The organism is Candidatus Darwinibacter acetoxidans, assembly GCF_041936445.1.
Classification (GTDB): Bacteria; Bacillota; Limnochordia; order Darwinibacteriales; family Darwinibacteriaceae; genus DTU010.
In genome coordinates this window covers 1-57028 of sequence record NZ_JBHGXH010000154.1, presented here as the reverse complement: position 1 = coordinate 57028, position 57028 = coordinate 1, and the positions used below count along the sequence as shown (strand labels likewise).

The 57028-nt window shown below is 60.1% G+C and carries 51 protein-coding genes and 1 pseudogene (1 of these 52 cut by a window edge); 14 read left to right on the top strand and 38 right to left on the bottom strand.

Features of this window, described 5'->3' with window-relative positions; translation table 11 throughout:
• From ACE4YL_RS05855 to ACE4YL_RS05805, 11 genes are all read right to left on the bottom strand, one after another.
• Positions 1 to 1615, bottom strand: partial view of an NAD(P)(+) transhydrogenase (Re/Si-specific) subunit beta gene (locus ACE4YL_RS05855; protein WP_461357811.1) — the 5' portion only. The gene continues 329 nt to the left of window position 1, outside the view; 1615 of the gene's 1944 nt are visible here — the first part of the coding sequence; the start codon lies at positions 1613 to 1615; its stop codon lies off the left edge, out of view.
• Positions 1616 to 1906 carry an NAD(P) transhydrogenase subunit alpha part 2 gene (locus tag ACE4YL_RS05850; protein ID WP_461357812.1) on the bottom strand — a complete coding sequence of 97 codons (291 nt, stop codon included), beginning with the start codon at positions 1904 to 1906 and terminating at the stop codon, positions 1616 to 1618.
• Positions 1907 to 3091: a Re/Si-specific NAD(P)(+) transhydrogenase subunit alpha gene (locus tag ACE4YL_RS05845; protein WP_461357813.1), complete on the bottom strand. Its 1185-nt coding sequence runs from the start codon at positions 3089 to 3091 to the stop codon at positions 1907 to 1909.
• A 169-nt stretch (positions 3092 to 3260) separates the two neighbouring features.
• A complete protein-coding gene (locus ACE4YL_RS05840; protein ID WP_461357814.1) occupies positions 3261 to 4157 on the bottom strand; it encodes a diaminopimelate dehydrogenase in 897 nt (298 codons plus the stop codon).
• Between the two features lie 87 nt (positions 4158 to 4244).
• Positions 4245 to 6119, bottom strand: coding sequence for an SDR family NAD(P)-dependent oxidoreductase (locus ACE4YL_RS05835; protein ID WP_461359984.1), 1875 nt, complete (start codon positions 6117 to 6119; stop codon positions 4245 to 4247).
• Positions 6120 to 6129: 10 nt separating this feature from the next.
• A complete protein-coding gene (locus ACE4YL_RS05830; protein ID WP_461359983.1) occupies positions 6130 to 7473 on the bottom strand; it encodes a histone deacetylase family protein in 1344 nt (447 codons plus the stop codon).
• Positions 7474 to 7477: 4 nt separating this feature from the next.
• On the bottom strand, positions 7478 to 9154 hold the full coding sequence (locus ACE4YL_RS05825; protein WP_461365272.1) for a hydantoinase/oxoprolinase family protein: 1677 nt from the start codon (positions 9152 to 9154) through the stop codon (positions 7478 to 7480).
• A 14-nt stretch (positions 9155 to 9168) separates the two neighbouring features.
• Positions 9169 to 9837 (bottom strand): hypothetical protein, encoded by a 669-nt coding sequence (locus ACE4YL_RS05820; RefSeq protein WP_461358641.1) that lies wholly within the window; start codon positions 9835 to 9837, stop codon positions 9169 to 9171.
• 10 nt (positions 9838 to 9847) lie between these two features.
• Entirely contained in the window at positions 9848 to 11320 is a 1473-nt protein-coding gene (locus tag ACE4YL_RS05815) for an MATE family efflux transporter (RefSeq protein ID WP_461369355.1), read from the bottom strand.
• 160 nt (positions 11321 to 11480) lie between these two features.
• Positions 11481 to 11858: a peptidase associated/transthyretin-like domain-containing protein gene (locus ACE4YL_RS05810; RefSeq protein ID WP_461358639.1), complete on the bottom strand. Its 378-nt coding sequence runs from the start codon at positions 11856 to 11858 to the stop codon at positions 11481 to 11483.
• 86 nt (positions 11859 to 11944) lie between these two features.
• Positions 11945 to 13000, bottom strand: coding sequence for a LacI family DNA-binding transcriptional regulator (locus ACE4YL_RS05805; RefSeq protein WP_461358638.1), 1056 nt, complete (start codon positions 12998 to 13000; stop codon positions 11945 to 11947).
• Between the two features lie 127 nt (positions 13001 to 13127).
• On the opposite strand from ACE4YL_RS05805, the gene ACE4YL_RS05800 reads away from it, so the two are divergent.
• Positions 13128 to 13706, top strand: coding sequence for a thioredoxin family protein (locus ACE4YL_RS05800; protein WP_461358637.1), 579 nt, complete (start codon positions 13128 to 13130; stop codon positions 13704 to 13706).
• A gap of 12 nt (positions 13707 to 13718) precedes the next feature.
• On the opposite strand, the gene ACE4YL_RS05795 is transcribed toward ACE4YL_RS05800, so the two are convergent.
• From ACE4YL_RS05795 to ACE4YL_RS05785, 3 genes are read right to left on the bottom strand one after another with little or no spacing between them, the layout of a single operon-like run.
• On the bottom strand, positions 13719 to 14138 hold the full coding sequence (locus ACE4YL_RS05795) for a nuclear transport factor 2-like protein (RefSeq protein WP_461358636.1): 420 nt from the start codon (positions 14136 to 14138) through the stop codon (positions 13719 to 13721).
• 13 nt (positions 14139 to 14151) lie between these two features.
• Complete coding sequence (locus tag ACE4YL_RS05790; protein ID WP_461358635.1) at positions 14152 to 15147, bottom strand: M23 family metallopeptidase; 996 nt, start codon at positions 15145 to 15147, stop codon at positions 14152 to 14154.
• A gap of 22 nt (positions 15148 to 15169) precedes the next feature.
• Positions 15170 to 16258 carry a DUF362 domain-containing protein gene (locus ACE4YL_RS05785; protein WP_461358634.1) on the bottom strand — a complete coding sequence of 363 codons (1089 nt, stop codon included), beginning with the start codon at positions 16256 to 16258 and terminating at the stop codon, positions 15170 to 15172.
• A gap of 128 nt (positions 16259 to 16386) precedes the next feature.
• On the opposite strand from ACE4YL_RS05785, the gene ACE4YL_RS05780 reads away from it, so the two are divergent.
• The 3 genes from ACE4YL_RS05780 (at position 16387) to ACE4YL_RS05770 (ending at position 21417) form a co-directional block, all read left to right on the top strand.
• Entirely contained in the window at positions 16387 to 17313 is a 927-nt protein-coding gene (locus ACE4YL_RS05780; protein ID WP_461358633.1) for a lysophospholipase, read from the top strand.
• A 171-nt stretch (positions 17314 to 17484) separates the two neighbouring features.
• Positions 17485 to 19452 carry a S8 family serine peptidase gene (locus tag ACE4YL_RS05775; RefSeq protein ID WP_461367203.1) on the top strand — a complete coding sequence of 656 codons (1968 nt, stop codon included), beginning with the start codon at positions 17485 to 17487 and terminating at the stop codon, positions 19450 to 19452.
• 27 nt (positions 19453 to 19479) lie between these two features.
• Positions 19480 to 21417, top strand: a complete 1938-nt coding sequence (locus tag ACE4YL_RS05770) for a S8 family serine peptidase (protein WP_461369354.1) — start codon at positions 19480 to 19482, stop codon at positions 21415 to 21417.
• Positions 21418 to 21559: 142 nt separating this feature from the next.
• Here the strand turns inward: ACE4YL_RS05770 and ACE4YL_RS05765 are convergent, their stop codons facing one another.
• Positions 21560 to 21928 carry an arsenate reductase family protein gene (locus ACE4YL_RS05765; RefSeq protein WP_461358630.1) on the bottom strand — a complete coding sequence of 123 codons (369 nt, stop codon included), beginning with the start codon at positions 21926 to 21928 and terminating at the stop codon, positions 21560 to 21562.
• Between the two features lie 83 nt (positions 21929 to 22011).
• Here ACE4YL_RS05765 and ACE4YL_RS05760 point away from each other — a divergent pair, with 83 nt between their 5' ends.
• On the top strand, positions 22012 to 22383 hold the full coding sequence (locus tag ACE4YL_RS05760) for a YbaN family protein (protein ID WP_461358629.1): 372 nt from the start codon (positions 22012 to 22014) through the stop codon (positions 22381 to 22383).
• Here the strand turns inward: ACE4YL_RS05760 and ACE4YL_RS05755 are convergent.
• From ACE4YL_RS05755 to ACE4YL_RS05730, 6 genes are all read right to left on the bottom strand, one after another.
• Positions 22380 to 23396, bottom strand: a complete 1017-nt coding sequence (locus ACE4YL_RS05755; RefSeq protein WP_461358628.1) for a 6-phosphofructokinase — start codon at positions 23394 to 23396, stop codon at positions 22380 to 22382. The genes ACE4YL_RS05760 and ACE4YL_RS05755 overlap by 4 nt on opposite strands.
• Positions 23397 to 23498: 102 nt before the next feature.
• Positions 23499 to 25523, bottom strand: a complete 2025-nt coding sequence (locus tag ACE4YL_RS05750) for a prolyl oligopeptidase family serine peptidase (protein ID WP_461359977.1) — start codon at positions 25521 to 25523, stop codon at positions 23499 to 23501.
• A 111-nt stretch (positions 25524 to 25634) separates the two neighbouring features.
• Positions 25635 to 26525 (bottom strand): HNH endonuclease, encoded by an 891-nt coding sequence (locus ACE4YL_RS05745; RefSeq protein WP_461358626.1) that lies wholly within the window; start codon positions 26523 to 26525, stop codon positions 25635 to 25637.
• Positions 26526 to 26636: 111 nt separating this feature from the next.
• On the bottom strand, positions 26637 to 27080 hold the full coding sequence (locus tag ACE4YL_RS05740; RefSeq protein WP_461358625.1) for an Hsp20/alpha crystallin family protein: 444 nt from the start codon (positions 27078 to 27080) through the stop codon (positions 26637 to 26639).
• Between the two features lie 171 nt (positions 27081 to 27251).
• The gene (locus ACE4YL_RS05735; protein WP_461358624.1) at positions 27252 to 27479 is read right to left on the bottom strand and encodes a DUF1858 domain-containing protein; all 228 of its coding nucleotides are present in this window, start codon (positions 27477 to 27479) and stop codon (positions 27252 to 27254) included.
• Positions 27480 to 27553: 74 nt separating this feature from the next.
• The gene (locus ACE4YL_RS05730; RefSeq protein WP_461358623.1) at positions 27554 to 28294 is read right to left on the bottom strand and encodes a class I SAM-dependent methyltransferase; all 741 of its coding nucleotides are present in this window, start codon (positions 28292 to 28294) and stop codon (positions 27554 to 27556) included.
• 148 nt (positions 28295 to 28442) lie between these two features.
• Here ACE4YL_RS05730 and ACE4YL_RS05725 point away from each other — a divergent pair, with 148 nt between their 5' ends.
• From ACE4YL_RS05725 to ACE4YL_RS05710, 4 genes are read left to right on the top strand one after another with little or no spacing between them, the layout of a single operon-like run.
• Positions 28443 to 28898 (top strand): RNA polymerase sigma factor, encoded by a 456-nt coding sequence (locus ACE4YL_RS05725; RefSeq protein ID WP_461358622.1) that lies wholly within the window; start codon positions 28443 to 28445, stop codon positions 28896 to 28898.
• Entirely contained in the window at positions 28895 to 29236 is a 342-nt protein-coding gene (locus tag ACE4YL_RS05720; protein ID WP_461358621.1) for a hypothetical protein, read from the top strand. The genes ACE4YL_RS05725 and ACE4YL_RS05720 overlap by 4 nt, the downstream gene beginning before the upstream one ends.
• Positions 29223 to 29477 carry a hypothetical protein gene (locus ACE4YL_RS05715; protein ID WP_461358620.1) on the top strand — a complete coding sequence of 85 codons (255 nt, stop codon included), beginning with the start codon at positions 29223 to 29225 and terminating at the stop codon, positions 29475 to 29477. Before ACE4YL_RS05720 ends, ACE4YL_RS05715 begins: the two co-directional genes overlap by 14 nt.
• 9 nt (positions 29478 to 29486) lie before the next feature.
• Positions 29487 to 29708: a hypothetical protein gene (locus tag ACE4YL_RS05710; RefSeq protein WP_461358619.1), complete on the top strand. Its 222-nt coding sequence runs from the start codon at positions 29487 to 29489 to the stop codon at positions 29706 to 29708.
• 63 nt (positions 29709 to 29771) lie between these two features.
• On the opposite strand, the gene ACE4YL_RS05705 is transcribed toward ACE4YL_RS05710, so the two are convergent.
• The 4 genes from ACE4YL_RS05705 to galE all read right to left on the bottom strand — a co-directional run bounded on the left by ACE4YL_RS05705 (position 29772) and on the right by galE (position 34335).
• Positions 29772 to 30932 (bottom strand): GGDEF domain-containing protein, encoded by a 1161-nt coding sequence (locus ACE4YL_RS05705; RefSeq protein WP_461359976.1) that lies wholly within the window; start codon positions 30930 to 30932, stop codon positions 29772 to 29774.
• 264 nt (positions 30933 to 31196) lie between these two features.
• Complete coding sequence (locus tag ACE4YL_RS05700; RefSeq protein WP_461357953.1) at positions 31197 to 31466, bottom strand: CD3324 family protein; 270 nt, start codon at positions 31464 to 31466, stop codon at positions 31197 to 31199.
• Positions 31467 to 31686: 220 nt separating this feature from the next.
• The gene (locus ACE4YL_RS05695) at positions 31687 to 33321 is read right to left on the bottom strand and encodes a methyl-accepting chemotaxis protein (protein WP_461359975.1); all 1635 of its coding nucleotides are present in this window, start codon (positions 33319 to 33321) and stop codon (positions 31687 to 31689) included.
• A gap of 21 nt (positions 33322 to 33342) precedes the next feature.
• Positions 33343 to 34335: a UDP-glucose 4-epimerase GalE gene (gene galE / locus ACE4YL_RS05690; RefSeq protein WP_461357955.1), complete on the bottom strand. Its 993-nt coding sequence runs from the start codon at positions 34333 to 34335 to the stop codon at positions 33343 to 33345.
• Positions 34336 to 34476: 141 nt separating this feature from the next.
• Between galE and ACE4YL_RS05685 the strand changes: the two genes are divergently transcribed.
• Together ACE4YL_RS05685 and ACE4YL_RS05680 are read left to right on the top strand one after the other, a co-directional pair.
• Positions 34477 to 35232 carry an exodeoxyribonuclease III gene (locus ACE4YL_RS05685; protein ID WP_461357956.1) on the top strand — a complete coding sequence of 252 codons (756 nt, stop codon included), beginning with the start codon at positions 34477 to 34479 and terminating at the stop codon, positions 35230 to 35232.
• 19 nt (positions 35233 to 35251) lie between these two features.
• Entirely contained in the window at positions 35252 to 36376 is a 1125-nt protein-coding gene (locus ACE4YL_RS05680; RefSeq protein WP_461357957.1) for an SEC-C domain-containing protein, read from the top strand.
• A gap of 24 nt (positions 36377 to 36400) precedes the next feature.
• Here the strand turns inward: ACE4YL_RS05680 and ACE4YL_RS05675 are convergent, their stop codons facing one another.
• The 3 genes from ACE4YL_RS05675 to ACE4YL_RS05665 all read right to left on the bottom strand — a co-directional run bounded on the left by ACE4YL_RS05675 (position 36401) and on the right by ACE4YL_RS05665 (position 40133).
• A complete protein-coding gene (locus tag ACE4YL_RS05675; RefSeq protein WP_461357958.1) occupies positions 36401 to 37009 on the bottom strand; it encodes a hypothetical protein in 609 nt (202 codons plus the stop codon).
• A 93-nt stretch (positions 37010 to 37102) separates the two neighbouring features.
• On the bottom strand, positions 37103 to 38476 hold the full coding sequence (locus tag ACE4YL_RS05670) for a glycoside-pentoside-hexuronide (GPH):cation symporter (protein WP_461357959.1): 1374 nt from the start codon (positions 38474 to 38476) through the stop codon (positions 37103 to 37105).
• 10 nt (positions 38477 to 38486) lie between these two features.
• Complete coding sequence (locus ACE4YL_RS05665; protein ID WP_461369353.1) at positions 38487 to 40133, bottom strand: alpha-glucosidase; 1647 nt, start codon at positions 40131 to 40133, stop codon at positions 38487 to 38489.
• Between the two features lie 126 nt (positions 40134 to 40259).
• On the opposite strand from ACE4YL_RS05665, the gene ACE4YL_RS05660 reads away from it, so the two are divergent.
• On the top strand, positions 40260 to 41165 hold the full coding sequence (locus tag ACE4YL_RS05660; protein ID WP_461357961.1) for a DMT family transporter: 906 nt from the start codon (positions 40260 to 40262) through the stop codon (positions 41163 to 41165).
• On the opposite strand, the gene rocD is transcribed toward ACE4YL_RS05660, so the two are convergent.
• From rocD to serC, 3 genes are all read right to left on the bottom strand, one after another.
• Positions 41162 to 42364: an ornithine--oxo-acid transaminase gene (gene rocD, locus ACE4YL_RS05655; RefSeq protein WP_461359974.1), complete on the bottom strand. Its 1203-nt coding sequence runs from the start codon at positions 42362 to 42364 to the stop codon at positions 41162 to 41164. The genes ACE4YL_RS05660 and rocD overlap by 4 nt on opposite strands.
• 22 nt (positions 42365 to 42386) lie before the next feature.
• Positions 42387 to 43727, bottom strand: coding sequence for a cyclic 2,3-diphosphoglycerate synthase (locus ACE4YL_RS05650; RefSeq protein WP_461359973.1), 1341 nt, complete (start codon positions 43725 to 43727; stop codon positions 42387 to 42389).
• Positions 43728 to 43915: 188 nt separating this feature from the next.
• On the bottom strand, positions 43916 to 44998 hold the full coding sequence (gene serC / locus ACE4YL_RS05645) for a 3-phosphoserine/phosphohydroxythreonine transaminase (RefSeq protein ID WP_461357801.1): 1083 nt from the start codon (positions 44996 to 44998) through the stop codon (positions 43916 to 43918).
• A gap of 141 nt (positions 44999 to 45139) precedes the next feature.
• Here serC and ACE4YL_RS05640 point away from each other — a divergent pair.
• A pseudogene (locus ACE4YL_RS05640) lies at positions 45140 to 46066 on the top strand (hydroxyacid dehydrogenase); the annotation flags it as partial.
• A 21-nt stretch (positions 46067 to 46087) separates the two neighbouring features.
• On the top strand, positions 46088 to 47323 hold the full coding sequence (locus tag ACE4YL_RS05635; protein ID WP_461359972.1) for a DUF1015 domain-containing protein: 1236 nt from the start codon (positions 46088 to 46090) through the stop codon (positions 47321 to 47323).
• A gap of 30 nt (positions 47324 to 47353) precedes the next feature.
• On the opposite strand, the gene ACE4YL_RS05630 is transcribed toward ACE4YL_RS05635, so the two are convergent.
• From ACE4YL_RS05630 to ACE4YL_RS05600, 7 genes are all read right to left on the bottom strand, one after another.
• Entirely contained in the window at positions 47354 to 48253 is a 900-nt protein-coding gene (locus ACE4YL_RS05630; RefSeq protein WP_461358440.1) for a radical SAM protein, read from the bottom strand.
• A 61-nt stretch (positions 48254 to 48314) separates the two neighbouring features.
• Positions 48315 to 49571: a glutamate 2,3-aminomutase gene (gene eam, locus ACE4YL_RS05625; RefSeq protein WP_461358441.1), complete on the bottom strand. Its 1257-nt coding sequence runs from the start codon at positions 49569 to 49571 to the stop codon at positions 48315 to 48317.
• Positions 49572 to 49790: 219 nt separating this feature from the next.
• A complete protein-coding gene (locus tag ACE4YL_RS05620; protein WP_461358442.1) occupies positions 49791 to 52070 on the bottom strand; it encodes a glycoside hydrolase family 65 protein in 2280 nt (759 codons plus the stop codon).
• Positions 52071 to 52081: 11 nt separating this feature from the next.
• Entirely contained in the window at positions 52082 to 53431 is a 1350-nt protein-coding gene (locus ACE4YL_RS05615; protein WP_461358443.1) for a carbohydrate ABC transporter permease, read from the bottom strand.
• Complete coding sequence (locus ACE4YL_RS05610) at positions 53424 to 54548, bottom strand: carbohydrate ABC transporter permease (protein WP_461358444.1); 1125 nt, start codon at positions 54546 to 54548, stop codon at positions 53424 to 53426. The genes ACE4YL_RS05615 and ACE4YL_RS05610 overlap by 8 nt, the downstream gene beginning before the upstream one ends.
• 55 nt (positions 54549 to 54603) lie before the next feature.
• Positions 54604 to 55845, bottom strand: coding sequence for an ABC transporter substrate-binding protein (locus ACE4YL_RS05605; RefSeq protein ID WP_461358445.1), 1242 nt, complete (start codon positions 55843 to 55845; stop codon positions 54604 to 54606).
• A gap of 65 nt (positions 55846 to 55910) precedes the next feature.
• On the bottom strand, positions 55911 to 56939 hold the full coding sequence (locus tag ACE4YL_RS05600) for a LacI family DNA-binding transcriptional regulator (protein ID WP_461358446.1): 1029 nt from the start codon (positions 56937 to 56939) through the stop codon (positions 55911 to 55913).
• Positions 56940 to 57028 lie beyond the last annotated feature (89 nt).

The window sequence follows — 57028 nt, the reverse complement described above, 5'->3', positions numbered from 1 at the left end:
GCACGTTCATGTGACCGGGCATGCGCCCCGCCACGGGATGCACGGCGATCTCCACCCGCTTGCCGTAGCTCTGCAGCAGGTCCACCAGCCCTTTTACGTGTCCCTGGGCCTGGGCCACGGCCAGGCCGTAACCGGGCACAATCACCACCCGCTGGGCCGCCCGGAGCAGGGCCCCAGGATCCTGCGTCGGTGCCTCTTGTTCCGGCAGGGGGATCACTTCCGCCAGTTCACCTTTGGCGGCCTCCAAAAGCTTGGCTAAGCTGTCCTTGGCATCGCCCAAAAGCAGGTGGACCTTTTCCATTTGGTAAAGGGAATTGTCCACACCGGCGTAGCCCGGTTTGGTATCGTAGTTGCACACCAGGACGTGCTGGGCCAGATCCGCCCGGATGATGGGCATGCCGTAGATGGGCGTGCCGGGAAGCTCCATGGCCGCGGGGTTGACCACATCGTTGGCCCCCACGATCACCGCGAGATCCGCTTCTGCCAAAAAGGCGTTGATCTCCTCCAGCTCACAGAGCTTGTCATAGGGGACATCCACTTCCGCCAGGAGCACGTTCATATGCCCGGGCATGCGCCCCGCCACGGGGTGGATGCCGTAGCGCACCTCTTTCCCCTGGCTCTCCAAAAGCTCGCCCAGCTGCTTCACCTGGAGCTGAGCCTGGGCCAGGGCCATACCGTAACCGGGGATGATGGCCACTTTTTTGGCATCCCGCAGTGCCGCCTGCCAGCTAGGTCCCTGGGGCGGCATGGGCTCCGGCTCGGCCGGGGCCACTTCTTTGGCTTGCTGTTCAGAGACCTTTGCCGGAGTTACGGTGGTTTTGCCCAAGAGGATATCCAACAGGCTCCGGTTCATGGCCCGGCACATGATCTGGGTGAGGATCAGGCCCGATGCCCCCACGATGGAACCCACCACAACCAGGAGGGCGCCGTTGGGCAGGGCAAAGCCCGCCACAGAGCCGGCCACGCCGGAAAAGGAGTTAAGAAGGGAAATGGTGATGGGCATGTCCGCGCCGCCCACCCTGATGGTGAACACATAGCCGAACAGATGGGAAAGGATGACCAAAAGCAGCACAGGCCAGGCCGGGGCCCCCACCTGGAAGGTGAGGCCCAAGGTGGCCAAGACCATCACCACGCCGCTCCACCAGAGGTAAGCGTTGTGGCCCTTAAGGTGCACCGGGCGCTGGTTGATCACGCCGTGGAGCTTGGCGGCGGCCACGAGACTGCCGCTGAAGGTTACACCCCCCACCACCATGGCCAGTCCAGAGGTGAAGAGGGTGAAGCTCCCGAGCCCTCCCCCTAGGGCGGTGAGGGCCGCCACGATGCAGGAAGCCGCACCGCCGAAGCCGTTGAAGAGGGCCACCATCTGGGGCATCTGGATCATCTTCACGGCCAGGGCCAGCCACAGACCCAGGGCAGAACCCACCAAAAGGCCAGCCCAGATCAGGCCCACGGAAAGCACCTGGGCTTCCAGCAGGGTCATGATGATGGCACCGGCCATGCCCACGGAACCGATGAGGTTCCCCTTCACCGCCGTCTTGGGCGAGTTCATCAGGCGGATGCCGTAAATGAAAAGGGCAATACAGACCACTTGCATGAGCAGGTATGGGCTGAGCATTTAGGCATTCCTCCCCCGCTCGCTTTTGAACATGCGCAGCATGCGGTCGGTGACCACAAAGCCGCCCACCACGTTGATCATGGCCAGGACAATGGCGATAAAGCCCGCGAGTTTACTGCCGGTGGCCACGGCCAGACCGGTGGCTGTAATTGCCCCCACCACGGTGATCCCGGAAAGGGCATTCATGCCCGACATGAGGGGCGTGTGGAGCAGGCTGGGTACCTCGCTGATCAGCTTGTAACCGAGGACGGCCGCCCCCACAAACGCCAGAACCAGAACAACTTCACGCATCTAGATTTCTCCCCTTGCTCGCATCGATTCTAAGGTACCTTCATGGACAATCTTCCCGTCTTGAGTGACCAAGGTGGCCCGGATGATCTCATCGTCCAGGTTCAAATTGACTCGGCCTTCAGCCACCAGGTTGTCCACGAAATTGAACACGTTTTTGGAGAACATCGCGGTGGAGCTGGTGGGCATGGTGCCGGGGATGTTCTTGGTACCGTCGATGGTCACACCTTGATGCTCCTTGATCACGCCGCCTTCCGAGAGCTCGCAGTTGCCCCCCTGGTCAATGGAGATGTCCACGATGACCGAACCGGGCTGCATGGACTCCACCATTTCCTTGGTGATCAAAATGGGGGCCTCTTTGCCCGGCACCAGAGCCGAGGTGATCACGATATCGGACCCGGCCACCACAGGCTTAAGGGCTTCCCGCTCCTTTTCCAGCCATTCGGGTTCTAAATGCTTGGCGTAGCCGCCTTCCCCCACCGCCAGCTCGTCGGGGATGCCCAGCTCCACAAGGCGGGCCCCCAGGCTCTTGGCCTGCTCCCGGGCATCGGGGCGGATATCCGCGGCGTAGACCACTGCGCCTAGGCGCTTAGCGGTGGCGATGGCCTGCAGACCTGCCACACCTGTGCCGATCACCAAGACCTGCGCGGGCTGGATCATGCCCACCGCGGTGCCCATGAGGGGCAGGAACTTGGGAATCCGGCTGGCGGCCATGAGTACGGCCTTGTAGCCGGCCACGGTGCTCATGGAAGTGAGGGCGTCCATGCTCTGGGCCCGGGAAATCCTGGGAATGGAATCCAGGGTGAGGGCCACCACGCCCCGCTCCGCCAGGGCCTTAACCATATTATGATTGGCAGGAGAAGCAGGATGCAGGAAAGTGATGAGTACCTGCCCCGGGCGGAGAAGCTTTGTTTCATGCACGCCCAGCCCCTCGTGGAACTGGGGCTCCTTGACCTTAATGATCAGGTCTGCCTGTTCGTATACTTCACGCACATCGGCTAAAACGGTGGCACCCGCGGCGCGGTAGGCGTCGTCGGTGAAAAAAGCGCCGAGACCGGCCCCCGCCTCCACCAGGACCTTCGCTCCACCTTTCACAAACTGAGACACTGTTTCGGGGGTTGCCGAAACGCGCCGTTCACCGGCTAAAATCTCTTTGGGAACCCCAATCGTTAGACCTTGGTATTTCATTCCCCATCCTCCATCTATCGTTTTTATACCACTAGTATTCGCAAAGGGGTACGAAATTCCTTGTCGATTTCTTGATAATTTAACAACAAGCTAATGTCAAAAAAATCACAAAAATCCCGGAACGTGTTTCCGCAACGACGTTCCGGGGCCCTTCTGCCTTTCGTGGTTTCTAGACCAGACGCATGACTAATTCATCAAGATCGTCGGAAAAACAATCAATTAGCGGAATCTCCAAAAGCGTATAGGCCCCCGGCTGCCGCCGGAAGCTGGCCCGGGCCGCTGCAGTCATAATCTGGGCGGTCAGAGCTGGGTTGTTGATCCGCATCTCCCACTTGAACTGCTGGTTTGCCGTGCGTCCACTGGTGCCCACCCGCTCCATGAGCACCCCGTGGCCCACATCCTGGAGATCCTTTATGCAAGAAACTTGATACACAAATGTTTCGTCTTTGTTAAAATAGGGGTCTGCCAGGATGTTTGCTTCCACTGTCTGGAAATCTGCCCCCGGCTCCAGCTCCACGTAAACCTGGCGCCGATGCCGGCCTGCACCTGCGGGAATGGTCATGGACAGGGCATCCTTCACACCGGGCACCGCCTTGGCCGCCACGGAATGCCCCATGGACATCCCTGGTCCGAAATTCGTGAAGGTGATGCCCTTGGGGGCCATGAGCTCCAGGAGCGCCCGCACCACCGAATCGGTGCCGGGATCCCAACCGGCCGCGATCACCGCCACCGCCCCGTGTTCCTTGGCGGTGATGTCGATTTCTTTGCGGTAGCGCAGCAAGTCCTCCCCGTGGATGTCAAAACTGTCCACGGTGTTGATGCCCAGCTCCAGGACCTCCCGGGCTTTGTCCGGAACCGTGCGGCTGGGCACGCAAAGGAGCGCCGCATCTACCCTCCCCAGCTTCTGGATGTCATCCACCACCTGGACTTCCCGCAGTTCCGGGGGAAGGGCCCCTGCCACCTGGCGGCGGACCACACCGGCCAGCTCCAAATCGGGGGCAGCCTCCACCGCCTGCACCGCGTACCTCCCGATATTCCCATAACCAACCACAGCAACTCGCTTCATCGTTCCCTCTCCTTTAGCGCAAAACCTTCGATCAGAAAAAAGGCGGCAAAGCAGCGGAGTGCCGCCTTCTCCATGGCTAATTCTCCCTTACTCCTCCAGCCCAGCCGCGGCCTCGAGCTTACTTTGCTCTTCCCCGCGGAACTCCGGCAGAAAACGCCGGATAAACTCCAGGGCGGAATGGGCATCCGCGGGCAGGATTTCCTCAGGCCGGTTTTCCAGCGCCTGCACAGTCTCCTCCAAAAGGGGTAGGTCTAGGGCTGTGGGCTTAGCCACAAAGATCCTTTCGTGGGTTGTGGCATCCACCCCTTCTTCCGCAGTGAACAGCTCTTCAAAGAGCTTCTCCCCTGGCCTGATCCCCGTTATTTGAATATCGATGTCCACATAGGGCCTCAGGCCCGACAGGCGGATCAGCTGCTCCGCGAGATCCATAATGCGCACCGGCTCACCCATATCCAGCACAAAGATCTCTCCCTTGCCGGCAAAGGCCCCCGCCTGCAGGGTGAGCTGCACCGCTTCGGGGATAGTCATAAAATAGCGGATCATCTTTTCGTGGGTGACCGTCACCGGGCCTCCAGCTAGAATCTGCTGGCGGAAAAGGGGAATCACACTCCCCCGGCTCCCCAGGACGTTGCCGAAGCGCACCGCGGCAAAGGTCGTGGCACTTCTCTGGTCGAGATACATGATGATCATTTCGGCAATACGTTTCGAAGCCCCCATGACGCTTGTGGGGTTCACCGCTTTGTCGGTGGAGATGAGCACAAACTTCTCCGTCCCCGCCAGGTGGGCCGCCCAGGCCACCTGGTAAGTACCATACACGTTATTCTTAATCGCCTCTTCAGGATTATGCTCCATTAAGGGTACATGTTTGTGGGCTGCAGCGTGGAAGACCACATCGGGCTTGTACCTTTGGAAAACATCCCGCACCGCCCGGCCGTCCTTGATATCCTTCACCAAGGCCACAAGGGGAACCCGGGCCGCCTTCAGCTCCATTTCGATCTCGTAGAGATTGTTCTCCCCGTGATCCACCAGAAGCAAAACCTCCGGCTTGAGCTTGGCGATCTGCCGGCAGAGCTCCGAACCGATGGAGCCCCCCGCGCCGGTGACCAGCACCTTCCGCCCACTCAAATAGGCGCTCATGCCAGCGATATTCACCTTCACCGGGTCCCGGCCCAAGAGGTCCTCAATCTGCACTTCCCGGATCTTGCTCACGGTCACGTTGCCCTCAAGGAGATCGTAGACGCCCGGGAGGATCAGCACCTTTTTCCCGGTAGCCTGGGCGATCCGCACAAACTCCCGGATCACCCGGCGGGGCACCGAGGGCATGGAGATGATGATCTCATCCACCTGGTACTCCGCGACCACCCGGGCCAGATCATCTCTGGTGCCCAAAACGGGGCTGCCCAGCACAGTTTGGTTGCGCTTCAGGGGATCATCATCGATAAAGCCCACGAGCTTAACCTGGTGCCCATAGTGGTTGCGCAGCTCCCGGGCGGCTAAAACGCCGCCATCCCCCGCCCCCACAATGAGTACCCGCTTGAGGGGCTCTTCGTGGTCCTCCAAAAGGGACTGCCGCTGCCACCCGTCCCGGATCCTCACCAGGAAGCGGCTGCCTCCCACCAGGGCTAAGCACAAGAACCAGTCCAAGACCACAATGCTGCGGGGGAGCATGGCCTGGAACCAAAACAGATTAAGAAAAGCCCCTAGAATGGAACCAACGGTCACCGCCCCCACAATGGCCAGGGCCTCCTCGATGGAGGCGTAGCGCCAGGCCCGGCGGTACAGACCGAAGAAGTAATGGCCCAGGATGCGCAGGGTGGTGCGGGGCACCAAAAGGGTAAGGAACACTTCCCACTGGTAAGCTGGCACCGGATCATAGCGCAAAAACAGCGCCAGCACATAGGCTACGTTGACCAGGAGCAAATCGATGGCTACAAGATGACCCCAGCGCTTCCATTTCTCCATACCAATCCTCCTAGCGTGGTTCACTGCCCCGTAGATTCGTGGGCGCCTGCCCAGCCCCGCTTTTGGGTTCCTGCCAAATCACCTGGCTGAAGCGCTGATCCTTTTCCAGCTCTCCATACTGCTCCCGGGCCTCCCCCTGGCAGGAGGCGCAGGGTTTCCAGGGGAGCAGCACCGCGGCCGCGGGGGTGCGGTTCCGGGTGGAACTGGTGTAGATCACCCGCCAGCCTGGACAGCTGGGGCAGAGGCGGATGTATTCCTGCTGACTTTCCATGATCTGGTCTGTGTCATAGAAGATCTGCCGGCGCCGCTCAAAGAAGGGTCCCGAACCAAAGACTTCCTTCAGATCCACCTGCCCTCGGGTGTCCCAGAGCTCCTTGGCCTGCCGGCAAATCTCCGCCACCTGCCTGGTGATCTCCCGGCTCTGGCTGCGGCGGCCCCCGCCCGGTTCCCGCACCTTGGAGTAATCCAGGCCCGCCAAGGCCAAAAGCAGTCCCACGTTGATGTAAGGCAGGGCGCTTTCGATGGAATAGCCACCCTCCAACACCACGATATCCGGGGCCAAAAGATCGGTCAGGCGGGCATAGCCCTGGGCGGAAAAGCCCATGTTGGTAATGGGATCGGAAAAGTGGTTATCCTGGCCTGCCGCGTTGATCACCAGATCAGGCTGCCACTCTTCTAGGATAGGCAGGACCACTTCCTCCAGGGCCATGAGCATGCCCTCATCGCCGGTGCCCGGGGGCAGGGGGATGTTCACCGTCTGCCCGTAGGCCGCAGGTCCCCCCCGCTCAGAAAGGAAACCTGTGCCGGGATAGAGGGTGCGCCCATCCTGGTGCAGGGAGATGTGGAGTACGCCGGGATCGTTGTAGAAGATATCCTGGGTCCCATCGGCATGGTGGGCGTCGGTATCCACAATGGCCACCCGCAGATCCGGCCCCAGCCGGGAGCGGAGATGGTCCACCATAATGGCTTCGTTATTGATCACGCAAAAGCCCCTCGCCCCGTGGACGATGCGGTTGGCATGGTGCCCCGGGGGCCTGAGCAGGGCAAAGGAGCGATCAACCACTCCGTCCACCACCAGATCCCCCGCCACCATGGTCCCCCCCGCGGCGATGCGGTGCGACTCGGTGATGTTCCGCTCTAGACTGGGCAGGACCACGTGGGTGCGCAGGATTTCCCCAGGGTCCGCCAGGCGGGGCCGGAACTCCCGGATGCGGGGATGATCAAAGAGGCCCTCCTCCTGGATCTGATCCCTGGTGTACAAGAGGCGCTCCTGCCGTTCGGGATGATCAGGTGTGATGCACCAGTCGAAGGCGGGGAAAAAGACTAGACCCACCACTGGTTCTGTCTTGCCCACGGCCTCACCCCCTCACCCTGCGTACTTGGGGCCGCAGCTGTACCCGCACCATGAACCTTTTGCCCACGGTGCGGAAGCCCCGCACCATCTGGAAGCTCTCCTCTTCCACAACGTAAATCTCCTCGCTCTCCCCCAGGCCCCGCTCCTTGGCCAGCTCCCGCAGGCGCTCTTCCGCGAGGCTGCGGGCCTTGTCCAGATCAAAGAAGAGGGGGCGGGGGATGTCCTCCTGCTGGCCCAGCTCCGGGATGGTGAGCTTGGCCAGCTCGGTGTCCGCGTGCACAGTAAGGCTCAAGGTGGCTGCCGCCGCGGCCGCGCCAATGGCATTGGCCCCGGCGCTGTGGGGCAGCACCTCGTGGGGCAGCTGGAGGGCCTCAGCTAGCTTGGGAATGAACACCGGAGCCGGCGCCCCCAAACCCACCACCGCCTGGGGCCTGAGATCCGGCGGGTTCAGCACCTCCCGGACGGTGTAGAGGGGCATGCCCTCCAGCTCCCGGTAGAGGGATTCCACGGCCTGGGCCAGCTGGTGCACAAAGGCCTCGATGATCTGTTCCGCCAAGGCCCGCCAGGAAAGGCCGAGCTCCCTCCCCTTGGCCTCCAGCGCGGCCTGGGCCTTGGCTCTGGAACCCACCTGGGCCAGCTCCAAGGCGGACACGGCATCTGTGGGGGTAAGCCGCTCCCCGCCGAGGCACAAAGGAGTGCCGGCCCGCCTGGGGCCGATCACTAGGCCCCCCTCGGGGGTGAAATGCAGTTCGCTATCTCCCCCCAGGCCGATGGAACGGGTGAGCACCGCCGGAACCAGGGTGCGGTAGCCGGCGATCACCGCGCCATCCCGCTCAAAGAGAACTTCCCCCTCCACCACCGCGGCCAGATCGGTGGTGGTGCCGCCGATATCCACAATCAGGTAGTTGGGCTCCTGGCGGGAGGTTAGGGCCTGGACACCCATGGTGCTGGCGGCAGGTCCGGAAAGAATGGTCTCGATGGGGCGCTCCACCGATGCCTCCAAGGTCATGGTGCCCCCATCGGCCTTGAGGATGAGCACCTCCTGCAGGGGGATTTGCAGATCCTGCAGAACCCGCCGCCAGGTCTGGACGAAGTCCAGCTGCCGCCGGGCCACGCTGGCATTGAGAAAAGCGGTGATCATGCGCCGGGGGAAGTTCGCCCGGCCGGAAAGCCGGTGGCCCAGGGTAACCAGGCCCCGGTACCATTTGCTCAGCTCAGCGCCGATCTGCTGTTCGTGGGCGGGGTTGCGCTGGGAAAACTTCCCCACAACCGCCACCGCCTCCCCTTCTCCCCTGCCCAAAAGGCCCCTGAGGCCCTGGAGCTCCTGGGGATCCAGGGGATACGCCTCCCTGCCCCGGTGGTCGATATACCCAGACAGCTCGTGGACGGTAAAGGGCAGATCGAGACTGGCCAGGTTCACACCGGGCCCAGGCACCGCCACCACCTGGGTGGGCGCTCCCTTGCCCTCCACAATGGCGTTGGTGGAAAGGGTGGTGGAAAGCTGCAGGCGGCAGGGCCCATCCCCTGGATAGAAGTGCCAAATCTCTTCCAAGGCCTTTCTAGTACTGGCAAACAAGTCCCCATGGTCAGTGGGGACTTTGGCCAGGGCCACTACGCTGGAATCCCTGAGCAGGGCAGCATCTGTATGGGTACCTCCAACATCAATGCCGATCAGGTACAAAGGCAGCCCTCCTTTTACCACCGGTTCGCAGGAGAGCCCAAGCCCTCCAGGCTCGAGACTACCGCGTAAGGCTCACCGCCAACATCCAGAAGAAACTCCCGCTTAATCAACCCCACGTTCTTGGCGTAATACTCATAGAGCACCGTCTCGGGGGCGGCGCGGCTTAGGCTTTTCACCACCACCACATCGTGGAAGACCCCCAGGGGCACTTCCACCACCTGGTTAACCGCGGCAATCTCCCGGGTGAAGTTCTCATCGCTCCAGCTGTGCCCCACCTTAAGGGGCGCTTGGAGCCAGATCAGCTCCACTTCCCGCCCCAGTTCCCTTTCCCGGCGGGCCGCTTCATCCAAAAGGCTCCGCTCCTCGTAAAACTCCTCTTCCGCGTAGATCGCCTTGAGCTCATGGGGCCCGTGCTCAACCACCATGGCCAGGTTCGTTCCGCTGAGGTCTTCCAGCTGCAGCAGGCCTTCCCCGGCGAAGGTGATCCGCCGGCTGAAGGCGGCAAACTCCATGCCTGAACCCGCGAAATGATAGGTGGTACCCACCAAGGCCGGCAGGTAGGCGCGCAGGTCAGCCTTCGGCTCTCCTGCCCGCTGCTCCCCCGGCCAGGCCAGGGTAACCAAAACCGCCAGGACCAGCAGGAGCAGGCCCCAAGTAACCTTCTCCCACTTTTTACCTGCCATGCCCTTCGCCTCACTCTATGCGGATTTTCTTCCACCGCCCGGAGCGGTAGCGGAGCAGAATCAAACCGGAACGCAGCAGCTGGTCCGCGACCAAAGCGATCCAGGCGCCGTCCAGGCCCCAGCCCAGTTTATTGATGGCCAGAAGGGCCAGGGAAGGCCGGACGAAAAGCACCGTGAGGAAGGTGATCACCGCGGTGGCCCGGGTATCCCCCGCCCCCCGCAGGGCCCCTGCCAGGATGAACTGGGAAGACTGGGCGGGCTGCACCAAGGCCACCAGCTTCAAAATGCGGGCCCCTCGGCTGATGATCTGGGGCTCATCGGTGTAGAGACCGACGATTTGTCCCCCGAAAAACCAGAAGACGACACCCAAGATGAGCGAGATGATTAACCCCAGCCGGCGGGTATGGTTGCTGTAGCTCTGGGCCATGTCGGGACGTTTCTTGCCTAAGCTCTGCCCCACCAGGGAGGTGGCGGAAACGGCAAATGCTTGTCCGGTCATGAAAGAAAGGGCCTGGATGTTCATGCCCACCTGGTGGGTGGCGTAGGCCAGGGTGCCCAGGGAGGCCACGGTGCGCACATAGATGATGGCGCCGGCCCGCATGGCCGCCTGCTCGAACATGGAAGGGACCCCGATGTTGAAGATATTGTACAGGTGCTGCCACTGGGGCCGAAAGCCGTCCCTCAGCTTCAGGTGTAGATAGTGATCTCCCCGCAGCACCACCGCCAAGGCCATGATGAAGGCTGCCACCTGGCCGATGGATGTGGCCAAGGAGGCACCTGCCACTTCCAGACGGGGGAAGCCCAAGTGGCCGTGGATCAACAGGTAGTTGAAGGTCACGTTCACCACGTTGGCCACGATATTGTAGACCATGGCCACCCGGGTATGGCCTACGCCCCGCAAAGCGGCGGTGATGGTGGCGGTGAGGGCGAAGATGGGCAGGGTCAGCATCTGAATCCGCAGATAGATGGTGCCGCCGGCCAGAGTTTCCGGGTCAGCGGCGCCCATAAAGGCGATCAGCCGCTCGGCGTACACATAACCCAGGGCACCGGCAATGATCGAGAGTATCAGGGATAAAAACAGAGCCTGCCGCAGGATTTCGTTGGCCTGTCTGGGCTTTCCGGCGCCGCGGTAGCGGGCCACCATGGCGGTGGCACCCACATTCATGGCCACAAACATGAGCATGGATAAGAAACGAGGCTGTACGCTCAGCCCCACAGCCGTGATGGCCCAGGGGCCCAACCCCCCCACCATCATCAAGTCCACCATGGATGTCAGTTGAGTTAAGGTCAATTCCACCAGCGACGGCCAGGCAATGCGCAGAACGTCTGCATAGAGCATCTTGGAGGTGATGCCCGCGGGGAGCTTTCTGTTCACCCGCTCCACTTCGATCTCGTCTTTTCCAGGTTCCACCAAGGCCAGAGCCCGGGGGCCCTTTTGCCCCTCCAGCTTCCCCTCGGCCTGCATGGTTTCACTTTGTTCCATTCTATCCTGTTCCTTTACTACGGATGTTCTACCAATGAGGGCGCCAGCCGCTGGCGGCGCGGCTCATCATAATTCTTATTTAGCCATTGCCAGCCCAGTTCCTGCTCCAAAGCAAAAACCAGCAGAAACCCTGAGGTTCATGCTGGTTTGGCGCCGAGATTCAGCGGCCCTGGGTGGTGAAGTACACACCGCTGCGGGGGCCGATCCAGCTGTGCTGGACCTTCAGCTCCAGGCGTCCGTAGGGCACTCCGTAAATATAGAAGTAGCCGTCTTTGTCCGTGCGCACCGTGATGCCCATTCCCACCACGCTCACGCTGGCGTTGGTCAGGGGACGGTAGCGTCCGCCGCGGTGGGGTTTGCTGTCCAAGCGGATATGCTCGGTATAAGGATCGTAGGAAAGATACCCCCACGTCTCACCTTGATAGCGCGGTGCCGGGTCAATCACGATGGGAATGTCCATCCTCAAAAGCAGCCGCCCATCGCAGCCCGCGAGCAGGGCAGCCGCGAGGAGTACAGCCACCAGCAGTCCCTTTCTCATGGCAAGCCTCCTTTCCAAATCTCCCTGCGCTGCATAATATACCATTCGCTCCAATTTGCGCCAATGCGTCCGGAGCCGCGGAAGGCTCAAGCCGCTCCCCGGGGAGAGGCCGGCCCGATGGTGTTGGTCTCATTGACGATGGTCACAGGCAGGGTGAGGTGCACGGTCCCGTGCTCTTCGGCAATCAACCCCAGAAGCACCCGGGCCACCTCCCGCCCCAGGCTATACACGGGCTGCTGCACCGTGGTCAGGGGCGGCGAGAGGTATTTGCCCACCTCAATGCCGTCGAAACCCATCACGGAAACCTGCTCAGGTACTTTCACTCCTGCTTCATTCAGGGCCTGGATGGCCCCGATGGCCATAAGATCGTTGCAGGCCATGATCGCGGTGACATCCCCGGCCTTGATTTGGTCCAGGTGGTTGACCACCGCCCGGTAACCCCCCTGGCGGGTGAAATCCCCGGGCCAGACCAGATCCCGATCCAACTTTAGCCCCAAGGCGGCTAAACCGTCCTGATAGCCCAGGAACCTTTTTTCTGTGGAAACCAGGCCTTCCTCGCCTAAGATCACCGCGATCCGGCGGTGGCCCAGGGCCCCCAAAGCCCGCACGCCCTGGCAGATCCCCCCTCTATTATCACCATCCACCCAAGAAACATCCTCCTTGACCGTGCTGCCCAAGAAAACAAAGGGGACATTGGATTCCTGGAGCAGCACGATGCGCTCATCCTCCAGGCGGGGCTCGGTGAGGATGATGCCGTCCACCCTCCGGTGGGCCACCAGCTCTTCAATGGTCTCGGTTACCCGCTGCTGGCGCACCTGGGGGATCAGCAAACTGAACCCCTGCTCAAAGAGGGTTTCACTCACTCCATGCAGATACTCCAGGAAAAAGGGATCGGCGATGGTGCGGGGCGCGGAGGGAAACATCAGTCCAATGGTTTTCGTGCGCCGCCGGGCCAGGTTGCTGGCCACGGTGTGGGGCCGATAGTTGTAGCGCCGGGCCATTTCCAATATGAGGGCCTTCGTTTCCGGCTTCACCCGGGGATCATCGGAGAGGGCCCGGGAAACGGTTGCTTTGGAGTAGCCGCATATTTTGGCTAGCTCCGCCATGGTAATGGACCCTTTGGTTCTGTTTTGGCCCTTCATCTTCTGCCCACCCCCTGCCTCTGGGTATTCTCTAAACCTGGGGCCAGTTCCTGTTTCCGGCCCGCTGCTCCCTAGGGGAGGAAAATCCTTACCGTTGTGGAAAGATATAGCCAAGGAGGTTGATAATATGGCGTATACACTGCCTTTGGGGAGCAAGGCTCCCGATTTCAGACTTCTAGCCACAGACGGTAAATACTACAGCCTGGGTGATTTCACCAGCGATTACCTGGTCATCTTCTTCACCTGCAACCACTGCCCCTATGTGCAGAACTCCGATGAAGTGACCCGCCGCACGGTGGAGAAATTCCAGAAGCACGGGGTCACCTTCGTGGGGATCAACTCCAACAGCGCCAACACCTACGAGGAAGACTCCTATGAGAACATGGTGAAGCGCATGGAAGAACACCGCTTCCCCTGGGTGTACCTGCATGATGCCACCCAGGAGGTGGCTGAAGCCTACGGGGCGCTGCGCACACCCCACTTCTACGTCTTCGACAAGGAGCGCAGGCTGGTGTACACAGGCCGGGCTGTGGATAACCCCCGCCAGCCGGAAAAGATCACAACCTACGATCTGGAAAACGCCTTAGAGGAGCTCATCGCCGGGAAACCCATCACCACTCCCCTCACCAACCCCATCGGCTGCAACATCAAATGGGACGGCAAACCTGCCCACTGGATGCCTCCTGAGGCGTGCGATCTGGTTTAGGGAGCAAATTTCTCACAGGGGCTGCCTCCCAGGGGGCAGTCCCTGTTTGTTCCAGCGCCGCCTGCCGATCTGTTTTTCCAGCCGCCACTGGGGCGGAGGCCCATCCTCACCCCAATATTCATCGAGCTGCACGATCTTGGCGCCGGCAAACCTGAAGAAGGAGACCGCATGGTGGGAAGACCCACCGTCCACAGCCCACACCCGAGTGGCGGTAATAACCAGATCATCGGAAACCACTTCGATCCTCTCCACCTGGCCCTGCCACTTCCCAGGGTACCCGCAGTTGGCGCAGATGAACTCCTCCACGGAGAACTGCTCCTTGGTGTTGTGCCAGTTGATCACGGCATGTGGTGCGAAATAGGAGCGGAGGCCAGCCTCGTTTTGGGTGGCCACCTCCCGCCAATATTCCCTGACTAACTGCCCCTTGTCCACAGCCCATCCCCCGCTACTTTTCCGCAGGAGCTACAAACTGGCCCCGCAGCGGCTCGCCGCGCTCCACCAAAACGCCATCGACCAGATAGGAGCGGAAAAGGGCCGGCAGACCCTCTCCCCCAGGGAAATCAGGGGTGTTTTGCAGATGGTTATGGAGGTGCGGTTCGCTGGAATTCCCGCTGTTACCGCAGAGCCCCAATAGATCCCCCGGTTCCACCCAATCCCCCACCTGCACCGCCACGCTGCCCCGCTGAAGGTGGGCCAAAAACGAATACTCACCATTTTGGTGGTCGATGACCACGTGGTTGCCCAAAGGCTGCTCGGGGTTCATGCTGCCGGGGATGTTGTCCCCAATGCCATCCACCGCGGCGATCACCAAGCCGGCAGCGGGGGCCAAAATGGGCCGGCCAAAGGCGTAGTAGTCTTCATTGGCGGTGCCGGCACCGGCATGGGAGGAGCCATTTTCCAGCACCAAAAAGTCCAGGGCAAAGCGCTGGGCAGCATCTGCGGCGTGGTAGTTTTGGCCAATGGAGCGCCCGCCCCAATAGACGTACCATTCACCGGTAAAGGGCAGATAAAGCTCGGTCTTGGTCTCGTAGTCCAGAAACTGGCTGGGAGCCTCCTTGGGAACTTGGGTAACATACAGGCCGCCGATCACTTCCCGATCATCAAAAGCCCACTGGATGGCTAGATAAACCTCTACGCCTGGAAATTGGAGCAGACCCTGATACACCCACCACTCCCCTAGGAGGGAGACTTCCTCATGGACCAGCTCCGCCCCGGAGCCAAAGGCGCTCACCACCTGCGCCTGGAACTGCCGGAAACCATCCTCGGTGCCGAAGGCCGCCTGCAGCTCAGGGGAGAACATCCCCCAAAGCTCAGCGGAGGCCCCGCGGAAGAAAAGTTCGGTCAGACCCCGGCCCGTGGCCGCGGCCCCCTGGGCCTCCGCCGGCACCAAGCTCACCGCGATCAGCAGCACCGCCGCTAAACAGCAGAGAAACCTTTTCATGTTCACTTCCCCACCTTTTTATCTATGACAACCGCTCTGCCAAAAAGTCCAAAATCGCCTTGGCACTGGGGGGACAGCCCGGCGCGTAATCCCCCAAGCCCCGGGTACAGCTGCCGATGCCGAGGCCCTGTCCGGTTTTGCCCCTAAACCCCTGGCCGATGGAGAGGGGCCGGGGAACTGAAGGCAGAAGCCCCCGCTCATCCAAGCGGGCCAGGGCATGGATCAAGCTGCCGAAGCAGGCGGAGCAGGCTTGATCCTCCTGCACCAGGCGGGCCAGCCGGGCCACCTTGCGGGTCGGCTGCATGCGCTGGGTTGCGTGGGCTCCCCGCAGGACCACAACTTCCGTGTCCGGCCCAAAGAGCCGGCCCACCCCCAGCTCCGCGGCGAGGGGCAGATAGCCGATCTCCTCGGGGTCGTAGCCCAAAAGGTGCGCCACATAGGAATCCACCAGCACAGGGTCGCTTCCCACCAGAATGCGGTCCATCTGCACGGGGTTGCCCCCTTCTTCGAAGTCCAGATCCCCCATGAGCCCATCCACGATCACCAGATCAGTGGGCACCGCCTTGTTCAGATAGGCGATGGGCTTATGCAGCCCCAACGTATGGAAGCGGCGCTTTTCCTGGTTGGGGATGCAGCCCTTGAGGTTCTTCAGGGCGCAGGTGATCTTGGTCTGGCAGTGGCCCTTAAGGACCGGGAGGTTGATCAAGAAATCCACCCTGCTGAGCTCGTCGCACACCAAGAGTTCCAGCTCCATGACCTTCCTGGGGTGGAAGCTGTCCTTCTGCAAATCCACCAGCTCCACGCCGTACCTTTCGGCCAGTTCCGTGTAGCCGCACACCTGAAAGGCGCGGCGGGTGCTGTCGCCGATCCAGGAGCCTTCCAGCACCACGATGTTTTTGTGACCATGATCCTGCAGGTACTGAATGACCCCCTCCACCAGCTGCGGTGAAGTGGTGGCTCCCTCCCAGGCCGGCCGGGCCACCACCAGGTTGGGCTTTAGCCCGATGCGGGCCCCAGGGGCGATGGACCTGGCCAGGTTGAGGTGCTGGAGAAGTTCCTGGACCATCTCCACGGGTTTGTGTCCGTAACTTACATAGATACCATCGATCATGCTGCTTCGCTCCTTCCCGTCGGGTTTGTTATTCCACCCGCCAAGGGCAAAACCCTTTGCCCCTGGAAAGGAGTCTGGCCCGCGGTATGGAAAATCTACCATAAGCATTCAGCGGGAGGGATCGGGTCATGGAGACGCTTTTCGTGCAGGTGGACGATGGAACCGAGATCTTCGTGCGTAAATGGGCTGAGGTGGAAAACCCCCAGGGCGTGGTGCAGATCGCCCACGGCATGGCTGAGCACAGCGGGCGCTACGGGGGCTTGGCCAGCTTCCTCAACAAGCGGGGGTTTATCGCAGTTGCCAGTGACCACCGGGGCCACGGCCAGACCGGAGAAAAGGCCGGGCTCATGGGCTATTTCGCCCCAGAGCGGGGCTTTGACCGGGTGGTGGATGACCTCCACTTCATCTCCACCAAGACCAAAGAGGAGCATCAGGGGCTACCCCTCTTTCTCTTCGGCCACAGCATGGGCTCCTTCTTGGTCCGGCGCTACCTGCAGAGGTATGGTCAGGCAGTAACCGGCGCGATCATCATGGGTTCCGCGGGTGACCCGGGCTTTGCTGCCCGGCTGGGGAAGCTCATCGCCCGCTGGCAGATGCGCCGGGACCCCACCAAGCCCAGTGCCTTTTTGGACAAGTTAAGCTTCGGCGCTTACAACAAACGCATCGAAAACCCCCGCACCAAGTTCGACTGGCTCAGCAGGGATGTGCGGGAAGTGCAAAAGTATATGGACGATCCCCACTGCGGCATGGTCTGCAGCTCGGGCTTCTTCTTTGACCTGCTCACGGGCCTGCAACTGATCCACGATCCCCAAGAGATCGCGGGCATGCCCAAAGAGCTGCCCCTCCTTGTACTGAGCGGCGAAGCGGATCCCGTGGGCGGCTACGGCCGGGGCGTCCGGCAGTTTGTGGGCCTGCTGAAAAACCACGGCATCACCAATATCGAGCTGAAACTGTATCCAGAGGCTAGGCATGAGCTCCTCAATGAGCTGAACAAAGACCAGGTCATGGAGGATATTGCCAAGTGGCTGCGAATACAAGTGGACAAGCTCCCATAAGGAAGGATGTTTTCTTTGAAGCTGATGCGCCCGGGCGGGCTGCCGCTCTTGATGGCTTTACTTCTGCTTACCGCTTGCTCCACAGGGGGAGGGTCCCTGCCCACCCCCGAACCTTAAAGCGTTACGGGCTATGTAAGGGATGAACAGGGCGCGCCCATAGCAGATGTGTTGATGATCGCTGAGGGACAAAACCCCATGACATCTACCACCCTCAGCGACGGTTCTTACCAGCTCACGGGCCTCACGGGGCCCACGATCATCCGGGCCCAGAAGGACAACTGGATTTTCTCCGAGCCGCAGATGGTGGATGGAGAAAGAAGCGATCTGGACTTCACGGGACGCCTGAAAACCTACCCCCTGTTCATCACAGTTGAAGGGAAAGGCACAGTGAAAGAAAGGCTCCTAGCTTCCGCCGAAGGCGTCGAGTATCCCCATGGAACTACTGTGGAGCTCACCGCCTGGCCTGCGCCTAACTACGAGTTCAGCCACTGGACCGGGGATCTCACGGGCCAGGCTAACCCAGCCCAGATCACCATCACCTCAGAAACCCAGGTTACAGCCGTATTCGTAGGAGGCAGTGCGAACCTCGCGGGAACGATCGGCGTGGAACACAGCTTCCCCCGTTCGGTGGTGGACGTGCAGGAGGCAGCCCACCGGCCCCTGGGGGAAAGCCAGCTAAGCGAGTGGGAAGCGGATCCCACAGAGTTGATCATCGCCTTTGACCCAAGCCTAAGCGAGGCTGAGCAGCTGCAGGTCTTGGCCGATTTGGGCTACGAAATCCTGGATCGTCTGCGGGTGCTCAATGCTTACTTAGTGAGGGACAGCAGCCCTGACCAGCTGGGCATGATCAGTGCCCTCGCCCGGCCCGAGGTTCAGTATGCGGAGCCGAATGCCAGGGTCAGTGTTCTGTCCACAGTTCATCCCACTGACCCCCGCTACCCCGATCAGTGGCACTACCGCCTCATTCGCCTGCCCCAGGCTTGGTCGGTAACCACAGGCAGCACAGCCATCCGCATCGCGGTGCTGGACACGGGCATCCAGCCCAATCACCCGGACCTAGCTAGGCAGCTGGACCAGGAGTACGGGTACAACTTCGTCCAGGGCAGCAGGAATTTCGCGGATGACCGAGGTCACGGAACCCATGTGGCCGGCACCATCGGCGCGGTCACCAACAACGGCCTCGGTGTGGCCGGGGTGCTCTGGGATGTGGAGATCCTACCCGTGAAGGTCCTCTCGGCAAGCGGGAGCGGCACCTCCTGGGCTTTGGCCCAAGGCCTGCTCTATGCCGCGGGGCTCCTGGATGAGCCGGGCAAGCCCTTTAACCCCCGCCCAGCTCAGGTGATTAACCTCTCTTTGGGCAGCCCAGACAAAATGGGGCATGTGGACAATGCCATAGATCTGATCCTGAGGGAAAGCGGCTGCATCATAGTTGCCTCCGCGGGCAATGACTACGGAGCTCCTGTCTACCATCCCGCGGCCCACCCCGGGGTGATCGCGGTGGGTGCTGTGGACTCCGGTTTTGGGTCTAGACCCCGCAGGACCTCCTACTCCAACTACGGCCCAGAGCTGAATGTGATGGCTCCAGGGGGAGACGGGTCGATGGGCGGCGTCTTGAGTACTTACACCGGCGGGAGCTACAGTTACATGGCCGGCACCTCCATGGCCGCGCCCCATGTGAGCGGTGTTGTGGGCCTGATGCTGGCCAGCGGCATCCCCCCGCAGCAGGTAAAAGAAGTCCTCCAAGCCACCAGCATGCCCCTGGGCCCACAGGAGTTCAGCCCCGAATACGGCTATGGGCTGATCAACGCCTACTGGGCGGTAAATGGTGCGGACACCATGCGTCTCCTGGTGGGCAGGAGGGAAGGAAGTGAGATCATCCCGGTGCGGGAAGCGGCGCTGCCTTCCAAGGGCGGCAGCTTCCAGCTGCAGGGGATCCCCGAGGGGGAATACCAGGTCTTTGCCTGGGTGGACGTTCAAACGGGAACGAACACCCTCGAACCTGGAGATTATTTCAACCAGTCCCTGCCAGTGCATTTTGAGGATGGCGCCAGCTATGAGGTCCTGGGCACCGTTTTCGAACTGGATGCGGACCTCAAACCCGCCGGCACAGCCCTCCTGCAGGTTCAGCGCATCAACTAGATATTCCACAGGGAAGAGGTGCTAGATTTGGCCCTAATTCGCTCCAGCATGAGATGGCTGCCCCTGCTTCTAGCTTCACTCCTGCTCAGCGCCTGCTTCTGGTGGGGTCCCCCCCGGGAATACACGATCAAAGGCACCGTGATGGAGGAGAACGACAATCCCCTGGCAGATGTGCTCATCTACGCCACAGGCCAGGTGGAGAAAAGCACAAGAACCGATGAACAGGGCCGCTACATCCTCCCGGGCCTCAAGGGAACCACCGTGATTCGGCCAGAGCTGCCCGGCTGGGTGTTCTTACCACCCTACAAGCAGGTCCACAGAACCTCCACAGTGGATTTCACCGCCGTGGTCGGCGCAGTGCTTTCCGGAACCATTGCGGTGGAGCACAGCTTCCCCCGCTCCGTTGTGGACCCATTCCAGGTAAACTATGGGCCCCAGACTGTTGGGGTTTCATGGCCTGCTGCGGAAAGCCCGGACTGGTACGAGATGGATTTCGAACCCTCAGAGCTGATCATCGCCTTCGAGGAAAGCGTAAGTGCCCAGGAGCAGCTCAAGATCCTAGAGGATCTGGGCTTGGTCATCCTGGATCGCCTGGCCATCCTCAACGCCTACCTGGTGCAGGTTCCGGACAGGTGGGAACAGGGGCTGGTGCGGGCCCTTTCCGCACCTGGTATCAAGTACGCCGAGCCCAATGGGAAGGTCCTGGCCCTGGGTGTTGTTCAGCCCAACGATGAGCTCTACGGCCAGCAGTGGCACTATCCCTTAATCCGCCTGCCCCAGGCCTGGTCCGTGGTGACAGGCGATACCTCCATCCGCATCGCCGTGGTGGATTCGGGGGTGAAAAAAGACCACCCAGAGCTGGCAGCGAAGCTGGACCACCGCTATGGGTACAACTTCGTGGCCGGGAACGATGACTTCGACGATGACTACGGACACGGAACCCACGTAGCCGGCACCATCGGCGCAGCCACCAACAACCGCCTGGGCGTGGCGGGGGTCATGTGGGATGTGGAGCTGCTGCCGGTTAAGGTCCTGAACGAGAGGGGCCGGGGAGGTGAGTGGGAACTCGTCCACGGACTGCTCTATGCCGCGGGCCTCTTGGATGAACCGGACAAGCCCCGCAACCCCTATCCAGCGGACGTGATCAACCTCTCCCTGGGCAGCCGCGCCGAGATGGTGCATCTACGGGATGCTGTGGAGCGTATCAGCCGGGAGACAAATTGCATCCTGGTGGCTGCCGCTGGCAACGGCTGGGGGCCTGGGGTGTACTATCCCGCCCGCTATCCCGAGGTGATCGCCGTGGGGGCAGTGGATTACAACTACCCCCACCAGCCGCAGCGGACCCGCTATTCCAGCTACGGTCCGGGGCTGGACGTGATGGCACCGGGGGGCGATATCCATAACGATACAGATGGGAACGGAGAAGACGATGGCGTCCTGAGCACCGCCTATGACGGTGACTATGGGTACAAAGAGGGCACCTCCATGGCCACCCCCCACATCTCCGGTGTGATCGGGCTGATGCTGGCCGCGGGGATCCCGCCGCAGCAGGTCAGGGAGATACTCCAAGCTGCGAGTATGCCCCTGGGCCCCGCGGAGTTCAGCGAAGAGTACGGTTATGGGCTGATCAATGCCTACTGGGCCGTGAATGCGGTGGAAGAGATGCGCTTGGTGGTGGGTAGGAGAACAGGCAACAGAGTCGAGGTGGTGAAGGAAACCACCCTGCCCGCCAAGGGCGGATCTTTCGAGCTGATCGCTCCACCAGGTGAGTACCAGATCATGGCCTGGGTGGATGTGCAGCGCACCGGAGATGTTTTGGAGCCGGGGGACTATTTCAACGAATCGGATCTGATCACTTTAGAGTCGGGTAAGAGCTACACCGTAAGCGGCACAATCCTGGAACTGGATAGCGAGCTTACCCTGCCCCCCACCCGGCTCCTCGTTGTGGAAGCTGGGGCGCCGTAGCCCTTTTCCATTCAAAATGGCGGCGCAGCAATGATTAAGCCCCCCGCACTTCCCAGATGTGAAGTGCCGAGGGGCTTTTCTCAGCGCAGCAGATATCGCGGCCACCACCGCAAGTTTCCTTGCACCGCCAGACGTACCTTGGTCAGCCCTGGGGCCTCAGCAGCGCCTCTTCCCACTCCTTTTGCCCAAAGCCTACCAGCACGAACTCATCCCCCACCAGCAGGGGCCTTTTCACCAGGAGACCATCGCTGGCCAGGATGGCGATCTGTTCCTCAGGGCCCAAGCTGGGCAGTTTATCCTTCAGCCCCAGCTCCCGGTATTTCTGCCCGCTGGTGTTGAAAAAGCTCTTCAAGGGGCGCCTGGACCTTTCCACCCATGCCTTCAGTTCATCCGCTGAGGGCTTGTCCTCTTTGATATCCCGATACTGGTAAGGGATGCCCTGTTCATCGAGCCAAGCCTTGGCCCGGCGGCAGGTCCCTCAGCGGGGATAGCACAGCAGTACATAATTCATTACCAATCTCCTAACTAATCTAGTCTGGAACTCAATACCAGCCTACCCTATAATCTAACCAGCACTAGTCTGCGAGGTGTACCATGCTGAAGAAGTATCTGCTGCTCACCTTGGGAACGCTGGCTTTGGGTTTAGGGGTGGTGGGCTTATTTCTGCCAGTACTGCCCACCACTCCCCTGCTTTTGACTGCGGCCTACTGCTACCTGCGCAGCTCCCCCTCCCTGTACCGGTGGCTGGTGAACCACCGCCTCCTGGGCCGGGGCCTCAAGGATTACCTGGAGCGGCGGGTTGTTCCCCGCAGGGCCAAGGTAGTGGCCCTAAGCACCCTCTGGCCGTCACTCCTCATTTCCATGCTCTTGATCCCCCTGCCCGCGGTGCGTCTCTTCCTGGCCCTGGTGGGCCTGGCGGTTAGTTACTATATCCTCCGGCTGAAGGAAAGGGTGGCAGAAGCTTAAGCCAGAAGCGCCAGTTTTTCCTTCAGTTCAGCCAGATCCAAGAGCTTCTTCTGGCCCACCACTTCCGAAAGGGGTACCGCCGTGGGCTTGCCGTTTTGCAGACCGGCTAGGCGGCCCGTTTGGCCGGCCAGGGCCAGATCCACCGCGTAGTTGGCGTAGAAAGCCGCCAGCTCCACATCCTGGGGCACGGGCGTTCCGCCTCTGAGCATGTATCCCATCACCTGCACCCGGGGGTTCCTGCCGGTGCGCTGCTTGTACAGATCCCCCACGATGTGGCTGACCCCTGCGTAGGCGATGTTGCCAAAGGCATCCCGCTGCAGTCCAGCCCGCTCCACGCCTTCCAGCTGGATTCCCTCGGACACGATGGCCAAAGCCGCTTGGCCGTTCTCCCGCCGGTACCGCTCCATGGCGCTCACCATCTCATCAAAGGTCATGGCCCCCTCCGGGCACATGCAGGCGCAGGCCGGGGTGTTCACCGCCACTCCCAAGGCCAACCAGCCCGCATCGCGACCCATGATCTCCACGATCATGTCCCGGTCATGGGCCACGTTGCTGTTCACCATGCTGTTCACAGCGCGCACGCCTTGGTAGATGGCCGTGTAGTAGCCCAGGGAACGGTCGGTGCCCTGCACGTCATCGTCGATGGTCTGGGCCACGCCCACTACGGTAAAGCCCATCCCCGCCAGGTGATTGGCCACCCCCAAGGTGTCGTCACCGCCCATGGCGATCAGTACGTCCACCTCGCGGTCTTCGAGACTCGCCAAGACCTTGTCCATTTCTCCGTCTTTGATGGGATTCTTACGCTCAGTGCCTAAGATGGTTCCCGGGGTGAAGCGATGTTGGGCAAGGCATTTTCTTCCCAGCTCAACTGCGTCGTTGTTCACCAAACCCAGCCAGCTGCGGCGGAAACCAATCAGGCTGTGCCCTTCCCTTTCCAGGCGCTGGGCTAAAAAGTACAGGAAGTCATTGATCCCAGATGAATCTCCTCCACCAGTCAAAACCGCGAACTTCAAAATATCCTCCTCCTTGCTATCCTTCTCGAAACCCGCTTCACAGGTTTCGAGTTGTCCATGTATTTTCCTTCTATACTTAGTCCAATTTCGCGGTGGATATGCCTAATTTCCAAGGACTTTAACTAAAAAACCATAAATATCCGCTTGTTCTTCCACGATTTTTGCCGTGGGTTTACCGTGGCCATGGCCTGCCTTCGTATCTACTCGGAGCAGAATCGGTGCCGCCCCCCGCTGCGCCCCCTGCAGAGCAGCCCTGAACTTGTAGGCATGGGCGGGAACCACCCGGTCATCGCCATCGGCGGTGACGATGATGGTGGGGGGATACTCCCCGGGCGCGGCATTGTGCAGGGGCGAATACCTGTAGAGGAACTGGAAGTGCTCAGGATTAGTTTCGGCATTGCCGTACTCCGGTACCCAGTAGCGGCCCACTGTAAATTTATGGAAACGGAGCATGTCGGTGACGGGAACCACGCAGACCACAGCGCCGAACAGCTCGGGACGCTGCACCAGCACCGCGGAAACCAAGAGCCCCCCGTTGCTGCGCCCCTCGATCACCAGCTTCTCCCTACTGGTATACTTATTCTCAATCAACCACTCAGCCGCGGCGATGAAATCGTCGAACACATTTTGCTTGTTTTCCAGCATACCCGCGCGATGCCACTCTTCCCCGTATTCGCTGCCGCCCCGGAGATTGGCCACAGCATACACGCCTCCCTGTTCTAGCCACCAAAGGCGTCCAGGGGAAAAACTTGGCGTGATGGCGATGTTAAACCCGCCGTAGCCGTAGAGCAGATTCGGGTTTTGACCATCGAGCTTGAGTCCCCGCTTGTGCACCAAGAACATGGAAACCTGGGTCCCATCCTTGGAAGGGTAGAACACCTGCTTAGTCTCGTAGTCCGCCGGGTCGAAGGTGAGCTTCAGCTCGCCAAAGGGCTTAAGCTGACCACTGGGAAACTCGTAGTGGTAGGCGGCCGCGGGGTGCAGGAAGGAAGTGAAGCTCAGGAAGAACTCCTTTTCGTCCTGCCTGCCCCACAGGCCCTGGACAGAACCCATGGTGGGCAGCTGCACATCTTTCAGGTACCTCCCGCTTTGGTCGTAGATGCTCAGGCGGGAATGGGCGTTATGCAGGAAGGAGACCACGAAGCAGCCGCTTATATAGCAGGCCTGGTCGATCACATCTTCCTGTTCCGGCAGGATTTCCACCCACTGCTCCCGGCCTGGATTTTTCAAGTCCACCGCGATGATCCGGCCCCTGGGAGCCTCCAAGTTGGTGACAAGATAAAAGGTGGAGCCATGGCTGCCCAAGAAGCGGTAGCTGGCCTCCCCTGGCTCAAACAGATGGACAAAGCCAGGCTCTCCCCCCAGGGGGCGGTAGTAAAGGCCGTTGCGCCGGTCGGTGCCCTCGAAGACGTGGAGAAGCAGATACTGCTGATCCCAGGTCAAGCTCACATGGAAGCTGAGCTCCTTGCGCTCGGGAAGTTCAAAGATCAGGACGTCTTCCTCCTGGTCTGTGCCTAAAGCGTGCCAGTAGACCTGGTTGAAGTTGCTTTCATCCCCGGGGTCAACCGTCCCAGGCGCGGGATAGCGGGTGTAGTAAAAGCCCAGGTCCCGGAACCAGGCCATGTTGGTAAAGCGGCACCAGCGCAGCACCTCCGGGAGATCCTCGCCTTTTTCCAGATCCCGGATGCGGATCTCCTGGCGGTCACTGCCGTGGACCGAAACGGTGTAAGCCACGAACCGGCCGCCCTCTTCCACGCTGTAGTTGCTCATGGCCACAGTTCCATCTGGGCTCCAGCTGTTGGGGTCCAAAACCATCTTCGGCTCACCGCTGAGGCCCCGTTGGCGGTAGAGCACCGGCTGGTTCTGGAGGCCGCTGTTCTTTTCAAAAAAGATCCAGGAACCGGCCCGGCGGGGCAGCTGGGTCCTGGGATAGTTCCAAAGCTCCTGCAGGCGGGCCTTGATGGCCGGACGGGGGTCCTCCCCTTGCAGAAACGCTTCGGTGAGGGCGTTCTGCCGCTCCACCCAAACTTGCACCTCCGGATCGCCGCTGTCTTCCAGCCAGCGGTAGGGATCCGCCACCGGCGTGCCGTGATAGTCCTCAACCACATTTACCTTCTTGGTCTGCATGCTTCCGCTCCTTTTGCAGTGTAGTCCACCTTAGAAAGTTCGCCAGCCAGGCGCGGTTTCCCTTTCCAACAGGAAGGCCCTGTCCCGGTGATACTAGGACAGGGCCGCAGCTTAAATGGCCTTTTTGAACTCTTCATAGCGCAGGGCCAGAAGGTCCCGGTCTGGGTATTGGCTAGCCTTCCTAGGCAGGATCAACCGCTGGTTGTGCATCTCCTGAATCCCGTGGCGGAGCATGGGCCCGTCCCTTTCTTCCAGCAGCTCCCGGCGGATTTGGATCTTGTAATCGGGCGTGACGCCGATGAAATGCCGGTCAAAGGCCGCATGGTGAATCTTGCAGAGGGCCAGGCCGTTGGTGACCAGTGGCTCACCCAAGGGGTCCCGGTCTGGGACAATGTGGGCGGCATCCAGCAGCTCGGCCCGGCGCAGGCGGCAGAAGGCACACTGGCTCTGGTAGGCGGCCAGCACCCGCTCCCGGAAGGACCTTTGATGCAGGCGCATCCGGAAGCTGGCGGTGATATAGCGCCGGCGGCCCTCTTCCCCGCTTCCCGCCGCCTGCCCGGGCTCCAGGTAGCGCTTGTCATCCAGCGCCACAATGAAGGAAAGGCTGGCCTGATCTTCCCCGATGACATACACAGGCCAGGCGGCCAGATACTTACCGGGCAGGAGGGCATGGAAGTAGACCAAGGGGGCCTGCTTCAGCAGGGCTTCCCGCAGCCCCGCGTTTTCATGGTGGCGGGGGTCGGTGCCCCGATAGCGGTAACACAGAAGCCCGTCGGCAGTAAACCCGTCGTGGTAGGGAGATTGGTGGGATGTGCGGATGGAGATGGGTATGGATTTGAAGACCTTGGGTTTCCAGATCCCCTGCTGCCCAACCAAACTGATCCGGTGGCCCTGGTAGCTAAAACCATGCAGGAGAGTGGACCAGGGCAGTACATCGTCAAATCTGGTCTGCTCCTCCAGCCACTGAAAGACAGCTAACCTGATTTGGTCCTCCTGGGACATCAGCCCCTTCCCCCTTTTGTCAAATGGTACTAATTACCATATTCTGTCCCCAGGGGCCAAATCCTGCCCAACAAAAAAGGAGGGCGCCTGAGCACCCTCCGTCTAAGTTGTTTAGTGAATGGGGATCTGCCTGCGATCTGGCCCTTGGGCAGCCCGGGGGATGGTGATATCCAATACCCCGTTTTCGTACTTGGCCCGGACGTTTTCGGGATCGACGTTGCCCACGTAGAAGCTGCGCTGGCTGGAGGCCAGCCGCCGCTCGCGGCAGAGGTAGTTTTCATTCGTTTCGGATTTCAGCTCTTCAGCCCGCACCGCAATGGTCAGATAGCCATTGTCCAAAGACAGGCGGATGTTGTCCTTGGCCACGCCAGGCAGATCTGCCTGGATGTGGTAACCGTCTTCTGTCTCCTTCACATCCACGCTGAAACTACCAAAACCGCCAAAGCCGGGGAAACCCTCCCAGACAGACTCCGGCCAGTTGAAGAAGTCCTGCCAGGTCTGGGGCCAGAAGAATTCTCCACGACTCCTTCTGCGAAACGGCATCAAGCGATACATGCTCACTACCTCCTCGGGTTTGATTTGCTCAACTTCAACTTGCAACCTTATTTTCCCACGAACATCAGGAAAGGTCAAAGTCAAAGAAGGTCAAATATCTCTCCCCAGGGGTAGTATTTCCCGATCTCAGTGAAATAACTGCCGTTTGCTCAGCCAAGCTCCCCCAAACGCCTAGGGGATCACGGAGTAGCCTCGCCTAGCCAGTTCCCCTTTGATCTCTTCCAGATCCTTACCCTTCAGGGCTGCCCCCTTGGGCAGGGTCATGACCCTGCCTGCTGTTTTCAGCATGGCCGGATTGGTGATGCTGGCAAAGCCCAGCTCAGCCAGGATCTGCACCAACTCCGGGTGCTCCTGGACCAGTTCGTACACGGTCTTGTTCAGATCGATCGCCTTTTCCATGGACAGTTCGCCCCCCCTACTGCTTTCCTGATCCCAGGGTACAACAACCTAGGGGCAAACTCCACAGAAATTCTTTATTTCTTCAGTAAGAAAATGATGAAATTGGGCACCCGCCGCTCGTCCGCGAGGGAGGGGTAAGCTGCCACCGCTTCCGGTGTAACCGTGGGCTCGATCAGGTCCTCCAGGGTAAACCCGGCCCGGAGGAAACTGCGCAGGTAGGTGGAAAGGGTCCGGTGGAAGTTGGTGATCTGCACGCCCTTCATGCTGAAATGCCGCTCGCCCTCTGCGAAGTAGTTGTCCAGCATGACGTGCTGTTTGGCCCCATCAGGTCCCCTTAGCCAGCTTCCCCCGGCGGAACGCATGGGATGGATGTTGGCCACCACAAAGCGCCCCCCAGCTTTGAGCACCCGGAACACTTCCCGCACATTGGCGTCGAAATCGGGGAGATCGCACTGGTTGAGGTAGGAAACGACCAGGTCAAAACTGGCCTCCGCCAGGAAGCTGAGATCCTGGGCATCGGCCAGCAGGTACTCGTCCCTACCGGACTGCAGCTCCCGGGCGGCTTCAATCATGGGCGGACAGTTGTCCACGCCCAGCACATACCCTGCCCCCCGCTCCACCAGCATGCGGCAAAAGCGGCCCTCGCCGCAGCCGCAGTCCAGGATGCGCAGGCCCTGAACATCGCCGCAGGCTGCGAGCATGTAGGCATCCAGGAGCCCTTTGCGGGAAAGATCCCCCCCGGCTCTTGCTTCCTCGATCCAATAGGGTGCCATTTCCACCCATTCCCGCCGCAGGTGCTCATAGTCTTTGGCCATTGGTTCTTACCTCCGTAGGGATCGCTCGGTTTACCTAGAATTCTAGCAGAGGGCGGCGCCCCCCGCCCTATCTTTACCAAAAGATAACATTTTCCCGTGAACCATCCCGGGAGCGCAGACGACTAGAGGGGTGAAGGGGCTGAGGAAAGTGGATCTGGCGGCACTGTACAGCGCATATGCCGATGCCGTTTACGGCTATCTAGCCTTCAAACTCCAAGACAGGCAGCTGGTGGAAGACCTGGTGCAGGAAACCTTTCTAGCCGCCCAGGAGGGGCTGGACCGCCTGGAGACGGTGCATTCCCCCAAGGCGTGGCTGCTGGCCATCGCCCATAACAAAATGGTGGACTTCCTGCGCCGGCGCCCCCCTGACCTGCCCCTGATCTGGGAAGGCGCAGCTGTAGGCGACTCTTCAGCCCTGTTTGTGGAGGAAGCCCTCAAGCAGCTTGCGGACCTGGAGCGCACCATCGTGTACGGGCTCTACGTGGAAGGTTTTACCTACCGGGAGCTCGCGGAGATGTTGAGCCTGCCTGAGGGCACAGTCAAAAGCAAAGCCCATAACGCCCGCAGACACCTCTATCGCTGGCTGCAGGAGGGAGAAAGATGAGCGCACCAAAGGAAGACTACAGCGAGCTGGCTTGGGGCCTGATCTATGGCAAGCTCTCAGACGGGGAAAGGCAGCTGGCCCTGAGGCTTACAGCCACAGACCCTGAGTTTTTGGAGGTACTGCGCCTGGAGCTCGCCTTGCAAAAAGAACTGGCCCGCCTGAAGGCAGCCATGCCAGAGGCAGTCAAACAGAGGGTCTACTCTTCCTTAACGGGAAGTGGGAGCCGGGTGCTCGTTCAAGAAGTACTGCGCACAGTGCTGGAGGAAGCACTGCCGCAGATGTTGTGGCCGGTTATGAAAATCTTGGAAAGGAGTGTCTTAGCCAGTGAGCAACTCTGATATTCCCGTGAAAGAAATCGGTGAGATGCTGGATCTTGTTGCCGAAAAGCTGCCCAGGCTGATCAAGGAGCTCTTCCAAACCCTCTATTCCCAGGAGGGAGCAGAGCGCATGAGCCAAGCGGCGGGTACGTTCTACAAGAACCTGATCGACGCGGGTATGGAAAAACAGGATGCCCTGTACCTGACGGAGGAATACCTGAACACCATCAAGTTCGTCACCAAGCAGTACGGGAACTCCTAGGGATGGGCCATGCTAGGTGGAGCGCTTTCCGCTTTGGTTGGCATCACCAAGACGCTGGGTAGGACGGTTTCAGCGGGCCCGGCCCTGCTCCTCAAACGCCGCAAAGCCCTGGACATTTTCGCCAGGGGCCTGCGGGCCCAGGGACTAGACCCCGAGGCAGTGAAGGAGCTCACCGCTGCCTATAAAAACCTGGGCAGCCTGGAGAGTTGGTTTTCCCGCCCCCGGGAGTAGCGAAAAGCAGGTTCCGCCGCCCCTTGCGGCTGAACCTGCTCTGTTTTTGTCCCTTCTGGCGGCTTACGGTGCCGCCACCACCCGGTTACGCCCCAGCTCTTTGGCCTGGTAGAGGGCGCGATCTGCCCGGTTGTAGTAGTCCCGCACCCCTTCCGCGCCGGTGAGGGCCGCCACGCCGATGCTCAGCGTAATCCGCACTTCACTGCCGCCCAGGGTGAAGCTGTGTCCTTCCACCAGCTCCCGCAGGCGCTCCGCCAGGCGGGCCGCTTCCCCCAGAGGCACTCCCGGTGCCAGGATCACAAACTCCTCGCCCCCCAGGCGCACCAGAACACTTTCCGCCGGGATGTTTTTCTCCAGCAGCGCCGCCAGCTCCCGCAGGAGATCGTCCCCCGCCAGGTGCCCATGGGTATCGTTCACCAGCTTGAAGCGATCGATATCACACATGAGCAGGGCAGCCTGGCTCTGCCCCTCCCGCACCAAGGCGGCCTCCCGATCAATGCGTTCGTCCAGGAACCTCCGGTTGGGCAGGCCCGTCAAGGAGTCCAAATAGGCCAGAACCCGCAGTTTCCGCTGCTGCTCCTCGATGGTCCTCTGCTGAAGAGTGGTTTGGCGGAAATGCAGCCAGTTCAGCAGGGAGAGGGCGTAACCCAAGGCGGCGGCGATGAGGCCGTTCACCTGGTTGGAGAGAATCACACTGCCTGGATGGCCCCCCACCAGGACCAGTCCCCGGTTGAAGGCGAAATAGGCCAGCCCGAAAAGGAGCAGGGCATGGTGGGGATGCAGATAATACAAAGTGCCCACCATGGTGGCGCTGAGGAGAAAGGCGGCAATACTGGCCATGGCGAGCTGGTCGATGAGGGAGATAGCCAACCCCGCGGCCAGCACATAGCAGGCAACGCCGTAGACAAACAGGGCCCGTTTCCGGGCGCTGCTCCCGGATCCCTTGATCCGCCAAGCGGCCAACCAGATCAGCATGCTGATAACGCTCACGGTGAAGTTGACCCCGCTGATCAAGTTCCGCCAGAGCAGTTCCCTACCTCCATGAGGCACATTGCGCAGCCAGAAACTTAGGGCCACCAAGAAGTTCCCCAGGGACAGCACAGGCGCGGTCCAGAAGACCCGCTGCACGCTGGCCGCGATGGCCTGGTCCTTCAGCTCCTGATCTACACCAAACGTATTTAGTTGACGCCGGAAAGAGCGCCACTTAGTCCGCAGCCACCCCATGACCTCAACCCCCAACCGGCAGGAAATGACAGGAAGTCCCATATTCCCCATCCGACAGCAAACTCCTGCTGCCCTCCAGAAAAAAAGCAGGCCCCTGCCCTGCGGCACAGGAGCCTGCCAGCTTGAGGCACCCTAGACTAGCTAGAGGATGCCATACCTCCTGACGATCATCTGATCATCCCCCTTTCGCCCTGAATTGGCGGGTCCCACCACTACCCATTGTACCACCTCACAACGCCTGGGCCTCCCGAGAATCCTTGGGACTCATTCTTTCCGGCCGGAGCTCACGATTTTGCGGATGCTGTCATAGCTCAAGTGATAGCGCTCCATGAGGGAGGCGATGCTCTCGCCCCTTTGGTAGCGCTCTGCGATCTCCCGGTTCCGGCTCCGGATCTGCTGGCGGGCCCCGTTGCGCTCTCCCCAGCCCAGCCGGGCTTCGGGCCGCTTGGGGATGTAAAGCTCCACTCCCTGCACATACTCCTGAATCTCCGCCAGGAGATCTGCAGGCAGCACTTCTTCAGCCTTTACATACATAAAAGCCAACGCCCTCCTTATCCTTCTTCCCCGAGGCGCTGGCCTTGAGCCGGGTCAAAACAGGCTGAAACAGCTCAGCCCCAGATCCGAGGCGGGCCAACGCCATGGCTGTGCAAGCTTCCACTGCTCACCAAGATCATCTAACCCACCTCCTCATAGGTCGTGCTAACTCTAGAATACAGCCCCGCAGCTGCTGGGGCAAGGGAAAGTCACTTCCGAATCAATCTTTCCCCCCGGGCGGGGCCTCCAGCTCAAATTCCTGCACCAGCTGCTGCAGGCGATCCGCCATCATGCTCAGTTCCTGGGTGGCCGAGGCAATGGTGGCCATGGAGGCCGACTGCTCTTCGGTGGTGGCCGCCAGTTCCTGGCTGCCGGAACTGATCAGCTCCAAACCCCGGGAGACTTCCTTGATGGTGCCGGTAATCTCGGCGATCTGCTGCAAGATCAGGCGGAGCAGCTCGCCGCTTCTGGCCACCGCGCTGGCGCTTTCTGCGGCATCGGCGGCGCTTTTGGTGATGCCCACCACGGTACGCTCCGCTTCTCCTTGGATGGCCTGCACCAGCTGGGTGATGCGCTTGCTGGATGCTGCCGCCTCTTCCGCCAGCTTGCGCACTTCCTCTGCCACAACCGCAAAGCCGCGGCCGTGTTCGCCCGCTCTAGCCGCCTCAATGGCGGCGTTGAGGGCTAAAAGGTTGGTCTGGTCGGCGATGTCGGTGATGGCCCCCACGATCTGGCCGATCTCCCGGGAGCTTTCCCCCAGCCCCGTGACGGCCCCGGCCAGCTGCGCGAGGCTGTTTTTCAGCTCATCGGAAAGGTTGACAGCCCTGGCCACCACGGACTGCCCTTCGCTGGCGGAAGCTTCTATTCCCTCCGCAGCCCGCACCATCTCCGCCACGCTGCCGCCCATGGTCTGCACCGTGGAGGCGAACTGGTTGGCTGTGCCCGCCACTTCCTCAATGGTGGCGCTGGTCTGCTGGGCAGAAGCGGAAAGCTCCTGGCTGGCCCGGGCTGTGGCCCCCGCGGCCTCCAACACCCGGGCTAAAACGCTGCGCAGGGTCTCCTGCATGGCCTGAATCCCCCTGGCCACCAGCCCCACTTCGTCCTTCCGGTCCAAGATGGGTTCCGGTACTGAGGCGTGCAGCACCTTTCCGGCCAGCACATCCACATGGACCCCCAGTCCGGCCAGGGCCCGAATCAGGCGGGAGACGTTGAGAATGAGAATCAGGCTGAGGAGAAGGTAAGCGGAGCTGGCCAGGAGCACCGTGAGCAGGATGCTGCTGCGCAGCGTCCTGCCTACAATCTCCAAATTGACGCCCACGTTCACCGCCCCCGTGTACTGCTCATCCACGAAGACGGGGAGTAGAATATCCCAGACCATTTCCCCGCTGAGGGGATGCTCGGTCAAGGCCACATAGTTTGTCCTGCTTTCCAGGGCGGTGAGCTTTGCCCGATCCTGAAAGAGCTGCTCCCGGGTGAGGGCGTGGCTTACCGCCTCCGGCCGGCCCTGGGCATCGAAGATGGCCGCGTAGCTTAGGGTGGCACCACTGGTCACATCCACCACCAGGTGCTCAGGGCTGAGTTCCCGCTGAAGCTCGGCAAGTTCACTCAGCTTCTCCTCCCCGCTTTGGCCTTCGGCCTGTGCCGCCAGCTCCTCCAGGGCGGCCCGGGCCTGCCTGCCGGTGAGGAGCCTGGCCCTCACCTGCTGGGCCACGGCCAGTCCCCCGAGCCTTTTCTGCTCCAGGGTTCTGGTGTAGGGGACATACACGCTGGCTGCGCCCAAAACCGCGATGGTCACAAAGACCAGGATCAAGGGCACGATCACGACTTTCATGCGAATGGAATGCCGTCTTTTCATGGGCACCGCTCCCTTCTCAGTCTAGCCCCGCTGCTGCTCAAAGCGCCAGGCGTCCCGGCACATCTCCAGAAGGCCCCGCTTAGCCGTCCAGCCCAGTTCCTTTTGGGCCTTACTCACATCGGCCCAGCACTGGGCCACATCGCCTGGACGGCGTTCCACGATTCGGTAGGGTATTTTCACCTTGTTGGCCTGTTCGAAAGCGGCGATGAGCTCCAGAACCGAGGTTCCCCGCCCTGTACCCAGGTTGTAGATGTGTACACCGGGCCCCATCTTCTCCAGGGCCGCCAGATGCCCTGCGGCCAAGTCCATGACGTGGATGTAATCCCGCACGCCGGTGCCGTCGGGTGTGGGGTAGTCGCCGCCGAACACCCTAAGCTCCGGCAGGATCCCCTTGGCCACCTGGGTGATGTAGGGCATGAGGTTGTTGGGTATGCCCTGGGGTGCCTCCCCGATGAGCCCGCTTTCGTGGGCGCCCACGGGGTTGAAGTAGCGCAAAAGCGCCACGGACATCTCCGGGTGCCTGCGGGCGGTATCGGTCAGGATCTTTTCCGACATGGCCTTGGTTTCCCCGTAGGGGTTGGTGCGGGGCGGCAGCGCCATGGTTTCCACAAAGGGGACCTCGTTTTCCCCGTACACGGTGGCTGAAGAGCTGAACACGAAGCGCTGCACCCCGTATTTCACACAGTTTTCCAGGAGCACCATGGTGCTGATCAGGTTGTTTTTATAGTAAGCTAGGGGCTTTTCCACCGACTCGCCCACCGCCTTCAGTCCGGCGAAGTGGATCACCCCATCCAGGGGATGGGTGGAGAAGATCAAATCCACCGCGGTTTCATCGGTGGCATCGGCGTGATAAAACAGGGGACGCTTGCCCGTGATCTGCCCTATCCTATCCACCACCGAGCGCTCGCTGTTGCTCAAATTGTCCAAAATGATCACATCGTAACCGCTGTTGAGCAGTTCCACGCAGGTATGGCTGCCGATGTAGCCGGTTCCGCCTGTAACTAGGATGAGCATGGTACCCCTCCTTTCCCAAGATGACACAGTTCGGTTCGGAGTCCCGGGATTCCTCCTTGCCCTTCCTCTCTTTTCCTGTTTTTCCATGGGCGGCAGGATTGAGCCCGCAGCTGGAGAACTCACGCAGTGGGAGGTTATTTGATGAAGCTCATTTCGTGGAATGTGAACGGCCTGAGGGCCTGCTTGAACAAGGGCTTTCTGGACTTCTTTCGGGAAATTGACGCCGATATCTTCTGCATCCAGGAAACCAAACTGCAGGAGGGCCAGGTGCAGCTGGAGCTGCCCGGCTACGAGCAGTATTGGAACTACGCCGAAAAGAAGGGCTACTCCGGCACCGCGGTGTTCACCAAGCCCAAACCCTTAAACGTCCGCTTCGGGCTGGGCAAGGAGGAACACGATCGGGAAGGCCGGGTGATTACCCTAGAATATGATTCCTTTTTCCTCACCAATGTTTACACACCCAATGCCCAGCGGGGCCTGGCCCGTTTGGACTACCGCCTGGTCTGGGATGATGCTTTTCGCTCCTTCGTCCAGGAGCTCAAGCAGGTGAAGCCGGTGATCATCTGCGGAGATCTCAATGTGGCCCACCAAGAGATCGACCTGAAAAACCCCGAGTCCAACCGCAAAAACGCCGGGTTCACCGATGAGGAGCGGGGGAAATTCAGCGAACTTCTGGAGGCAGGGTTTATCGATACCTTCCGCCATTTCTACCCCGACAAACGGGATGCCTACACCTGGTGGGCCTATTTCGCCAAGGCGCGGGAGCGGAACATCGGGTGGAGAATCGATTATTTCCTAACGTCCCAGGACCTGGAGGAAAACCTGGTGGATGCCCTCATCCACGACCAAGTGCTGGGCAGCGATCACTGCCCGGTGGAACTACAGGTCCGGCTGTGAGCAAAGGACGGTGAAGAATATGGCCAGCCACGCTGCAGGTGGTGCTTTCCTGTTGGAGTCCATCCTGACCCGGCAGACCAAAGCCGAGCTGATGCAGCTCTGCCGCAAGCTCCAGATTAAGGGAGTGAGCGGCCTGCGCAAATCGCGCCTGGTTGCCTACTTGCGCCAGCGGCTCCCCGCGGTGATCGCGGGCAAGATGCTCTGTTGGGATCAGTCTATTTACAGCCTGGTGCAGGAAATCACTACGCTTACCCAGATCCACCGCCTGGAGGCAGAAGGCAGCAGCCCCGCGGAGGATTATCTCTTGGAGGAGTACGTGGGCTTTCCGGAAACGTATGGTGATCACCTTTACCTGATCATTCCCCTGGAGATCCAGGAGCTGTTTTTCGCCCTGGACGGGCCCGCCTACCGCCGCAAGGTGCGGGAAAACACCGAGATTGCCCGCTTAACCCGGGGTCTGCTCCACTACTACGGCTGTTTGCCCCTCCATGAACTGGGCAAAATGCTCAACCGCCTCCTGCCCGAGCCGGTGGATGTGGCCAGCATCGGAGAAGTGCTGCGGGAAATCGGTTTTTACAGCTGGAACATCGTCTTTGAGCGGGGCTATTTCTGCGACGGGCGCCTCACGGATCTGGACTACCTCCTAGCTGCCCTCCGGGAGCGGCGGGCCCTGGAGTACCGGCCCTTGAGCTACGCTGAGGCCTGGCAGGCGGGGGAGGCATCCTTTTACCACAGAAACATGCGCCAGATCCGGGAAGTGGCCAGCTTCCTGCATAAACACCAGCTGGAGGAAGAGGCCCCTTACTTTCTCGACCTCCTCTTCAGCCTGGTGCAAACGGATCTCTCGCCCCCTGAGATCGTCTATGCCCTCTTGGAGCACATGGAGAGGGCCACCGATGAAGACATCACCGAACTGGCCCTGGTGGTCTTTGATTTCTACCACTGCGTCCCCCATTGGGTCTTGAAGGGGCATTCGCCGGAGGAGATTATGGAACGGGCCACAAGGCCCGACCCGCCCAGGGAAGATAGACTTAAGCGCAAAGCCATCGTCTACGACTTCGCCACCAGAAAGCGCCTGAGTCCCGATGCCCCCTGCCCCTGCGGCAGCCAGCTGGACTACGGCCACTGCTGCGGCTCAGCATAAAGAAATCCGCACCTCGGTGCGGATTTACTTTGTCAGGGAATACTGGCCTTGATACTGCCTATAGAGGTCGTCCAGTTCTTCCATGCAACCCTGGAGAAGCTCGATCTGGCGGTGAAAAGCGTGGTCCGGGTCCTCCACCTGTGCCGGGAAGTTCGCCTTAAGCTGAGGCAGCAACACCGCGTTTTCCCGCTTGTATTTTTCATAAATCCTGCGGGCATCCTCGGAAAAGCCCCCCTCGTCCTTTACCCACTGGAGCAGATCCTGGCAGTTGGCGATGCGGTCCGCCAGCTTGATTCTGGCCGCATCCTCATCCCTGCAGAGGCTCGGCAAATAATCCTCTTCCCGGCCCGGTTTGCGGGTTAGAAGATCCAAAAGTCTCACCTCAGCGGGACCTAACCCCACCACCACCTGCACCTTATCCAGAGTGTAACCCTTGTGGCCGAAGTCTTCCACCACATCATGGAGGATGGCCACGTTGATCAGGTGCATGGCCCGGAGGCAGTCCTCGTCTCGACCTATGAAACAGAACTTGACCACATCCAGGGGATGCTCCTTACTGTACTTGTCAATGCCCTTCCTGCGCTGTGTACCGTACAGCTCCTCCATCAGCTGCCGCGCGTTTTTCCGACTCACCCTCAGCCTTCTCTCCTCTCCCCCGTGCTTACCATCACCTCTTCACTTCTGCACCTAAGGGCGAGTCCCTCCCGTAAATTAAAGGATTTTGCCCTAACCCAGTTTGATCTGTCCCCGGGCTTGGAGATCGCCTAAGATGCGCTGGTACATGGCGCTGTCGATGATGTATTTCCTCCGGTAAACCCAGTAGCCCACCAGGATGCAGAGGAGGGGCAAAATTAGCATGGCAAACTTCAACAGCACCAGCCCGCCGGCGGTGACATCCGCGGGGGTGAGGGCATCATTGATCCCGGAGAGGATCACCGTTACCCCCACAATGCCGCTGGCCACTGCACCGGCCACCTTGTAGATCACCGGCTGCAGGGAAAAGGTGACGCTCTCGTTGCGCTTACCCAGTTTCCACTGGCCGTATTCCACCGTATCGGTGAGGAACATGAGCATGAGCATCTGGATGAACGCTTCCCCCAAGAAGATCAAAATGCCCGCGGGGCCGATCACCAGCATGTTCATGGGGGCAAAGAAGAAGATCAGATAGCCCAGGACCACCATGGCTGTACTGGCGCTGTAGAGGGCCTCCCGGCTGAATCTCTTACTAAACAGGGGAAAAACGGACAAGGCCCCCAGCTGGCAGAGGCCCAAAATGAGGGCGAAGACCGCGTACATACCCTCATCGCCGTAAGCGTATTTGAAAAAATACAGTCCGAAGCTGGTGGTGGTCACATAGCCGATGGTGAACAGGCCCATGGACACCGCCGCCCAAAGCAGCTGATCGTTTTCGGCGATGGCCTTGACCATGCCCCGCAGGGTGGTGGTCTCCTCCAGTTTGAAGATCTCCCGGTTCTCCCGCACCCCAAAAACGGTGATGGCCTGACCCACCCACATGATCACCACCAGGGCCGCGGTGAACACATGGTAGGCCTGGGTCATGCTGCCCAGCCTTTCCCCCAACATGGTGGTGATGGGTACCAGCCCCACCACAACAGCGAAAAGGCCGACGTTGGCACAGATCTTGGCGAAGGCGCCGATTCTCTCCCGTTCCTGCTGATCCACGCTCAAAGCCGGGAGCATGGACCAGTAGGAGATGTCGTTGGTGGTATAGGCCAGATCCCAGAGGATGAAGAGGATCCCAAACACCACCACGAAACTGGTGCCTTTCAGGCCAAAGTCAGTGAACAAGAGGATTGTGATGATCCCCGAGGTGAGGGCCCCCAGCACAATCCAGGGTTTGAACTTGCCGTACTTGGTGTTGGTGTTGTCCACGATCACACCCATGATGGGGTCGTTCAAAGCATCGAAGATGCGCCCCACCAGGATGATACCGTTGAGCGCCCACAAGGTGGCGCTGGGTACAGTTAAGACATCCGTGAGGTAGAACATGAGGTACATGCTCACCATGGCATAGACCATATCCCGCCCCACGGTGCCCAGGCCGAAGGTGTAGATGTTGCGTTTGGCTGCCTTTTCCATGACCATCCTCCTAGTTTTCCCGCAAGACCACTGCTTCAAAGGGCTCCAGCCGGCCGCCGTAGCTTGTGCGGTCATAGTTGGAAATGACCACTTGGCCCCGGTAGGGCGCCGCGACAGCTGCCTGGGTGAAGTTGAGCAGGACCAGCAGGGATTCCCGTTCCAGTTTGCGCCTGAAGGCGAACAAGCTCTCTTCAATGGCCACCGGCTCAAAATCGCCGGCTTTAAGCACCGGGCTCTCCCGGCGCAGGGCGATCATCTTTTTGTAGAAACTGCGGATGGAGTTGGGATCGTTCAGCTGGGATTCCATGTTGATTTTAGTGTAGTTGCTGTTCACATCGATCCAGGGCTTTCCGGTGGTAAAGCCCGCGTTGGGCCCCCCGTTCCACTGCACGGGCGTGCGGGCGTTATCCCGGGAAGAAGCCTTGATCAGCTTCCACCTAAGGCCCGGGGGGAATCCCAGGCGTTTGGCCAGCTGGTAGACGTTGTGGGACTCGATGTCCCGGATCTGCTCCATGCTGGTGTAGTCGAAATTGGTCATGCCGATTTCCTGTCCCTGATAGATGAAGGGAGTGCCCTTGAGGGTGAGAAGTAAGACGCAGAGGAGCTTAGCCGACTGCTCCCAAAACTCCCCCTCATGGCCGAAGCGGGAAACCGAGCGGGGCTGGTCGTGGTTTTCCAGGTAGTTGGCGTTCCAGGGCACCTCCAGCTGCCACTTGGTGAGGGCCCGGGCCAGGCGCTTGGGACTGAAGCGGCGCTTGAACCACTTGATCAGCAGCTCATCTGCCCCCATATGTTCAAAGGAAAAGACCATATCCAGCTCCCCCTGGCCCAAGAAGTCCCTGGCCATCTGCGTTGTGACAAAGACCGTTTCCCCCACGGTGAAGCAGTCGTAGTGATCGAAGATCTCCCGGCGCAGCTCCTGGAGGATCCGGTGGCAGCCCTCCTGGGAAAGGTAGTGCTCCAAGCCCTTGAGGGCAGGGCGCCACCTGCCGTTTTCCAGGCTGGACTTCCAGATGATGTTGATCACATCGCAGCGAAAGCCGGCAATGCCCTTATTCAGCCAGAAGCGGAGGATATCCTTCACCTCCGCCAGCACCTTGGGGTTGCGGTAGTTGAGATCGGGCTGGTTCTTGGCGAAAAGGTGCAGGTAGTACTCGCCGCTGTGGGGGTCATATTCCCAGGCGGGGCCCCCGAAGAAGCTGCCCCAGTTGTTGGGGGGCCTTTTTCCCCTGCCCGGCCGCCAGATGTAGTAGTCCCGGTAGGGGCTGTTTTTTTCCCGGCTGCTTTGGAACCAGGGATGCTGATCCGAGGTGTGATTGATCACCAGGTCCATGACGATCTTGATGTCCCGCTTAGCCGCCTCCGCGATGAGCTGATCCATATCCTCCATGGTGCCAAACTCGGGGTTGATCCCGGTGTAATCGCTGATGTCATAGCCGTAATCCGCGTTGGGCGAAGGATAGACGGGGCTGAGCCAGATAATGCCCACTCCCAGGTCCTTCAGCTCATCCAGGTGGGCGATGATCCCCTGCAAATCGCCGATGCCATCGCCGTTACTGTCCTGGAAGCTGCGGGGCCAGATCTGATAGACTACCCGCTCCTGCCACCACTTGAGCATCTTCCCTGCCTCCTTTGCTGCTTTTTCCAGCTGCTGCATATTTCTATCTCCCGTTCGCTGATCCCTCCTTAACCTGGGTCTAACACTTCCCTTTCCCCGGGGTGAGGATTACAATGATAATGGTGCTGAAGGCAAAGCAGCAGACTCAAGACAGGGGATGGGCAGATGGATGCACAAGTGGCGGCACACCTTGGCGAGCTGGCGGCGCTCACAGCCGCCCTTTGCTGGTCTTTGAACTCCTTAGCCTTTGAAGCAGCGGGAAGGCGCGTCGGATCACTGGCGGTGAACTACTTGCGGATCTTTGTGGCCTTTCCCCTTTTGACCCTCACCGCCTGGCTCACCCGGGGACTGGCACTACCCCTGGATGCACCCCCCCAGGCCTGGCTCTGGCTCTCCATCTCGGGGCTTGTGGGCTTTGTGTTCGGTGACATTTTTCTTTTTCGGGCCTTTGTGGAGATCGGCTCCCGCATCTCCCTGCTCATCAGGTCCCTGGGCCCGCCCATCACCGCTCTGCTGAGCTTCCTGCTCCTGGGGGAAAGGCTGGCTCCCCGGGGGCTTGTGGGCATTTTCCTGGTCACCCTGGGCATCTCCCTGGTGATCCTGGGCCGCAGCCCCCAGGAGAAAAAAGTGAGGCTGAACCGCCCCTTGAAGGGCGTGATCTACGCCGCCCTGGGGGCTGTGGGTGAAGCTTTGGGCATGGTTTTAAGTAAGCTGGGCATGGGCTCATACAATGCCCTGGCGGCAACCCAGATCCGGCTCCTCGCCGCCTTTCTCGCCTTCACCCTGATCATCACCTGGGGGAAGAAATGGCCGGAGATGGCCAGGGCCCTCCGGGACCTTCCGGCCCTGCGCTTTATTACCCTGGGCGCCATCCTAGGCCCTTTCCTGGGGGTGGCCGCCGCCCTGTTTGCCCTGCAGCGGACACCGGCGGGCATCGCCTCTTCCCTCACCTCGCTCTCGCCGGTCTTGATCATTCCTTTTTCCATGCTGATCTTCAAAGAAAAAGTGCTCCCCAAAGAAGTTCTGGGAGCACTGATCTCCATTGCCGGAGTTGCTTTGCTTTTCCTCTAGGCCCCCAGCACCTTCTGGATGCGCTCCAGGGCCCAATCGATCTCCTCTTTGCTGATCACCAGAGGAGGGGCGAAACGGATGGTCTGTTCGTGGGTTTCCTTGCAGAGGAGTCCCTCGGCCATGAGCCGCTGGCAGAAGGGGCGGGCCGAGCCGTATTCGGTCTTGATCTCCACCCCGATGAGCAGGCCCCTGCCCCGGATTTCCCGCACGTAGGGGCTGTTCAGGGCCTTAAGCCCCTCCAGGAAGTAGTTCCCGAGCTGTTCAGCCCTTCCCGGCAGGTCCTCCTCCAGGATGACCTCCAAGGCAGCCTGGGCCACCGCGGCACCCAAGGGGTTGCCGCCAAAGGTGGAGCCGTGATCGCCGGGGTTGAACACCCCCAAAACTTCCTCGCTGGCCAAAACCGCGGAGACGGGATACACCCCGCCGCCTAGGGCCTTGCCTAAAATGAGCACATCGGGTTTGGCCCCTTCGTGTTCATAGGCGAAGAGCCTGCCTGTGCGGCCCAGGCCGGTCTGGATCTCATCGAGCATCATCAGAAGGTTATGCTCGGTGGCCAGCTCCCGCATCTTGGCCAGGTAGCCCTGGGGAGGCACCACAACTCCCCCCTCACCCTGGATGGGTTCGGCCAGGACAGCAACTGTGTGGGGTGTGATGGCCTTTTCCAAGGCTTCCAGGTCCCCATAGGGCACCAGCACAAAGCCCGGCGTGTAGGGTCCGAACCCGTAGCGGTACTGCTCCTCGCTGGAGAAGCTGATGATGGTCACGGTGCGTCCGTGGAAGTTGTTCTCACAGACGATGATCTCCCCCTGGTTTTCCGGGACGCCCTTGCGCACAAGGCCCCACTTGCGGGCGGCTTTGATGGCCGTCTCCACCGCCTCGGCCCCGGTGTTCATGGGCAGGGCCTTCCCATAGCCTGCCAGTTCACAGAGGGTTTTCAGAAACGGCCCCATGGTCTCATTGTGAAAGGCCCGGGAGGTGAGGGTGCACTTGCCCGCCTGCTCCATCAGGGCGGAGATGATCTTGGGGTGCCTGTGCCCCTGGTTCAAGGCGGAGTAGGCGGAGAGCATATCCAGGTACTTGTTGCCCTCCACATCCCATACCCACACCCCTTCACCCCGCTCAATCACCACGGGCAGGGGATTGTAGTTGCGGGCGCTGTACCTATCGACCTCGCGGATGAACTCCTCAGTCCTGGCCAAGAAGACCAACTCCTTTTTGCTCCTATTTGAGCCTATGCTGCTCGATGAACTCTTCCAGTATTTCTTCGAGATTCGGGCTGCCGATCTCCTGCAAATCGTAGTACACTCTGGTGTTGGGCTGCCTGATCTGCACCACCCGGTTGAGGTCAATGGGCGTACCGATGATCACCGCATCGCAGTCCACCGCCGCGATGGTGGCTTCCAGATCGGCCCGCTGCTCAGGGCTGTAGCCCATGGCAGGCAGCAGGGCGCCGATATGGGGATAAAGTTCGAAGGTGTCCGCGAGGCTGCCCACCGCCGCGGGCCTGGGGTCTACGATCTCTGCCGCTCCGTACTTCTGCGCGGCGATGATGCCGGCCCCCAGCTTCATCTCCCCGTGGGTGAGGGTGGGCCCATCCTCCACTACCAGGACGCGCTTACCTTGGATCAGTTCGGGATTGACCACCCTGATGGGTGAAGCGGCATCCACGATCCGGGCGGTGGGATTCACCAAGCGGATGTTCCGCCGCACGGTTTCGATGTTTTCCGGAGAAGCGCTGTCGATCTTGTTTATCACCACCACATCGGCCATGCGCAGGTTCACTTCCCCGGGGTAGTAGGCAAGTTCGTGCCCGGCCCGGTGGGGGTCGGCCACGGTGATGTGCAGATCGGGTTTATAGAAGGGGAAGTCGTTGTTGCCGCCATCCCACAAGATCACATCGCAGCCCTGGGGATCGTTTTCCGCTTCCCTGAGGATGGCTTCGTAGTCCACGCCCGCGTAGACCACATTGCCCCGGTCAATGTGGGGTTCATATTCTTCCATCTCTTCAATGGTGCACTGGTGCTTGGCCAGATCCTCGATGGTGGAAAAGCGCTGCACCCGCTGCGCGGCCAGATCCCCGTAGGGCATGGGGTGCCGGACCGCCACCACCCTGATGCCCCGGCTGAGCAGGATCTCCGCCACCTTGCGGGAGGTCTGGCTCTTGCCGGTACCTGTGCGGGTTGCGCACACGGCGATCACCGGCTTGCTGCTCCGGAGCATGGTGTGCTTGGGCCCCAAGAGGGCGAAGTTGGCGCCGGCGGCGTTGACCAGGGCGCTGAGGTGCATCACGTACTCATAGCTCACGTCGCTGTAGGAGAGCACGCACTCATCCACATCGTACTTGGCGATCAGATCCGCGAGCTCCCTCTGATCGTAGATGGGGATGCCCTCTGGATAGAGGCTTCCCGCCAGTTCCGGGGGATATTTGCGGCCGTGGATGTCGGGAATCTGCGTGGCGGTAAAGGCCACCACCTCATAGCGCTCGTTATCCCGGTAATAGGTGTTGAAGTTGTGGAAATCCCTCCCGGCAGCACCCATGATGATTACCTTTTTCCTGGACATGATCTACCTCCTTCTGGTCTTTGAGTATTTACTACTCATCTTTGCATAAATATAAATAATTTTACTCCAGAACCGTATCTGGTACACTTATTTTAACATTCCGGGCCCAGGTGTTCAAGGCGCGGGGAAAATAAAGGGCTGCCCGCCCCTGGGACAGCCCTTATCTTTTGTTTTTCATCCTAACCAGTTTAGTGCTTAGCCTTAAAGGCCAGCATGAAGTCGCGCAGGGCTTCACAAGCCTCCACGGGCACCGCGTTGTAGATGGAAGCCCGGCAGCCGCCGATGGAGCGGTGACCTCCTAGACCCACAAAGCCCGCGGCCGCAGCCTCCGCCAGAAACTCCTTCTCCAGCTCTTCCGTTGGTAAGTTGAAGGTCACGTTCATCAAGGAGCGGCTCTCCTTTTCCGCATGGCCCCGGTAGAACCCGCCGCTTTGGTCGATGGCATCGTAGAGGATCCGTGCTTTGAGCTCGTTTTGGCGGGCGATGGCCGCCACACCGCCTTTCCGCTCCACCCAGCTCAGCACCTTGCCTAGCAGATAGATCCCGAAGGTGGGGGGCGTGTTGTAGAGGGACCTGGCCTTGGCGTGGGTGTTGTAGTTGAGCATGGTGGGCAGCTCCTCCCGGGAGCGGCCGAGGAGATCCCTGCGGATAATCACAACGGTAACCCCGGAAGGACCCAGGTTCTTCTGGGCGCCGGCATAGATCAGCCCAAAGCGGCTCACATCAAAGGGCTTGGAGAGGATGTCGCTGGACATGTCCGCCACCAGGGGCACCCCCTTGGTGTCGGGGAACTCCTGCCACTGGGTGCCGTAGATGGTGTTGTTGCTGGTGATGTGGACATAGGCCTCGTCGCCTGTGATCTCCAGCTCCCCCTGGGAAGGGATGCGCCGGAATTTCTCCTCCTTGGTGCTGGCCCCCACTTTGGTCTGGCCGACCTTCACCGCCTCGGCTAAAGCCTTTTCTGACCAGGAGCCGGTGAGGATGTAGTTGGCGGTCTCGCCCTCGCCTAAGAGGTTCAAAGGAACCATGGCAAACTGGAGGCTGGCTCCCCCCTGGAGGAACAAGACTTCGTAATCAGCCGGGATGTTCAAAAGCTGGCGCAGCCTCTGCCCTGCTCCCTCGTGAACCGCATCGTAGTCCTTACTGCGGTGGCTGAGCTCCATGACGGACATGCCGGTGCCGCCGAAGTCCAGAAGTTCTGCCTGGGCCTCCTGGAGAACTTCCAAAGGCAAAGCGGCTGGTCCAGCGTAGAAGTTGTAAGCTCTCTTCACTGCACTGCCTCCCCTCGTTCAGCGTTTGTTTGTTTTCATACTACCACAATTTCATCAAATGGCAACTCCTGCCTTCCCCACCCTTAGCGGTATGATATAATAGTAAAACCTTAGGAAATCTCTCGGTAAAGGAGGATGGCCATGTTTCGTGTGCTGGTCTCGGACAAGATCGCCAAAGAAGGGTTAACTCCCCTGCTGGATAGCGGACAGGTTGAGGTTGTGGAAAAAAACGTAAATGAGGCGGAGGACCTGGAGAGCTACGACGCCCTCCTGGTGCGCAGCGCCACCAAGGTCACAGCAGAGGTCCTGGAGAAGATGCCCAGGCTCAAGATCATCGGCCGGGCCGGAGTGGGTGTGGACAACATCGATGTGGCCGCTGCCACGGCACGGGGGATTGTGGTGGTCAACGCCCCCGACGGCAACACCATCGCCACCGCGGAGCACACCTTCGCCTTGATGCTGGCCATGGCCCGCAAACTCTGCCAGGCCAACGCCTCCCTGCGCCGGGGCGAGTGGAACCGGGCCGCGTTCATGGGCGTGGAGCTTTACGGCAAGACCCTGGGCATTATCGGCTTCGGCCGTATCGGCCGGGAAGTGGCCAAAAGGGCCCGGGCCTTCGAGATGAACGTTTTGGCCTACAGCCGCACCCTCACCCCAGAGCGGGCAGCGGAGGTTGGCGCCAAGGCTGCCAGTCTCGAGGAAATCCTCACCACCGCCGACATTATCACGGTGCACACTCCGGTCACCCCAGAAACCAAGGGGCTGCTTGGGGAAGAGAACCTGCGGAAGACTAAACCCGGCGTGATGATCATCAACGCCGCCCGGGGCGGCATTGTGGATGAAGGGGCCCTGCAGCGCTTTTTGGAGAGCGGACATGTGGCCGCGGCAGCCTTAGATGTCTATGAACAGGAACCGCCGGCCAGCTTCGAACTCATGCAGCTGGATCAGGTTACCGCCACCCCCCACATCGCCGCTTCCACCAAAGAAGCGCAGCTGAAGGTGGCCAAGGTGGTGGCGGAGGAGGTGCTCAGCTTCGCCCTGGGCAAACCGGTACAGAACCGGGTCAACTAAGCGAAAGGAGGCTGCAAAGTGGCTGTCGTCAAACCCTTTCGGGCGGTGAGGCCCAACGGTCAGCTCGCGGCGCAAATCGCGGCCCTGCCCTATGATGTGATGAACTCTCAGGAAGCCAAGGAGATGGTGGCCGGGAATGACCTCTCGTTTTTGCGCATCGACCGCGCCGAAATCAACTTCCCGGAAATTCTAGATCCCCACGATCCCCGGGTGTATGCCAAGGCCCGGGAGCTCTTCCAGGATATGCTCGCCAAGGGGCAGTTCATCCAGGATGAGCAGGAGTGCTTCTATATCTACCGCCAGATCATGGACGGAAGGGCCCAAACTGGCCTGGTGGCCTGCACCTCCATCGATGATTACCAAAACGATGTGATCAAAAAGCACGAGTTCACCAGGCCCGATAAAGAGCAGGACCGGATCGATCACATCAAAGCCCTGGAGGCCCAGACGGGGCCCATCTTCCAGACCTACCGGGATCATGCAGAAGTGGCTGAGATCATCCAGGACTGGGTGGCAAGTCATGAGCCCCTCTACCAGTTCAGCGCCTACGGTGTGGACCAGATCTGCTGGAAGGTGGACTGCCCCCGGACCGTTGAACGGCTGGTGTCGCTTTTCGCCGGCATCGATTATCTCTATATCGCCGATGGACATCACCGCTCCGCGGCCGCGGTGCGGGTGGGTTTGAAACTGCGGGAAAAGAACCCCGACCCCCGGGCGGAGTTCAACTACTTCCTCTCTGTACTCTTCCCCGCCTCTGATCTGAAGATCTGGCCCTACAACCGTTTGGTCAAGGATCTCGGGGGCCTTTCCCGGGAGGAGTTCTTCAGGCAGGTTGAAGAGCGCTTTAGCTTAGCAAAGGCGCCCACAGCTCCCTATGCTCCTGAGGAGAAGGGCACCTTCGGCATGTACATCGCCGGCCAGTGGTACAAGCTCACGCCCCGCCCCGGTGTTGTGCCCACCGATGACCTGGTGAAGAGCCTGGATGTGGCCGTGCTCCAGGATCAGCTCCTGGCACCCATTTTGAAGATCGCCGATCCCCGCACGGATCAGAGGATCGAATTCGTAGGCGGCATCCGGGGCCTCAAAGAGCTGGAGCGGCGGGTTGGGGAGGATATGCAGGTGGCCTTTTCCCTCTACCCCACCTCCATCGAGGAAATCCTGGCGGTGGCGGATCAAGGCCAGGTGATGCCGCCCAAGTCAACCTGGTTTGAGCCCAAGCTCTTAAGCGGTCTGTTCATCCATCGACTCTTCTAAAAAAGGGGCTGGAGGCAACTCCAGCTCCTTTCATCTAGCCAGCCTTAAACCCAGGCTTTCCGCATATTCCCAAGCCTCCCGAAACTCCCGCCGGCTCACCCGGCGGCTCAGCTCCGGATACTCAAAGGCCCGGTAAGAGGGGTAGTATTGATCCATGAGGTTAACCAGGCAATCTGGGGGAAGCTCCCCCTGGATGAACTCCAGCACCCGCTTGGTATCCTCTAGGGCGCCGGGGAGCACTAGGTGGCGGATGAGCAGTCCCCTTTTGGCTGTGCCATCCTCTCCCACCTTCAGTCCTCCCACCTGGCGGTCCATCTCCCTGAGGGCCAGAGCAGCCTTCTCAAAATAGTCCGGCGCCTGGGAGTAGCTGCGGCTGAGCTCCCCGGAGCTGTATTTGAGATCGGGCATGTAAATATCCACAACCCCAGCCAAGAGCCTGAGCACTTCCACGCTTTCATAGCCGCCGCAGTTGTAAACCAGGGGGATGCGCAGCCCCCGCTCCACGGCTAAAGCCACGGCCTCCAGGATCTGGGGCACAAAGTGGGTGGGCGTCACCAAATTGATATTGGGACAGCGGTAGCGGTCCTGGATAGTGAGCATGAGCACGGCCAGCTGCTCGGCGGTGACCGATGTGCCTTCACCGCCCTGGCTCAGCTGGTAGTTCTGGCAGAACACGCAGCGCAGATTGCAGTGCGCGAAGAAGATGGTCCCGGAACCCCCAGTGCCCACCAGCACCCTTTCTTCACCGAAATGGGGGCCGAAGCTGGACACAACTGCGCTGGCGCCGGCCCGGCAAAAGCCCCGGCTCTGCCTGCGGTCCACTGCGCACTCCCGGGGGCACAGCCTGCAGGATTCAAGGTGCTTTTGGGCCCTGCGCACCCGCTCCCACAGCTCTTCCCGGGAAAGCTGGGTGTAACTGGCGCTGCTCACCCTAGCTCCCTCCTTCCCCACATAACAAGGCGCAAGCCCGGGTATCCCCGGGCTTATTTCGCTATGCTTTTAAAATGTCCTTTAGGTCCACGGTGGGTTCATTGGGGTAATCAAATACCCTGCCTTCCCAGGTCCTGATCTTGATGGACCTTTTGCCCCGGGAGATCAGGTACTGGGGGCCGATGGGCGTTTTCCCGTAGCCACCCGGTGCATTGAGGATATAGGTGGGAATAGCCATCCCAGAGGTGTAGCCCCGGAGGTATTCCATAATCTCAATTCCATCATCGATGGAAGTGTTGAAGTGCTTGGTGCCCACCACATCCTTGGCATGGAAGATGTAGTAGGGGCGCACCCTAAGCTTGAGCAGCTCCTGGTTGAGCAGGCGCATCACATACTTATCGTTGTTGATCCCGTTGAGCAGAACCGCCTGATTTCCCAAGGGAATGCCGGCGTTGACCAGTTTGTCACAGGCTGCCTTGGCCTCTGGGGTGACCTCTTTGGGATGGTTAAACTGGGTGTTGATAAACAGCGGCGGATACTTCTTGAGAACCTGGATCAGCTCAGGGGTGATGCGCTGCGGCATGGTCACCAGCACCCTGGTCCCCAGCCGCACATAGTCCACCGTGGGAATGGCCGTAAGCTCTCCCAAAAGCCAATCTAGCGTGCGATCGGAAAGCATTAAGGCATCGCCACCGGTAATGAGCACATCCCTTATTTCCGGGTTGGCTCTAATATAGGCGATGGATTCCTCCAGGACCTTTCTTTCCGTGTGCAGATCTTGAGAGCCAATATTCCTGCGCCTCTGGCAGTGCCGGCAGTACATGGCACACTGGTTCGTTACGTTGATGATCACCCGATCCGGATAGCGCCTGGTGATGCTGCCCGCGGGGTTGGTGTAAGCCTCGCCCATGGGGTCAGCCTGCCCACCGGTGCACAGCTCGGCCTTAGTGGGTATGGCCTGCAGCTTAATGGGATCATAGCGCTGGGTGTCATCGATCAGCGCCAGGTAATAGGGGGAAACTGCCCAGCGGAACTTCTTTTCCACCTCGCGGACGGCCTGGATCTCATCCTCTTCTAAGTTGACGATCTTAAGCAGCGCCTCCACATCGGAGACCCTGTGTCTAAGCTGCCATCTATAGTCATTCCAATCCTCTTCCGTCCCGCCAAAGAGGGCCAGGATCTTGGCCTTCTGCCGGGCATACTGTTCCCGTTGGGCGGGGGCCATGCCGCGGGGAATGGAATCCTTCACAGCTAAATAGTCTTGAACTGCCTCCTTTAGCTCTTGGGCTCTTTGCAGTGCTCTCTCTCTTCTACTCATGCCATCTCCTTTCCGTGGGTTCCTAGGAAACCCCAATATGGTTTTGTCCTCCTTAGGTGCAAAAAAAGGCAGGGTGGAAGGCACCACTGCCCTCCACCCCACCTAACTGCACACCTAACTGCGCTCCTATGCAGTTTTCTTCACGCCGCTGGTCAACACCGACCTGAGTGTGGTAAACATTATACAACAGATCCACCAAAAAAGTCAAAACTACCCGCTTCAGCCAGGGTATGCCACCTGCAGGCTGCCCGTTTCCGGCCCCAGTTGGAAGGCCTGGGGGCCGATCTCCATCTGAACTTTGCCTGTACCTTGGAGATAGGTGATGGTCACATCCTCGGGAGTTATCAGCAGCTCCAGGAGGGCATCTCCAACCTGCAGCTTAAAGCGCAGCTCCGACCAGGCCTCCGGCAGCCTGGGGTTGATCTTTAGCACCTGGTTTTCCACGCGCACGCCGGCAAAGCCGTGCACCGCGGCCTGCCACAGTCCCCCCAGGGAAGCGGCGTGCAGCCCGTGGGCGCTGTTCTGTAGGCCATCGCTTAAGTCGATGCGGCTGGCCTTTTGGAAGTAACGGTAAGCCTCTGCTTTGAGCCCCAGATCGCTGGCCACGGCGCTGTGGATCGCCGCGCTGAGGGAGGAATCGTGCATGGTCTTGGGCTCGTAAAATTCCCAGTTCACCCGCTTTTCCGCTGGGGTGAACTCCCCAGGGAGCAGATGCAGGAGCATGATCACATCGGCCTGCTTCAGCACCTGGGATTCGTTGATCTCCCGCCAGCTGTACACCTTCTGCAGCTCCCCGGGGGTTTCCCGGTACTGGAGCACATCGATTTCCTTGAGCTCCAGGAACCCGGTAAACTGCTCCAAAAGCTCGCCCCTCCGGGGCAGGCGGATCTTTTGGGCGATCTCCTCCCAAAGCTCCGCTTCCGCCTGGGAAAACCCCCACCTCTCCACAAGCTCCCGGCAGGCCAGCTTCTCCAGGAGCTCTTTGGCGAAGAGGAGGTGCTTTTGCACCAGCAGGTTGGTGTAGTAGTTGTTGTCCACCCTTTCTTTGTACTCATCGGGACCCATGATATCCTTCAGCTCGTAGCAGTCTTCCCCTGCATTGTACTCCACCCGGCTGGCCCAGAACCTGGCACCCAGCAGCACCACCTCCGCCCCGTACTGCTCCAGGAAGCGGCGGTCGCCGGTAACCTCCAGGTAGCGCGCGATCGCGTAGGCAATATCCGCGGTGATGTGCTGCTGGTAGATGCCGGTGAGGATGGGGATGGGCTTTTTGGTCTCGAAATCGATGGCACCCACTTTGGGCGTGGTTTCATCGCCGGTATCTGCGCTTTCCCAGGGAAACATGGCGCCCTCGTAGCCGTTTTCCTTGGCCTTGCGCAAAGCCCCCGGCAGCGTATGGTGGCGGTAGCGCAGCTGCAGTTTGGCCACTTCTGGGAACACATGGAGGAAGAAGGGCTGGATGAAGATCTCCGTATCCCAAAAGACGTGCCCCCGGTAACCTTCGCCGCTTAAGCCCTTGGCGGCAACGCTCACCCGGTAATCATGCCAGGAAGCCATCTGCATCAGGTGGAAAAGGGCAAAGCGCAGGGCCAGCTGGTCAAAGTCGGGGCCGGCAAGGCTCAGATCCGCCCGCTCCCAGCGCTTTTCCCAGGCCCTTTTGTGTTCCTCCACCGCCTGGGCCAAACCCCGCTTCTGGGCCCGCAGATTGGCGTTCAGCGCCGCGGCCAGGAGCTGTTCCTGGCTTTTTTGCAGGTCCTTGAACTCCAGGTCCCGGGAGCTGTAGGTGGTCACGAGCTTGTCCAAACCCGCGGCCTCTCCCTGCTCCGCCTGGAACTCCACCCAGAAATCGATGCGGCGGGGGCCGTTCAGATACCCTTCACCCAAGACATGCCCCTGCACGTGATGGGAGGCGGCCTGCACCACCAAGTACTTGTGCTCGTAGGTCTCGCTCACCAGGTAAATCCCCCGCTCCCCAAAGGTGGAGGCCTCCACGGGGGCGCAGTGCTGGGTGCCGCTGTTGGTCACCTGCCCGTCCAGGCGGGAGAGGGCGCGGATGGGCCCGCTGTAGTTCTCGGGCGTCACTGCCACACGCAGTCCGGCCAGGTGATGATCGTGGATGGACACAAAGCGGAAAAAGCGCAGGGTGCTGATCCGGCCCTGCGGGCTCTGCCAGCGCACAAACCGCTCCAGGGTGCCCTCCCTCAAGCGGAGCACCCGGTAGTAATCGAGGATTTCCCCCTGCGTGAGATCAAAGCGCTCGCCGCAGATGGTGATCTCCAAACTCAGCCAATCCGGTAGGTTGGGAAGCTCGGTAACCTCCCGGGGGGCCGCATCAAACAGTCCCGCAAGGTAGGTGCCGGGGGTCCTGTCCCGGTAGGCTTCTTCCGTTGCGCCGCGAGTGCCCAGATAGCCATTTGCTAAGGTGAATAAACTCTCGTAATGTCCGGTGTTCTTGCTGAAGTTCGCTTCTACCAAATCCCAGCGGGGATCGAATGCCATCTACCTTCCTCCTAGCCCTTAGTTCCTGTAAAACTGATTCCTTCCACGAAGTACTGCTGGAAGACGATGAATAAAACTAGCACCGGTAATGCGGAAATGAACGTTCCGGCCAGAATAGGGCCCCAATCGAAGGTGGCGGCCCCGTAGGCCCGCTGCAAATTGAGCAGACCGATGGTCAAGGGATACTTATCCGCGGGTGAAGTGATCACCACCAGGGGCCAGAAAAACTCGTTCCACACGCTCTGGAAGGTCAAGATGGTCAGGGCCCCCAGAGCTGGCCTGGCCAAGGGAAACATGATGCGCCAGAAAATGGTGTAGGTGCTGGCGCCATCAATGCGGGCCGACTCCTCCAGGCTCGCCGGCAGACGTTCGAAGAACTGCTTCATGATGAACACGGAGCTCGCCCCAACCAGGCCCGAGATGATCAGGCCGCTGTAGGTATTGAGCAGCGTGGACACACCAAAGAGCTTGGAGAGGCCGAAGATGCCGTCCCGCAGCACCAGGTAATTGGAGATGAAGGTGACCTGCCCCGGGATCATCATGGAAAAGAGCATAAAGGCAAAAATGCCAGTTCTGCCTGGGAACCTCAGCCGAGCCAGGGCATAGCCCGCCATGGAGGCAAAGAGCAGCGTGGTCAAAACCCGCACCGCCGCCAAAAACAGCGAGTTGCGGATCCAGAGGGTAAAGAGCTGTTTACCCGTGCTCACGCTGTAATTCTCCCTGAACACCCTGGCGTAGTTGGCAAATACATAGGGCAGCAGCCCCGCGCTCACGTTGTTCCAGCTCTGGGTGCGGCCAAGACGCTCAATGCGGTTGGGCGCAAGCGTCGCGGAGACAAACTGCTGGCGCATGGGTACAGTGAGGTCCATGGGCACTTCCCCCAAGGTGACTGGGGCAGTGTTCACCAAGGTGAAGCGGTAGGTGGTGAGCAGCCCATCCTCCAGGGGCTCCCTGCCCACTTCCTGCAGATCCACCACCTGGACATAGTCCGAGGCCCAGTGCTCCACCCGCAGGGCCTGGGCAGCCCCGCCGATCACCCGCCGGGGGATGACCACCTCCGGCGGAGCCGGTTCTTGGCCCGCCTGGGTGTAATAGGTGATTTCAAAGCTGATCTGGCCCCCCGGTCCCAGGCCTCCCATCAGCCCGCTACCGCCCCCTTCTTTGGCCAGGCGGTAAGCGGCCGCCCAGTTGCTGGGCTTGAGCTGGTTCACCACCAGGCTCGGAGGCCACCCGGTGGGGTTGTCCTTTAAGCTGGAAAGCAGGGCAAAGACAAAGGGGCCCATGAAGGCCACGGAAAACAGCAAGAGAAAACAGTAAATCGCGGCCACATTGGCCCAGCGCCTTCTTTGCAGACTAGGCATGGTCCCCCTCCTCCCCCAACACCTTCCGCTGGATGTACACGATCACCGAGGTGAGGATGGCCAGGAACATGGCTGCCGCGCTGGCCATGCCCACCCGGGGTGTGGCGGAACTGGGGAAGATGTTGGAATAGATGTAATAGGCCAGGGTAATGGTGGACTGGCGGGGGGCTTGACCTCCTAAAATGGCCACCTGGTCAAACATCTGCAGGGTTCCGATGAGGCCCATGGTCACCACCAAGAAGGTAATGGGCTTCAGCTGGGGGATCACGATGTAGCGGATCATATGCCAGCGCTCGGCCCCATCCACCGCCGCGGCCTCGTAGAGCTCCCGGGGGATATCCTGCAGACCCGCCAGGTACAAAAGCATAAAGGTGGGCGCGGTGGTCCAGATGTTAAAGAGCATGATCGCCCCCAAGGGCACGGGAAAGGCCAAGCTGCCCAAGAAGTTCGGCCACTTTTTGGTGGTGTTGAACCAGATAATGTCCACCGGGGCCACCTCCCTGGGAGTCAAGAGGCCGAAGCGGACGGCACTGAAAACTACGATAAATGAGAGCAGCAGGGAAAGGAACAAAAAGCTCGGTTCAAACAAGCTCACCGGCCTTCTGCGCAGCTTTTCCCAGCCCACCAGGGACAGCTGCAAAGCCGCGGCCAACAGCAGAAACAGCCCCACAATACCCCGGTATTCCTGGAACTTGGAGATCAGAAAGTTCATCACACCCCGGCGCTGGAAAAACCAGATAAAGATCAAGGTGATCACCACGGACGAAGTGACGCTGGGCATGTAGTAGGCAGCCCTAAAGAAGTTGATGCCCCGGATCCTTTGGTTGAGCACCAGGGCCAAAACGAGGGCCAAAACGGTCTGGGCCGTGGTGACAACCAGCATAAAGGTGAGGGAATGCTTCATGGCCAGGGTGAAGTCGATATCCCTAAAGATATTCAGGTAGTTTTTCAAACCCACCCACTTGGGGGTGGCAAAAAGGTCGTAATCAGTGAAGCTGAAATAGAAAACGCGCACAAAGGCATAGCCAAAAAAGACAATCAGGGTAAACAGAAAAGGAGCCAGCAGCACATAGGGGGCAAGCCTTTCCCCCAGCCCCTGGGACGAACGCCTGCGCACAGCTTCTCCCTCCTTGAAGGGGACATTTGGGTTGCCCCAAATGTCCCCGCTGGATTTATCTTCCCATTACCGCATCTAACCGCTGCTGGGCCTCCTGGAGAGCCTCTTCCACAGTGGCCTGCTTGCTCATGACCGCGGACAGGGCCTGGTCGATGGGACCGGTCCAGTCGCCGCCGTAGGACCCGAAGCTGAAGGGCAGGACGTTGCCATCGGAAGCGCCCAAGAAGACCACGTAGTTGGCCTGGGCTTCCGGATCATCCTGCTGGAAGTAGGGGTTATCGGCCAGAGCTTCCCGGCTGGGGATGGCCAGACCCCGCTCCAGTACCCACTGCTGCACTTCGGGGCTGGTGAGGATTTCCAGCACCTGGAAGGCCGCCTCTTTGTGGGCGGAGGCTGCGTTCATACCCCAAGCCACGGTATACACGAAGTTACCCCGCTGACCCGTTCCGGGATGCTTGGGCATGAGGCAGGCGCCGTACTGGAGGTTGGGTGCATCGCTCTTCAGGGCACCGATGATCCAGGCACCTTCCAAAGCCACCGCAACCTGTTCAGAAGCGAGGGCACCGCCGCCCCAACCCTGGGAGATGTCCTGCGGCATGACGCCTACGCCGGTCTCAGCCATGCCGGTGTACCACTTGATTGCTTCCACAAAGGCCGGGTCGGAAAGATCGCTCTTGCCTTCCGCATTGAAGGGGGTAAAGCCTGCTGCAAAGGCCAAAGCGCCAAAGCGGGCAAACTCAGGCTGCAGGGCCAGGCCGTAGATGTCGGGATCGATGGCGGCTACCTGCTCCAGCTTGGCGTAGAAGGTATCCCAGGTGTCCTCGTTGTTGGGATACTCCACACCTGCGTAATCAAACAGGTCTTTGTTGTAGAAGACCGCCAGGGTGTTGAAGTCTTTGGGAATGCCGTAAATCGTGCCATCCACGGTAAAGGCATCAAGCAGCGAAGGGATGATGTCTTCTGGCTTCAGTACAGTTGACTTTTCCAGATAAGCGTTGAGGGGTTCCACTACGCCGCTTTGGATCAGCGAACCTGCCCACAGAACGTCCATGTAGAAGAGATCAGGCGCGGTTCCCGCCGAGAGGGCGTTGATGATATAGCGCTGGAAGTCATCGGCCACAGGCTCGTACTGCACAGTAATGCCCGTGCCCTCCAGGGCTGGACGTACGAACAGCTCGATCATCTCTTCCACGATGATCGTGTCATTGCCTCCAAAACCGCCAATCCTGATGTGCTGGGCACCTGCCACAGATGCCGCCAAGAACACCACAAGAAGCGCTAAACTCAGTCGTTTCAAGCTAGACCCTCCTCGTTTTTTTCTCCTTCAGTCCACTCCACTTACCTTCCTCCTGCGACACCCCCTTACCGCAACACCTCCTTGCTGCGCACGGGGCCGCTGGAGCCCCGCTGCACCAGCGTGCAGGGCAGGTCCACATGCCTGGGAGTGTAACCGGGATCGTTGATCATGCCGATCAGCTCCCGGGCCGCCAACCTCCCAAAGACATACATGTCCTGCCGAATGGTGGTCAGCGGCGGGCTGACGTGCAGGGCAAAATCCTGATCGTCAAAGCCCACCACTGAAATATCTTCAGGAACACCGCGGCCCATGGCCTGCAGCTGCTCCAGGGCGCCAACCGCCATGAGGTCGCTGGCCACAAACAGGGCCGTGAGCTCCGGGTTAACGGTGAGAAGGTGCTGGGCACCCCTGCGGCCCGATTCCTTGCTGAAATCGCCTTCGAAGATATAGCTCTCCTTGATGGCCAGGCCGCTGTCGCGCATCCCCTGCTCATAACCTAAACGGCGCTGATGGCTGACCCAGGCCCCGCTGTGCCCGTTGATCAGGCCGATGTTCCGGTGCCCCAGGGAAACTAGGTGTTCAACCGCTTTGCGGGCCCCCAAGACGTTATCCACCGAAACGTACGTGGCCCTGGGCCCGTGCACTGGCACATCCACCAGCACAATGGGGAAATCCATCTGGGGAAGATGGCCGATCAGGTCCTCATCGATGCGTAATCCCGAGATAACCGCGCCCCCCAGGCCCCTCTGCCTGCACTGCATGACCACCTCTTCCGCCGTCTGCAGCCTTTGGGTGGCAAAGAGCATCAGGTTCAAGTCGTGGGCGGTGGCCTCGTCCATCAGGCCGCTGATCATCAGGGTGATGAACTGGTTCTGGAAGGTTTCCCGATCCAAGGAGTAGAGGCCAATCGCGCTGCTTTTGCCCATGACCAGCTGCTGGGCAACCCGGTTCGGGACATAATTCAGGGCCTGTGCCGCCTCCATGATCTTTTTTCGGGTTTCCTCGCTCACATCGCTGTGCCCGTTCAAGGCCCGGGACACGGTGGTCACCGAAAACCCCGCTAAGCGGGCGACGTCCTTCAGTGTAGCCGCCATGCAATCATCCCCTGTTATCCGAAACGTTTCGGATCCCAACCAAAAGAAAACGGAGTTTCCTTTCCCCCTCATCCGAAACGTTTCGGATT

Bases quoted from the DNA above. Each gene is read 5' to 3' on its own strand.
- ACE4YL_RS05850 (WP_461357812.1), bottom strand. From the start codon at position 1,906: ATGCGTGAAGTTGTTCTGGTTCTGGCGTTTGTGGGGGCGGCCGTCCTC.
- ACE4YL_RS05845 (WP_461357813.1), bottom strand. From the start codon at position 3,091: ATGAAATACCAAGGTCTAACGATTGGGGTTCCCAAAGAGATTTTAGCC.
- ACE4YL_RS05840 (WP_461357814.1), bottom strand. From the start codon at position 4,157: ATGAAGCGAGTTGCTGTGGTTGGTTATGGGAATATCGGGAGGTACGCG.
- ACE4YL_RS05835 (WP_461359984.1), bottom strand. From the start codon at position 6,119: ATGGAGAAATGGAAGCGCTGGGGTCATCTTGTAGCCATCGATTTGCTC.
- ACE4YL_RS05820 (WP_461358641.1), bottom strand. From the start codon at position 9,837: ATGGCAGGTAAAAAGTGGGAGAAGGTTACTTGGGGCCTGCTCCTGCTG.
- ACE4YL_RS05815 (WP_461369355.1), bottom strand. From the start codon at position 11,320: ATGGAACAAAGTGAAACCATGCAGGCCGAGGGGAAGCTGGAGGGGCAA.
- ACE4YL_RS05810 (WP_461358639.1), bottom strand. From the start codon at position 11,858: ATGAGAAAGGGACTGCTGGTGGCTGTACTCCTCGCGGCTGCCCTGCTC.
- ACE4YL_RS05805 (WP_461358638.1), bottom strand. From the start codon at position 13,000: ATGAAGGGCCAAAACAGAACCAAAGGGTCCATTACCATGGCGGAGCTA.
- ACE4YL_RS05800 (WP_461358637.1), top strand. From the start codon at position 13,128: ATGGCGTATACACTGCCTTTGGGGAGCAAGGCTCCCGATTTCAGACTT.
- ACE4YL_RS05790 (WP_461358635.1), bottom strand. From the start codon at position 15,147: ATGAAAAGGTTTCTCTGCTGTTTAGCGGCGGTGCTGCTGATCGCGGTG.
- ACE4YL_RS05785 (WP_461358634.1), bottom strand. From the start codon at position 16,258: ATGATCGATGGTATCTATGTAAGTTACGGACACAAACCCGTGGAGATG.
- ACE4YL_RS05780 (WP_461358633.1), top strand. From the start codon at position 16,387: ATGGAGACGCTTTTCGTGCAGGTGGACGATGGAACCGAGATCTTCGTG.
- ACE4YL_RS05775 (WP_461367203.1), top strand. From the start codon at position 17,485: ATGATCGCTGAGGGACAAAACCCCATGACATCTACCACCCTCAGCGAC.
- ACE4YL_RS05760 (WP_461358629.1), top strand. From the start codon at position 22,012: ATGCTGAAGAAGTATCTGCTGCTCACCTTGGGAACGCTGGCTTTGGGT.
- ACE4YL_RS05750 (WP_461359977.1), bottom strand. From the start codon at position 25,523: ATGCAGACCAAGAAGGTAAATGTGGTTGAGGACTATCACGGCACGCCG.
- ACE4YL_RS05745 (WP_461358626.1), bottom strand. From the start codon at position 26,525: ATGTCCCAGGAGGACCAAATCAGGTTAGCTGTCTTTCAGTGGCTGGAG.
- ACE4YL_RS05740 (WP_461358625.1), bottom strand. From the start codon at position 27,080: ATGTATCGCTTGATGCCGTTTCGCAGAAGGAGTCGTGGAGAATTCTTC.
- ACE4YL_RS05735 (WP_461358624.1), bottom strand. From the start codon at position 27,479: ATGGAAAAGGCGATCGATCTGAACAAGACCGTGTACGAACTGGTCCAG.
- ACE4YL_RS05730 (WP_461358623.1), bottom strand. From the start codon at position 28,294: ATGGCCAAAGACTATGAGCACCTGCGGCGGGAATGGGTGGAAATGGCA.
- ACE4YL_RS05720 (WP_461358621.1), top strand. From the start codon at position 28,895: ATGAGCGCACCAAAGGAAGACTACAGCGAGCTGGCTTGGGGCCTGATC.
- ACE4YL_RS05710 (WP_461358619.1), top strand. From the start codon at position 29,487: ATGCTAGGTGGAGCGCTTTCCGCTTTGGTTGGCATCACCAAGACGCTG.
- ACE4YL_RS05705 (WP_461359976.1), bottom strand. From the start codon at position 30,932: ATGGGGTGGCTGCGGACTAAGTGGCGCTCTTTCCGGCGTCAACTAAAT.
- ACE4YL_RS05700 (WP_461357953.1), bottom strand. From the start codon at position 31,466: ATGTATGTAAAGGCTGAAGAAGTGCTGCCTGCAGATCTCCTGGCGGAG.
- ACE4YL_RS05695 (WP_461359975.1), bottom strand. From the start codon at position 33,321: ATGAAAAGACGGCATTCCATTCGCATGAAAGTCGTGATCGTGCCCTTG.
- galE (WP_461357955.1), bottom strand. From the start codon at position 34,335: ATGCTCATCCTAGTTACAGGCGGAACCGGCTACATCGGCAGCCATACC.
- ACE4YL_RS05685 (WP_461357956.1), top strand. From the start codon at position 34,477: ATGAAGCTCATTTCGTGGAATGTGAACGGCCTGAGGGCCTGCTTGAAC.
- ACE4YL_RS05680 (WP_461357957.1), top strand. From the start codon at position 35,252: ATGGCCAGCCACGCTGCAGGTGGTGCTTTCCTGTTGGAGTCCATCCTG.
- ACE4YL_RS05670 (WP_461357959.1), bottom strand. From the start codon at position 38,476: ATGGAAAAGGCAGCCAAACGCAACATCTACACCTTCGGCCTGGGCACC.
- ACE4YL_RS05665 (WP_461369353.1), bottom strand. From the start codon at position 40,133: ATGCAGCAGCTGGAAAAAGCAGCAAAGGAGGCAGGGAAGATGCTCAAG.
- ACE4YL_RS05660 (WP_461357961.1), top strand. From the start codon at position 40,260: ATGGATGCACAAGTGGCGGCACACCTTGGCGAGCTGGCGGCGCTCACA.
- ACE4YL_RS05650 (WP_461359973.1), bottom strand. From the start codon at position 43,727: ATGTCCAGGAAAAAGGTAATCATCATGGGTGCTGCCGGGAGGGATTTC.
- eam (WP_461358441.1), bottom strand. From the start codon at position 49,571: ATGAGTAGAAGAGAGAGAGCACTGCAAAGAGCCCAAGAGCTAAAGGAG.
- ACE4YL_RS05620 (WP_461358442.1), bottom strand. From the start codon at position 52,070: ATGGCATTCGATCCCCGCTGGGATTTGGTAGAAGCGAACTTCAGCAAG.
- ACE4YL_RS05615 (WP_461358443.1), bottom strand. From the start codon at position 53,431: ATGCCTAGTCTGCAAAGAAGGCGCTGGGCCAATGTGGCCGCGATTTAC.
- ACE4YL_RS05600 (WP_461358446.1), bottom strand. From the start codon at position 56,939: ATGGCGGCTACACTGAAGGACGTCGCCCGCTTAGCGGGGTTTTCGGTG.